Source organism: Streptomyces sp. NPDC020489 (genome assembly GCF_044386545.1).
In the GTDB taxonomy this organism is placed as follows: Bacteria; Actinomycetota; Actinomycetes; order Streptomycetales; family Streptomycetaceae; genus Streptomyces.
Map to the genome: position 1 here is coordinate 1 of NZ_JBIRUZ010000009.1, position 57,121 is coordinate 57,121.

Here is a 57,121-nt window from a genome sequence, read left to right on the forward strand (position 1 = left end):
AGCGTGAGGGAAACGCCCGGTTACATTTCGAACCCGGAAGCTAAGCCTCACAGCGCCGATGGTACTGCAGGGGGGACCCTGTGGGAGAGTAGGACGCCGCCGAACAATCTTTGGAAGGACCCCTGGTCCCAGCGTTCAGCTGGGACCAGGGGTCCTTTTGTTTTTACAATGCTTGTGTACCGAAGACAGGAGTCACCCATGTCCACCAACTCTCCCGACGACCGACCGGAGCGCGACCAGCGGCGACGGGACAGTGGTGACCGCAACGACCGCGGTGACCGGGGCGGATACCGCGGCGGCGACCGTGGCGACCGCGGTGGCTTCCGTCGCGACAACGACCGCGGCAATGACCGCGGCAACGATCGTGGTGGTGACCGGGGCGGCTACGTTCGCCGCGACGACAACCGCGCCGGCGGCGGCGGTGGCTACGGCCGCCGTGACGACCGTCGGAGCGATGACCGCCGTGACAACGACCGCGGGGACCGTGGTGGCTTCCGCCGGGACGACAACCGCGGTGGTGACAGCCGTGGCGGCGACAACCGTGGTGGCGGTGGCTACGGCCGACGCGACGACCGCCGCGATGACCGGCGTGAAGGGGACCGCGGGCCGCGCCCTGCCTTCCGTCGCGACGACCGCCCCAGCGGACCTCGCCGTGACGACCGTCCCACCGGACCCCGCCGCGACGACCGTGACCGTGGCTTCCGCCGTGACGGTGACCGACCTGCCTTCCGTCGTGACGACCGCCCCAGTGGTCCGCGTCGGGACGACGACCGTGGCCCCCGCCCGGCCTTCCGCCGGGACGACAACCGCGCCGGTGGCGGCGGTGGCTACGGCCGCCGTGACGACCGCCGGAGCGATGACCGCCGTGACAACGACCGCGGGGACCGTGGTGGCTTCCGCCGGGACGACAATCGCGGTGGTGGCGGCGGTGGGTACCAGCGTCGCGACGACAACCGTGGCGGTGGCTACGAGCGTCGTGACGACAACCGCACCGGCGGTGGCTACGAGCGTCGCGACAGCGGTGGCTTCGGCCGGCGTGACGACCGCGACCGTGGCGGCTTCCGGGGCGATGACCGCGACCGCGGCTTCCGGCGGGACGACCGAGGTGACCGCCGTGACAACGACCGCGGGGACCGTGGTGGCTTCCGGCGCGACGACAACCGCGGTGGTGGCGGCGGTGGGTACCAGCGTCGCGACGACAACCGCACCAGTGGCGGCTACGAGCGTCGTGATGACAACCGCACCGGCGGCGGCTACGAGCGCCGCGACGACCGTCCCAGTGGTCCGCGTCGGGACGACGACCGTGGCCCCCGCCCGGCCTTCCGCCGGGACGACAGCCGCGGTGACCGTGGTGGTGACCGCGGCGGCGACCGCGGTGGCTTCCGTGGCCGTGACGACCGAGGCGGCAGCCGTGGGCCCCGTCGCGACGACCGAGGTGGCCGTCCCGGAGGGTTCCGTGGCCGCGACGACCGGCGTGACGACAGCCGCGGCGGCTTCGACCGCCGTGACGACCGACGCGGTGACGGCCGTTTCCGTGACGACAGGGACCGCGAGCCGATCAAGCGGCTGCCGATCCCCGAGGACGTCACGGGCGACGAGATCGACAAGGACGTCAAGCAGGAGCTCCAGAGCCTGCCCAAGACGCTCGCCGAGGACGTCGCCAAGAACCTGGTGATGGTCGCCCGGCTCATCGACGAGGACCCCGAGGGCGCGTACGCCTACTCCAAGATCGCTCTGCGGCTGGCGTCGCGCGTCGCCGCCGTACGGGAGGCGGCCGGATTCGCGGCGTACGCGAACCAGAAGTACTCCGAGGCGCTCGCCGAGTTCCGGGCCGCGCGGCGGATGACCGGTGGCGTGGAGCTATGGCCGCTCATGGCCGACTGCGAGCGTGGGCTCGGGCGGCCGGAGAAGGCGCTGGACATGGCCGGGGCGCCCGAGGTGAACAAGCTGGACAAGGCCGGTCAGGTCGAGATGCGGCTCGTCGCGGCCGGTGCCCGGCGTGACATGGGGCAGTTGGAGGCGGCCATCGTCACGCTCCAGAGCCCCGAGCTGGCGTCCAACTCCGTACAGCCGTGGACCGCGCGACTGCGTTACGCGTACGCCGACGCGCTGCTGGCCGCCGGGCGGGAGGGCGAGGCCCGGGAGTGGTTCGCGAAGGCCGTGGAGTCCGACAAGGACGGCAGCACGGACGCCTCGGACCGGCTCGCCGAGATGGACGGTGTCGAGTTCGTCGACGCGCTCGGTGACGAGGAGGGCGACGTCGAGGTCGTGACCGTCTCCGAGGAGGCGGACGAGGGCCAGGGCGAGGATCAGGGCGAAGAAGCGGACAAGGACGACAAGGACTGACGGTCGTCAGTGACGAGGGCGGGATCCCGGTGACGGGGTCCCGCCCTTTTTTCGTACCCGGGTCACAGGTCGAGGGCGCGCAGCACCAGGCCCGATGCCGGCTTCGGGCCGAACGACGTCGACTTGCGGGGCATCGTGACGCCCTGGCGGGCCAGGTCGCGGACGACCTCCTCGCGGACGGGGTGCATGAGGACGGCCGTACCGCCGTCGCGTTCGGCCTTGTGGACCGTGGCGGCGGTGTCGTGGATGTAGGCGATGCGGGCCGGGTCGTCCTCGGGGACGCGCCAGACGTGGTCCAGGAGGGTGGCGTGCAGGACCGTCGCGTCCAGGGTGCGCCAGGCGGCCGGGCGGTCCGTGGGGATCGTCCGGGCGAGGAGGTCCGGGTCGGGGCGGTCCAGGAGGTGGTAGGCGCCGTCCCCGGCGAGGAGGAAGGCGTTGCCCGCGCAGGCCGCGTCGGCGAGGGTGTCCAGGGCCTCGGACAGGGGGACGTCCAGGCGTCGTGTGCGGAACAGGCCCTCCAGTGGCGCGAGGGCCTGGGCCACCGGCAGGCCGTGCAGCAGGCGGTGGATGGCGCGGACGCGGAGGGGATAGCGGGCCGTGTCGACGAGGAGGACCAGGCCGTAGTCCCAGGGGCTCGGTGAGGGGTGCTCCGCGCGGAGGCGGCGGTAGGTCGCCCAGCGGTGGTGGCCGTCGGCGATGAGGGCCTGGTGGCGGGACAGGTCGGACTGGATCGCGGTGAGGTCGGTGGGGTCGGTGATCGACCAGAGGCGGTGGCGGTAGCCGTCCTCGGTGGTGGTGGCGAGGAGCGGCTCCTGTTCGGCCGTACGTTCGATGACTGCTGTGGTGTCGGATGCCGAGCCGTTGCCACGGTAGGTCAGCAGCAGGGGTTCCAGGTTCGCGGAGGTGGCGCGCATGAGGGCCGCCCGGTCGGCGATCACGTGCGGCATGACGTCCTCGTGCGGCAGGACCACGCCCTCGGAGGGGTCCGACAGCCGCAGGGTGCCGATGACGCCGCGCTGGAGCATGCCGTCGCCGGCCCGCTGTTCGTAGACGTAGAGGCAGGGGTCGGGGTCGGCGGTCAGGATGCCCTCGGCGATCCAGTGGCGCAGGGTGTCGGCCGCCTGTCCGTTGCGGGCGTTGGGGGAGGCGGCCTGGGGCAGGATCAGCCGGACGATGTTGTGCGGGTCCGCGGACTGGAGGTGGACGACACCGTCGGGGCGTACGACGACGTCGTACGGCGGGGATGTCACGGCCGCGAGGCTGCCGACCCGGTCGGGGTCGTAGCGAAGGCCGCGGAACGGGGTGAGTTCCAGGCCTCGGGGCGCCGTTGCTTCCGGGTGACCTGCGCTGTTCATCCCGGCATCGTACGTGTGTCGGTGGCGTGAGGGATGATCGGGGGAAAGCCGTCGAGTGAGGAGCGATGCGGAATGAGCCAGAGCGTCAGGACGAGGCCCGAGGGCAGTGGCCGGGTACTGAGCGAGGCGTACGACACCGCGCTGCTCGACCTCGACGGGGTGGTGTACGCGGGCGGCAACGCGATCGTGCACGCCGTCGAGTCGCTGGCGACCGCTCGGAAGGGCGGGATGCATCTCGCGTACGTCACCAACAACGCGCTGCGGACGCCGGATGCGGTGGCCGAGCACCTGACCGAGCTCGGGATACCGGCCGAGGCCGGTGACGTCATCACCTCCGCGCAGGCCGTCGCCCGGCTCATCAGTGAGCAAGTACCGGCGGGGGCGCGGGTGTTGGTGATCGGCGGCGAGGGGCTGCGGGTCGCGTTGCGGGAGCGGGGGCTGGAGCCCGTGGAGTCCGCCGATGACGATCCGGCCGCCGTGGTGCAGGGGTTCGGGGGCCCCGATCTGCCGTGGGGGCGGTTCGCGGAGGCTTCGTACGCCGTCGCGCGCGGGGTGCCGTGGTTCGCGTCCAACACCGACCTGACGATTCCGAGCGGGCGGGGGATCGCGCCGGGCAACGGGGCGGCGGTGGAGGTCGTGCGGATCGCGACCGGTGCCGAGCCGCAGGTCGCGGGCAAGCCGCTGCCTCCGATGCACCGGGAGACGATCCTGCGGACCGGCGCCGAGCGGCCGTTGGTGGTCGGGGACCGGCTGGACACGGACATCGAGGGGGCGTTCAACGGCGAGGTGGACTCGCTGCTGGTGCTGACCGGCGTGACCGACGGCGCCCAGCTGCTGGCCGCGCCCCCGCAGCACCGACCGACGTACGTGGACGCCGACTTGCGAGGCATGCTCACCGGGCAGCCCGAGGTCACCGAGGCGGACGGCGGGTTCCGGTGCGGGGGCTGGACGGCGAGGGCCGGGGCGGACCGGCTCGAACTGGACGGTGACGGGGAGGCGTTGGACGGGTTGCGGGCGCTGTGCGCGGCGGCCTGGACGGCGGCCGGCGAGGGAATGTGCGAGCTGGACGGAGAGAAGGCGCTCGCGCGGCTGGGTCTGTGAGGCGGCCTCCGCGGGGGCCGGCCGTGAACTCACGCGACGGGATCGTGGCTGATCGCAGGGTAGGCTAACCTAACTGCGTGTTGGTCGACAGTCCTCCCGAACAGCGCGCGGAGACCGCCCCCGCGCCCCCGAACCGTCGGGCGATACGTGCCCTTGGGTTGCTCGTGTCCGTCGCGATCCTGGTGCTCGTCGCCTTGGCGAGTATCGCGATCGGGGCGAAAGAGCTGTCCCTGGGTCAGGTGTGGCACGGCCTGTTCGAGGACTCGGGGACGTACGCCGACGTCGTCGTCGACGACCGGGTGTGGCGGACGCTGCTCGGCCTGCTGGCCGGGGCCGCGCTCGGGCTGTCCGGAGCCGTCCTGCAGGCGCTCACCCGTAACCCGCTGGCCGACCCCGGGCTGCTCGGCATCAACGCGGGGGCGTCCGCGGCGGTCGTCACCGCCATGACGTACTTCGGGGTCACGAGCCTGACGGGCTACGTCTGGTTCGCGTTCCTCGGCGCGGCGGCGGTCGGGGCGCTGGTGTGGTTCCTCGGCGGCAGCCGCGGAGCGACCCCGGTACGGCTCGCGCTCGCCGGCACCGCGATCAGCGCCGCGCTCTACGGCTACCTCCAGGCCGTGATGATCACGAACGAGGCCGCGCTCGGCAAGATGCGCTTCTGGACGGTGGGTTCGCTGTCCTCGGCGAGCGAGTCGACCATCCTCCAGGTGCTGCCGTTCCTCGCGGCCGGCACGCTCCTCGCGCTCGCGCTCGCCCGGCCGCTGAACGCCATGGAGATGGGCGACGACACCGCCAAGGCGCTCGGCGCCCACCTCAACCGCACCCGGGCGCTGTCGATGCTCGCCGCCACCGTGCTGTGCGGTGCCGCGACCGCCGCGTGCGGACCGATCGTGTTCGTCGGCCTGATGGTGCCGCACGTCGTGCGCTCCTTCACCGGGCCCGACCTGCGCTGGATCATGCCGTACGCGACCGTCCTGTCGCCCGTGCTGCTGCTCGGCGCCGATGTCGTCGGGCGGATCGTCGCCCGCCCCGCGGAGCTCCAGGTCGGCATCGTCACCGCGATCCTCGGCGGCCCGGTCTTCATCTTTCTCGTACGACGGCGGAGGACCGCGCAGCTGTGAAGACCAACCGAGCCATCAGGACACCGGGGGGCCTCTCGGTCCGTCTCGACGTCCGGGCCCTGATCGTCGTACTCCTGCTGCTGGCCGTGGCGCTCGCCGCGAGCGTGGTGCTGATCGGGACCGGGGACTTCCCCATCCCCGCCGACGACGTCCTCAGGACGCTGCTCGGCAACGGCACCGCGGGCCAGGAGTTCATCGTCAACGAGCTGCGGCTGCCGCGGGTCCTCGTCGGGCTGCTGGTCGGGGCCTCGCTGGGGCTCGGCGGGGCGCTGTTCCAGGCCGTGTCCCGCAACCCGCTGGGCAGTCCCGACATCCTCGGCCTCGGGCAGGGGGCGACGGCCGGGGCGCTGGTGATGATCGTGCTGTTCTCCGGGAGCGCGGCCGAGGTCACCGTCGGGGCGCTGGTGGGCGGCCTGGTGGCCGGGCTCTCCATCTATGTGCTCGCGTGGAAGCAGGGCGTGCACGGCTATCGGCTGGTCCTGGTCGGCATCGGTGTGTCCGCGATCCTCACGGCGGTCAACGGCTATCTGCTCACCGTCTCCGACATCGTCGACGCGGCCCGCGCGATGGTGTGGATGACCGGGTCCCTCTCCGGCCGTGACTGGGAGCAGGTGTGGCCGCTGCTGGGGCTGTGTGCCGTCCTCGTCCCGCTGGTCCTCTGCAACGCGCGCGGGCTGCGGATGATGGAGATGGGCGACGACGTCTCGCACGCCCTCGGGGTGCGGGTCGAGCGGGTGCGGGCGCTGCTCATGGTCGCCGCCGTCCTGCTCACCGCGACCGCGACCGCCGCCGCCGGTCCGGTCAGCTTCGTGGCGCTCACCGCGCCGCAGCTCGCCCGGCGGCTGACCCGCTCGCCCGGCCCCAACCTGCTGCCCTCGCTGTGCATGGGCGCGGCCCTGCTGGTCGGCGCCGACTGGGTCTCGCAGAAGGTCTTCGGCGCCGACCAGATGCCGGTGGGCGTGGTCACCGGTGTGCTCGGCGGGGTCTATCTGCTGTGGCTGCTGGTCACCGAACGGAAGGCGGGCCGGATATGAGTGCCCGCACCCCTCAGGACCCGCGCGGTTCGCAGAACGAGAACATCCCAAGGAGCACCGTGAACCGCCTCTCCGCCGAGAACGTCACCCTCGCCTACGACCAGCGCGTCATCGCCGAGCAGCTGTCGGTGGAGATCCCCGACAACTCCTTCACGGTGATCGTCGGCCCGAACGCGTGCGGCAAGTCCACGCTGCTGCGGGCGCTGTCGCGGATGCTGAGGCCGAACCAGGGGCGGGTCCTGCTCGACGGGCAGGTCATCCAGTCGATGCCCGCGAAGAAGGTCGCGCGGACGCTGGGTCTGCTGCCGCAGTCGTCCATCGCGCCCGACGGGATCACCGTCGCCGACCTGGTGGGCCGCGGCCGCTACCCGCACCAGGGGATCCTGCGCCAGTGGTCGACCGAGGACGAGCGGATCGTCCAGGAGTCGATGGCCCAGACCGGTGTCGCCGAACTCGCGGACCGCTACGTCGATGAGCTGTCCGGCGGTCAGCGCCAGCGCGTGTGGATCGCGATGGCGCTGGCCCAGCAGACGCCGCTGCTGCTGCTCGACGAGCCGACCACCTACCTCGACATCCAGCACCAGATCGACGTCCTCGACCTGTGCGCCGAACTGCACGAGGAGCAGGGGCGCACGCTGGTCGCCGTGCTGCACGACCTCAACCACGCGGCCCGGTACGCCACGCACCTGATCGCCCTCAAGGGCGGCAGCGTGATCGCGGAGGGCACGCCGAACGACATCGTCACGGCCGAGCTGGTCGAGGAGGTCTTCGGACTGCGCTGCCAGGTCATCGACGACCCCGAGACGGGCACGCCGCTGGTGGTGCCGGCGGCGCGCAAGGCACGCGCGCGTGAGGAGGCGCGGGTGGGGGCGGCCGGGGAAGCCTCCTGAGCTACAGGAGTTTCCTGAGGTGGAAGAGGTCGCGCAGACCGGCCTCCAGCTTCACCCGGCCCGAGCCCCAGGCCTTGGCGAAGTTCAGCTCTCCGGCGACCAGGGCCACCAGGTCGTCGCTCGTCATGGTCAGCCGGACCTGGGCCTTGTCCTTCACCGAGCCCTGGACGGTGTCCTGGACGACGATCCGGCCGCCCGTCATCCGGCCCACGAAGGTGATGTCGAGGTCGGTGATCCGGCAGCTGACCGAGCGGTCCAGGGCGGCCGCGGTGGCGGCGTCCCCTTCCGCGCGCTGCATGGTGTGCGAGAGCTTCTCGAGTGCGGCACGGCACTCTTCGATCGTGGCCATCGCGAGCGACGGTACACCGGCCGTTCGGGGTAGCGTCGGGGCATGAGCGAGACAGTGCCGGAGACCGGGACCCCGGCGGACACCGCGGTCGAACCCGAGTACGACCCCGCCGCCCCCGCCCCGCTGGACGTGCCCCGCACCCCCACCGGGAACGCCGAGGTCGACGCCCAGCTGGACCGGCTCGGCGATGCCGACCACCTCGCCACCGACGGACACGTCGAGGTGTACGAGGATGTACACCGGGGGCTGCGTGACGCGCTCACCGCGCTCGACGCCCGCCCGGGACCTCCGGCGCCCCCCTCGATGTACGCCTCTAGGAGCTGAACCGAACGTGGCAGGAGTGGCACGCCGCCGTCTCGACGCCGAGCTGGTCCGTCGGAAGCTGGCGCGCTCGCGCGAGCATGCCAGCCAGCTGATCGCCGCCGGCCGGGTCACCGTCGGCAAGACCGTCGCGACCAAGCCCGCCACCCAGGTGGAGACCGCGGCGGCGATCGTCGTCTCGGACGACGACGGTGACCCCGACTACGTCTCGCGGGGCGGCCACAAGCTCGCCGGCGCGCTGGCCGCGTTCGTGCCGCGGGGACTGGTCGTCGAGGGGCGGCGGGCGCTGGACGCGGGCGCGTCGACCGGTGGGTTCACGGATGTCCTGCTGCGGTCGGGGGCCGCGCACGTGGTCGCCGTCGACGTCGGGTACGGGCAACTCGCGTGGACTCTCCAGAGCGATGAACGCGTCACCGTCAAGGACCGTACGAACGTACGCGAGTTGACGCTTGAAGCGATCGATGGGGAGCCCGTGGATCTTGTAGTGGGGGATCTGTCCTTCATTCCGCTCGGGCTGGTGCTGCCCGCCCTGGTGCGGTGCGTGAAGCCGGACGCCGACCTGGTGATGATGGTGAAGCCGCAGTTCGAGGTGGGGAAGGAACGGCTGGGCAGCGGGGGTGTCGTACGCAGCCCGCAGCTGCGGGCGGAAGCCGTGCGCGGTGTGGCCGAGAAGGCGGCGGAACTGGGGCTCGGGGTGAACGGGGTCACGGCAAGTCCGCTGCCCGGGCCCTCGGGCAATGTCGAATACTTCCTGTGGCTGCGTGCCGGGGCGCCCGCCCTGGACCCGGCCGACGTTGACCGTGCGGTGGCGGAGGGGCCTCGTTGACACAGAACCGAGCTCGTACTGTTTTCCTGCTCGCCCACACCGGTCGGCCTGCGGCCATCCGCAGTGCCGAGCTGGTCGTGAAGGGGCTGCTGCGTGAGGGCATCGGCGTGCGGGTGCTGGCGTACGAGGCCGCCGATCTGCCGCTGCCGGAGGAGGTGCAGCTGGTCAAGGAGGCGACTCCGCAGTGCCTGGACGGGTGCGAGCTGCTGATCGTGCTCGGCGGGGACGGGACGCTGCTGCGCGGCGCCGAGTTCGCCCGGGCCTCCGGGGTGCCGATGCTGGGCGTCAACCTCGGACGCGTCGGATTCCTCGCCGAGGCCGAGCGGGACGACCTCGACAAGGTCGTCGACCGGGTCGTGACCAAGTCGTACGAGGTCGAGGAGCGCATGACCGTTGACGTGGTGGTCCACAGCAACGGCGACATCGTGCACACCGACTGGGCGCTGAACGAGGCGGCGGTGCAGAAGGCCGGCGCGGAGAAGCTGCTGGAAGTGGTGCTGGAGATCGACGGGCGGCCGGTCACCGGGTTCGGCTGCGACGGCATCGTGCTGTCCACGCCGACCGGGTCCACCGCCTATGCCTTCTCCGCCGGTGGGCCCGTGGTGTGGCCCGAGGTCGAGGCGCTGCTGATGGTGCCGATCTCCGCGCACGCGCTGTTCGCGAAGCCGCTGGTGACCTCGCCGGACTCGGTGCTCGCCGTGGAGGTCCTGCCGCACATTCCGCCGGGGGTGCTGTGGTGTGACGGACGGCGGACCGTGGAGCTGCCCGCCGGGGCGAGGGTCGAGGTGCGGCGGGGGGCCGTGCCGGTGCGGCTGGCCCGGCTGCATCACGCGTCCTTCACCGACCGGCTGGTGGCGAAGTTCGCGCTGCCGGTGTCCGGGTGGCGAGGGGCGCCGCACTAGGGCTCGGGTGTTCGAGGTGCGCCGACGGGTACGGGTGGATCGTGGTCGCCGGCGCCCCTTCGGGCTGCTTCCCTCGCCCGGGTGACAGGGTGCCTCGCACTTGTCCCGCCCTACCTCGTAAGGTCTTCACCGTGCTGGAAGAGATGCGGATACGGTCCCTCGGAGTCATCGATGACGCCGTCGTCGAGCTGTCGCCCGGGTTCACCGCTGTCACGGGTGAGACGGGCGCGGGCAAGACCATGGTGGTCACCAGCCTGGGGCTGCTGCTCGGTGGGCGGGCGGACGCGGCGCTCGTGCGGATCGGGGCCGAGAAGGCGGTCGTGGAGGGGCGGATCAGCGTCCCCGCGGGCGCCTCGGCGATCGTGCGGGCCGAGGAGGCCGGGGCCGAGCTCGACGACGGGGCGCTGCTCATCAGCCGTACCGTTTCGGCCGAGGGGCGGTCCCGGGCGCATCTGGGCGGGCGCAGTGTGCCGGTCGGGCTGCTCGCCGAACTGGCCGACGAGCTGGTGGCCGTGCACGGCCAGACCGACCAGCAGGGCCTGCTGAAGCTGTCCCGGCAGCGGCAGGCGCTCGACCGGTACGCCGGGGACGCCGTCGCCGTGCCGCTGGCCAAGTACACCGAGGCCTACCGGCGGCTGCGGGCCGTCTCCGCCGAGCTCGACGAGATCACCACACGCGCGCGTGAACGGGCCCAGGAGGCCGACATGCTGCGCTACGGCCTCGACGAGATCGCCGGCGTCGATCCGCGCCCGGGCGAGGACGTCGAGCTCGCGGAGGAGGCCGAGCGGCTCGGGCACGCGGAAGCGCTGTCCTCCGCCGCCACGGCCGGACACGCGGCCCTCGCCGGCAACCCCGAGGACCCGGAGGGCATCGACGCCGCCACGCTCGTCGCGGGCGCGCAGCGGGCCCTGGACGCCGTACGGGCGCACGACCCGGCGCTGGCCGCGCTCGCCGACCGGATCGGGGAGATCGGGATCCTGCTGGGCGATGTGGCGGGGGAGCTGGCGGGCTACGCCGACGATCTCGACGCGGACCCCTTGCGGCTGGCGGCCGTCGAGGAGCGCCGGGCGGCACTGACCGCGCTCACCCGGAAGTACGGCGAGGACGTCGCCGCCGTGCTGGCCTGGGCCGAGCAGGGGGCCGCGCGGCTGACCGAGCTGGACGGCGACGACGAACGGATCGACGAGCTGACCGCCGAACGGGACGCACTGCGGACCGAACTGGGCGGGCTGGCGCAGGCGTTGACCGACGCCCGCGCGGAGGCCGCCTCGCGGTTCGCCGCCGCGGTCACCGCCGAGTTGGCCTCGCTCGCGATGCCGCACGCGCGCGTGTCCTTCGACATCCGGCAGAGCGAGGACGCGGAGGGCGTCGAGGTCGGCGGCCGGACCGTGGCGTACGGGCCGTCCGGGGTCGACGAGGTCGAACTGCTGCTCGCCCCCCACCCTGGCGCCCCGCCGCGGCCCATCGCCAAGGGGGCCTCCGGTGGTGAGCTCTCGCGCGTGATGCTGGCTGTCGAGGTGGTGTTCGCGGGGACCGACCCCGTGCCCACCTACCTCTTCGACGAGGTCGACGCCGGTGTCGGTGGCAAGGCGGCGGTCGAGATCGGGCGGCGGCTCGCGAAGCTGGCGAAGTCGGCGCAGGTCGTGGTCGTCACGCATCTGCCGCAGGTGGCCGCCTTCGCCGACCGGCAGCTGCTGGTCGAGAAGACCAACGACGGGTCCGTCACCCGCTCCGGGGTGAAGGTCCTCGAAGGCGAGGAGCGGGTACGGGAGTTGTCCCGGATGCTCGCCGGCCAGGAGGACTCCGAGACGGCCCGCGCACACGCGGAGGAACTGCTGGAGGCGGCTCGGGCGGACGCGTAGGGGGCGTCGAGGCGGGGGCCCGGGGCGCGGTGCCTGGCGGGGGTGGCCTGAGCGGCGGCCCCCGGCGGCGGCCCCTGGTGGCGGCCCCGGTGGCGGCCTCAGTCGGTGGCCGGGGAGTGGTGGCCTGAGGGGGCGACCTACCGCGGCGGCCCCAGTCGCGGCCCAGGGACGGTCGTCTGAGGGGGCGGCCTAGGGTGACGGGATGATCAGCCGTACCACTGCCCGCCGCAACTGCACCGTCGGTCTTCTCGCCCGCCCCGTCTCGCTCGCCCTCGCCGCCGCCCTCACCCGTACCGCCGTCGGCGCCCTCCGCGCCGCGGCCCCCGGCGGGTCCGCCCGGTGGGAGCGGGAGAACTACGCCGGGCGCAGCGTCGAGCTGTACTCCGGGCCCGCCACGGCGACCGTCGCCGCGCTCGCCGCCACCCGTGTCCACCCGGCCGCCGGGCTCGCGGTGGCCGCCGCGGGTGCCTGCGGGGCGTACGACGACGTCGTCGGCGTCCGTGATCCCCGTCGGGGCTTCCGCGCGCACCTCGGTGCTCTCCGGGACGGTGAGGTCACCAGCGGGGCGGTCAAGCTGTTCGGGGTCTCCGCCGCCGCGCTCGTCGCCGGGGCGTTCCTCAAGGAGCGGTTCCTCGACCGGGTGCTGGCCGGGGTCGTCATCGCCGGGGCCGCGCACTTCGTCAACCTGGTGGATGTACGGCCGGGGCGCGGGGCCGGTTCGGTCGTCGGGCTCGGGGTGCCGGGGGTGCTGCGTGAGGGGGCCGGGGGCGAGTTGGCCGCCGCGGTCGTGGGCGCCGCCGCTGCCGTGCTGCCGGACGACCTCGGCGAGCGCGGGATGATCGGCGACACGGGGGCGCACGCGCTGGGTGCGGCCCTGGGGGTCGCCGTGGTCGTGGGCAACGGACGGGCGGGTCTGGTCGCGCATGCCGCCGGGGTCGTCGCCGCGGCGGTGTACGGGGACCAGGTGAGCGCGATCGCCCGCGCGGTGCCGCTCGGGGGCGGAACCAGAGCCGGGGCGGGCGCCGGGCTCGCCGCCACCCGCCCCGCATGACCCCGTTCGCTCCCGGCACGCCCCGTTTCTCACCCATGTGGGTGACCCGCCCCGTCTCCTCCCAGAACCCCCACACCCCCGGCGTTCCCGGAACACCCGTACGTCCTGGCATCCTTGGCCCAGACAGCAGTAAGCGTAGGAAGCGCGCGGTCCACCCCTCCGCTCGGAACCTTCTGTACGTTTCCTCGTGACCGCCCGACGCCGAACCAGGAGCCCCGGCCACGTGACCCCCGTGAGCAGCCACGCATCGCACGGCCAGGCGCCGCTGCGCACCGTTCAGGTGCTCGGCGGCGGCAATGCCCGCAGCGGCGCGCATGTGCGGTCCCTGGCCTCCGGGCTCGCCGCGAGGGGCGTACGGGTCACCGTGTGCGCCCCCGCCGAGGCCGATCGCGCCTACGACTTCAGCGGGGCCGGCGCCGAACACGTGCACGTGCCGCGCAGCAGTGACCCGGGGTCCGTCGCCGCGCTGCGGGCGGCCTGCGCGGACGCCGACCTCGTGCACGCGCACGGGCTGCACGCCTCGTTCCGCGCGGTGCTGGCGCTCAGCGGTCGGCGGACGCCGCTCGTGGTCACCTGGCACGACCGGGCGCACGCCGAGGGCGCGCGCGCCCATCTGGTGCGGCTGCTCGAACGGCGGGTGGTGAAGGCCGCCTCCGTTGTCCTCGGGGCCAGTTCGGCGCTGGTCGACCGGGCGCGGGCCACGGGGGCACGGGACGCGCGGCTCGCCGCCGTCGCCCTGCCGGGGGCGCGTGGCGCGGTGCGGCTGGAGGACCCCGACCGGCTGCGGCCCAAGGTGCGGGCCGAACTCGGCGCCACCGGCCGCCCGTTGCTGATGGCGGTCGGCTCCCTCGACAGCCACCGGGGCTACGACACGCTGCTGACCGCCTCGCGCGCATGGCGGGACCTCGACCCCGTGCCGCTCGTCGTGATCGCGGGGGAGGGGCCGCTGCGCGCGCAGTTGCAGCACCGGATCGAGGAGGAAGGGCTGCCGGTCCGGCTCCTCGGTCGGCGCGACGACGTCGGCGAGCTGCTCGCGGCCGCCGATCTCGCGCTCGTGCCGAGCAGTTGGGAGGCCCGGTCCGTCCTCGCCCAGGAAGCCCTCCACGCGCGCGTGCCGCTCGTCGCGACCGACGTCGGCGGCACGCCGGAGCTGGTGGGCGACGCGGCCGAACTCGTGCCGTACGGCGACGCGACGGCACTCGGCGAGACCGTCGTACGGCTGCTCGCCGATCCCGAGCGGTGCGAAGAACTGCGCGAGCGGGGCGTAAGGCAGGCGGCGACCTGGCCGACCGAGGACGAGACCGTCGCCCAAGTCCTCAGCGTCTACGACGAGTTGACCCAGCCCCGACCGCTCCCCTGACCTACGGCCGAGGCGGGTGCGGTCCGGGGTCCACACGCGTGCGAGCCGCGGCTGGGCGCCAGGTACCACCCGGGCCAACATGCGCTGCCGCGCGGCTGGGCCAGGTGTCGGCGGGCCTGTGGCGCCGAGCCCTGCGGTCAGCGCGCGTGCGCTCCGCGGCCGAGGCAGGTGCGCCCCGCGGGCAACGCGCGCGCCCTGAGGCTGGGCCACGTGGCGGCGGTCCCGTGGCGCCAAGCCTCCCGGGCCAACTCCCGCGCCCCGGGGGCAAGGCAGGTGCGCCCCGCTGTCGACGCGTGCGCCCCGCGTCTGGGTCACGTGTCGCCGGTCCCGTGGCGCCAAGCCCCCCGAGTCAACGCCCGCGCCCCGCGGGCAAGGCAGCTGCGCCCCGGAGGCAACGCGCGCGCCCCGCGTCTGGGCCACGTGCCGCCGGGCCCGCAGCGCCAAGCCTCCCGGGCCAACTCCCGCGCCCCGGGGGCAAGGCAGCTGCGCCCCGCTGTCGACGCGTGCGCCCTGTGGCTGAGTCACGTGTCGCCGGGCCCCCAGCGCCAAGCCCCCCGAGTCAACGCCCGCGCCCCACTGCCAAGGCAGGTGCCCCCCCGGGGTCAACGCGCGCGATCCGTCGCTATGCCACGTGCCGCCGGGCCCTCAGCGCCAAGCCTCCCGGGCCAACTCCCGCGCCCCACTGCCAAGGCAGCTGCACCCCGCTGTCGATGCGCGCAACCCGTCGCTAAGCCACGTGTCGTCGGGCCCGCAAGGCCAGGCTCAGTGCCAGGACTGTCTGTGGGTCGTCGAGGTCAGTGCCCAGCAACTCGCCGATGCGGGCGAGGCGGTTGTAGAGCGTCTGGCGGTTGAGGTGGAGTTCGCGTGCGGTCTCCGCCTTGCGGCCGGCGTGTGCCAGGTAGGTCTCCAGGGTGGGCAGCAGCGGCGGCTTGGAGCGGGTGTCATGGTCGCGGACCGGGCCGATCGCGCGGTCCACGAACGCCGCCAGGTCCGGATGGTCGCGCAACCGCCACAGCAGCAGGTCGATGTCGAGGCGCCGGGCGTCGTACCAGGGCCGGTCCGACAGCCCCTGGGCCGCCGTCGCCGTCTCCGCCGCGTGCCGCAGCCCCGCCGAAGCCGCCGCCCAGCCGCCCGCCACGCCGACCACGACCACGGGCGCCTGGGCCCCCGGCCGTTGCATCCCGGCGCGCTCCACCCCGGCCCGCAGTGCCGCCGCGACCCGGTCCGCGACCGCCGCCCGCTCCGACTCCGAGCGCAGCCCCAGCAGCACCAGGACGCGGCCCTCGACCGGCCGTACGCCGAGGAGCACCGGCACCCCCACCGCGGCCAGCTCCTCCGACACCGCCCGGGCCAGCACCGCCCAGCCGCCGCCGGGGGACAGGGTGTCGCCGAGGCGCATGACCACCGGCAGCAGCGGGCTGCTGCCCGGCTTGAAGCCCAGCACGCGCGCCTGCGCGGGCGCGTCCTCCGCGGTGATCCGGCCCTCGGCGAGGTCGGTGAGGAAGTCGCCGCGGCCCCGCGCGGCCAGCTCCTCCTCCTGGCGTGCCTGCATCAGCACCACGGCGAGGATGCCCGCCGCCCGCTCGGCCGCCATGCGATGCACCGGGACCAGGGGAGCGCGCACCGGGAGCAGGACCAGGCGGGCCCGGACCGAGCCCGCGCCGGGGCCGCCGCCGGGCACGTCCACCAGGACCGAGCCGGCCGGCGGGGTGTCCTTGTGCTGGGCGCGCAGCCCCTCCCAGACCTGGAGCGGGTCGGCGCCCTCGGGGCCCGCGCCGGCGGCGTACAGCAGCTGGCCGTCGGTCGTCTCCAGGAAGAGCGGGTTGTCGCTGAAGTCGGCCAGGATGCCCAGTACCTGGGGCACCCCGCCGCCGCCCAACAGGGCCTCCGTACAGCGGCGATGCACCTCCTCGGCTCGCTGCACCAGGGCGTAGTGGCCGTTGACGATCTCGGTGTGGATCTCCTCCGTCACCGTCACGAACGGCACCTCGCGGTGCAGTTGGACCAGCGGCAGCCCGGCCGCGCGGGCCGTGTCGACCAGGGCCGCCGGGAGGCGGGTGAAGCGCGGGCCGAGTTCGACGACCAGGGCCGCGATGCCGCGCTCGGCGAGGGTACGGACGAACGCCCGCTGTTCGGCCGGACGGGTGCCGAGGCCGTAGCCGGTGGTCAGCAGCAGCTCGCCGCCCTTGAGTAGGGAGGCGATGTTGGGCACCTCGCCCGCGTGCACCCAGCGCACGGGCCGGTGCAGCCGGTCGGCGCCCGCGAGGATCTCGGGGAGGCCGCTGCGCAGGCCGGGCAGCTCCAGCGCCCGCTGAACGGTGATGCCGGCGCCCTGGCTGTCGAATGTGCTGTCCATGAGCCGGACGCTACCCGCGCGCATGCTTCCGGGACATCTCCGAGGGATTACGGGAACGATCACCCGAGCCGTGCACACGACAATGCGTCGCGCCTGCGGCCGGATTGCGCGACCGCGTGTCGCTTGTGGCGTGTGTCACCCCACCGCCACACTGACGCATCCGAAAGCGAAGCGCCGTGTGACCTTCGGATTCAGTTGTCGCACACGATGAATGGGGGCGGGAATGGCAGAGAAGCCCACACGCGAGGTACACCGGCTCAAGGCGAACTCCGTAGGCCTGGTCGGTGTGGTGTTCATGGCGGTCGCGACGGCCGCGCCGATCACCGCGATGACCGGCAACCTGCCGATCGCGGTCGGTTTCGGCAACGGCACGGGCGCGCCCGCCGGCTACCTGTTCGCGACACTGGTCCTGACGGTGTTCTCCGTCGGATACGTCGCCATGGCCCGGCGGATCACCGCCGCCGGCGCCTTCTACGGGTACATCTCGCACGGCCTGGGCCGGATCGCGGGCATGGCCTCGGGGATGCTCGCGGTGCTGGCGTACATCGTCTTCGAGGCGTCCATCGTCGGCGTCTTCTCCTACTTCGCGCAGACCACGGTCCATGACCAGTTGGGCGTCGACCTGCCCTGGATCGTCTACGCCGCCGGCATGCTGCTGGTCACCGCGGTGCTGGCGTTCTTCGACATCAACCTGACCGCGAAGGCCCTCGGCGTGATGCTGATCGCCGAGATCGCCGTCCTCTTCGCGGTCGCCACCGCCGTCCTCGTGCAGGGCGGCGGCCCCGACGGCATCCCGCTGGAGCCGGTCAACCCGAAGAACGCGTTCACCGGCACCTCCGCCGGCCTCGGCCTCTTCTTCGCCTTCTGGTCGTGGGTCGGCTTCGAGTCGACCGCGATGTACGGAGAGGAGTCCCGCGACCCCAAGCGGGTCATCCCGCGCGCCACCCTGATCTCGGTCGTCGGCGTCGGCGTCTTCTACATCTACGTCTCCTGGATGACCATCGCCGGCAACGGGCTCGCGGAATCGGTGAAGGTCTCCGCCTCGGCGAACCCCCTCGACCTGTTCTTCGACCCCGCGCACTCCTTCATCGGCGCCTGGGCCGTCGACACCTTCCAGTGGCTGCTCATCACCGGCTCGTTCGCCTGCGGTATGGCCTTCCACCAGTGCGCGGCCCGCTATCTGTACGCCATCGGCCGCGAGGGCTTCCTGCACCCGGCCCTCGGCCGTACGCACGCCCGGCACGGCTCCCCGCACATCGCGTCCTTCGTCCAGTCGGTCATCGCGGTCGCGCTCGTGGCGGCCTTCTGGCTGACCGGCCAGGACCCCTTCCTGCACCTGTACACGCTGCTCGCGATCCTCGGCACGATGGCGATCCTGATCGTGCAGACCCTGTGCTCCTTCGCCGTCATCGGCTACTTCCGCAAGAACCACCCCGAGGACCGCCACTGGTTCCGCACCTTCACCGCCCCGCTCCTCGGCGGCCTCGGCATGATCGCGGTGGTGGGCCTGCTGGTGACCAACCTGGACACCGCGGCCGGCACGGCGGCCGACTCGCTCTTCTTCCGGGCCATCCCGTGGATCGTCGGCCTGGTGTTCTTCGGCGGCCTCGGCCTCGGCTTCTACCTCAAGGCCAGGAAGCCGGAGCGGTACGCCATCATCGGCCGGATCGTCCTGGAGGACGCCGCCGAACGCCCCGAGGAAGCCCCCGTCCACGTCTGAGAAGCGCCGCGGGGAGGAAATGGTCGCCGGTGCGTGAGGGCCGGGAGCGCCCGCGCGCACCCGGCGTACCCACGTCACGCACCAGGCGTCGTAACCCGGATGCCGAGGGCCGCGCCCGCCCGGGCGGACGCGGCCCGTCCGGTGTGCTCAGCCGCCGTACGCCCCCGACGCCGTCAGTCGCAGGGCGGTGTCGATGAGCGGAACGTGGCTGAAGGCCTGCGGGAAGTTGCCGACCTGGCGCTTGAGGTGCGGGTCCCACTCCTCCGCGAGCAGTCCGAGGTCGTTGCGCAGGTCCAGCAGCTTTTCGAACAGCTTGCGGGCCTCGTCCACCCGGCCGATCATCGCCAGGTCGTCCGCCATCCAGAACGAGCAGGCCAGGAAGGCTCCCTCGTCACCGGGCAGCCCGTCGACGCCCTCGCTCTGGCCCTCGGTCGGGTAGCGCAGGATGAAGCCGTCCGGCGTGGACAGCTCGCGCTGGATCGCCTCGATGGTGCCGATGACGCGCTTGTCGTCCGGCGGCAGGAAGCCCATCTGCGGGATCAGCAGCAGCGAGGCGTCCAGCTCCCGCGAGCCGTACGACTGCGTGAAGGTGTTGCGCTCCTTGTCGTAACCCTTCTCACACACGTCCCGGTGGATGTCGTCGCGCAGCTCGCGCCAGCGCTCCAGCGGGCCGTCCGCGTCCCCGGACTCGATGAGCTTGATGGTGCGGTCGACCGCGACCCAGGCCATCACCTTGGAGTGCACGAAGTGGCGGCGCGGGCCGCGCACCTCCCAGATGCCCTCGTCCGGCTCGTCCCAGTGCTGCTCCAGGTAGCGGATGAGCTTCAGCTGGAGCAGGGAGGCGTAGTCGTTGCGGGCCAGACCCGTCATGTGCGCCAGGTGCAGGGCCTCGGTGACCTCGCCGTACACGTCCAGCTGGAGCTGGTGCGCGGCGCCGTTGCCGACCCGGACCGGGGCGGAGTTCTCGTAGCCGGGCAGCCAGTCCAGCTCGGCCTCGCCCAGCTCCCGCTCGCCCGCGATGCCGTACATGATCTGCAGGTTCTCGGGGTCGCCCGCCACCGCGCGCAGCAGCCACTCGCGCCAGGCGCGGGCCTCCTCGCGGTAGCCGGTGCGCAGCAGCGAGGACAGGGTGATCGCCGCGTCCCGCAGCCAGGTGTAGCGGTAGTCCCAGTTGCGGACGCCGCCGATGTCCTCGGGCAGCGAGGTGGTCGGCGCCGCGACGATGCCGCCGGTCGGGGCGTACGTCAGCGCCTTGAGCGTGATCAGGGAGCGGACGACGGCCTCGCGGTACGGGCCGTGGTACGTACAGTGCTCGACCCAGTCCCGCCAGAACTCCTCGGTCAGCTCCAGCGACTGCTCGGGCTCCGGCAGCGCCGGCGGCTCCTTGTGCGAGGGCTGCCACGAGATGGTGAAGGCGATCCGGTCACCGGGGGCGACGGTGAAGTCCGAGTACGTGGTCAGCGACTTGCCGTAGGTCTCGCACTCGGTGTCGTACCAGACCGAGTCGGGGCCCGCGACGGCGACCGTGCGGCCGTCGTGCTTGTGCACCCAGGGCACGACCCGGCCGTACGAGAAACGCATCCGCAGCGCGGAGCGCATCGGGACGCGGCCCGTGACGCCCTCGACGATCCGGATCAGCTGCGGGGCGCCGTCACGTGGGGGCATGAAGTCGATGACCCGGACCGTGCCGCGCGGGGTGTCCCACTCGGACTCCAGGATCAGCGAGTCGCCACGGTAGGTGCGCCGGGCCGCGGTGGGCGGCTGGGCGTCGGCCGCGTGCGCCGGGCCCAGTCTCCAGAAGCCGTGTTCCTCGGTGCCCAGCAGACCGGCGAAGATGGCGTGCGAGTCGAAGCGGGGCAGGCACAGCCAGTCCACCGTGCCGTCCCGGCAGACCAAGGCTGCGGTCTGCATGTCTCCGATGAGTGCGTAGTCTTCGATGCGCCCGGCCACGTGCAACTCCAGTCGAACGGCCACGTCACCCCCCGACGAGAGGGGGGCTGTCGCTCTTGCGGTCAAGGGGTCGTTGTAATGCGTCGTTGAGCGGTGAAGCAAAGCAGTCCATCGGCTGCGAGGCAAAACGACAATTGATGCTCAACGAACTGACGAGCTCTCGTTGTTCCGGTGCTTACGGGCGGGGGTGGTGCCGTGTCGCCGGTCGGGCTCGGCAGTGAATGTCCGAGCAGGATACGACGCACGTAGATGATCTGTGTGCCGCTCCGGGCAACGCGGGTGGGCCGATCGGGTGAGCGAGCGGTGAGAAACACAGGACGGCTGCGTGAGCGTGTCGAGGCGTGTGCGGAGCGTGCCCGGAAGCCATCCCGCCGAGGCGCTGATACCCTGGTAGCCCGTGGACCGGTGGTGGACAAAACCCCCGACCGCAGCGACGGCGACTCCGGAGATCTCCGGTCGTAGCGCCGCCCCGCACCCCAGATCGCGACCACGGGAGCCCCCTCTTGGCCATGCCGCCGAAATCTACGACGACCAAGCACATCTTCGTCACCGGGGGTGTCGCCTCCTCTCTCGGCAAGGGCCTGACGGCCTCCAGCCTCGGCATGCTGCTCAAGGCGCGCGGCCTGCGCGTCGTGATGCAGAAGCTCGACCCGTATCTGAACGTGGACCCGGGCACGATGAACCCCTTCCAGCACGGTGAGGTGTTCGTCACCAACGACGGAGCCGAGACCGACCTGGACATCGGACACTACGAGCGCTTCCTCGACCGTGACTTGGACGGCTCCGCCAATGTCACTACAGGCCAGGTCTACTCCACGGTCATCGCCAAGGAGCGGCGCGGCGAGTACCTCGGTGACACCGTGCAGGTCATCCCGCACATCACCAACGAGATCAAGCACCGCATCCGCCGTATGGCGACCGACGAGGTCGACGTGGTCATCACGGAGGTCGGCGGCACGGTCGGCGACATCGAGTCGCTGCCGTTCCTGGAGACCGTCCGTCAGGTCCGTCACGAGGTCGGCCGAGACAACGTCTTCGTCGTCCACATTTCCCTCCTGCCGTACATCGGCCCGTCGGGGGAGCTGAAGACGAAGCCGACCCAGCACTCGGTTGCGGCCCTGAGGAACATCGGTATCCAGCCGGACGCCATCGTGCTGCGCTGCGACCGCGAGGTCCCGACCGCGATCAAGCGCAAGATCTCCCTGATGTGCGACGTCGACGAGGACGCCGTGGTCGCGTGCCCCGACGCCCGCTCGATCTACGACATCCCCAAGACCGTGCACGGCGAGGGCCTGGACGCCTACGTCGTCCGCAAGCTGGACCTGCCGTTCCGCGACGTGGACTGGACGACCTGGGACGACCTGCTGGACCGTGTCCACAACCCCGACCACGAGATCACCCTCGCCCTGGTCGGCAAGTACATCGACCTGCCCGACGCCTACCTCTCGGTCACCGAGGCACTGCGCGCGGGCGGCTTCGCCAACAAGGCCCGCGTCAAGATCAAGTGGGTCACCTCCGACGACTGCAAGACCCCGGCCGGCGCCGCCGCACAGCTCGGTGACGTCGACGGCATCTGTATCCCGGGCGGCTTCGGCGACCGCGGCGTGCTCGGCAAGGTCGGCGCGATCAAGTACGCCCGCGAGAACAAGATCCCTCTGCTCGGCCTCTGCCTGGGCCTCCAGTGCATCGTGATCGAGGCCGCGCGCAACCTCGCCGACATCCCGGACGCCAACTCCACCGAGTTCGACGCCGCCACCTCGCACCCGGTGATCTCCACCATGGCCGAGCAGCTCGACATCGTCGCCGGTGAGGGCGACATGGGCGGCACCATGCGGCTCGGCATGTACCCGGCCAAGCTGGCCGAGGGCTCGATCGTGCGCGAGGTGTACGACGGCAAGGAGTACGTCGAGGAGCGGCACCGGCACCGCTACGAGGTGAACAACGCCTACCGCGCGGAGCTGGAGAAGAACGCGGGCATCGTCTTCTCCGGCACGTCGCCCGACGGCAAGCTCGTCGAGTACGTCGAGTACCCCAGGGACGTGCACCCCTACCTGGTGGCGACCCAGGCCCACCCCGAGCTGCGCTCGCGGCCGACCAGGCCGCACCCGCTGTTCGCCGGCCTGGTGAAGGCGGCGGTCGAGCGCAAGACGTCGAAGTAGCACAACAGTTGTACGGTGGCCGGGGCGCGCCCATTCAAAAGGTGAGCGCCCCGGCTTCTTTTTGCGCACGTCGGGAAGGACACCTGCATGACGATCAAGGACACCCCCGAGGAGTGGGAGATCCGGGCGACGGAGACCCCCTTCGTGGGCAACAAGACCTCCGTCCGCACCGACGACGTGGTCATGCCCGACGGCACGGTCGTCCGCCGCGACTACCAGGTCCACCCCGGCTCGGTCGGCGTCCTCGCCCTCGACGAGGAGGACCGGGTCCTGCTCATCAAGCAGTACCGCCACCCCGTGCGCCAGAAGCTGTGGGAGATCCCGGCCGGCCTGCTCGACGTGCCCGGCGAGAACCCCTTGCACGCGGCCCAGCGCGAGCTGTACGAGGAGGCGCACGTCAAGGCCGAGGACTGGCGGGTGCTGACCGACGTCTACACCACGGCCGGCGGCTGCGACGAGGCCGTACGGATCTTCCTCGCCCGCAATCTCTCGGAGGCCGAGGGCGAGCGCTTCGAGGTCGAGCACGAGGAGACCGACCTGGAGTACGCGCGCGTGCCCCTCGACGAGCTCGTGCGCGGTGTGCTCGCCGGTGAGCTGCACAACAACTGCCTGGTCGTGGGCGTGCTGTCGCTGGTCGCCGCGCAGGCCTCGGGCGGCCTGGACACGCTGCGCCCGGCGGACGCGCCCTGGCCGGCCCGCCCCTTCGAGGCGTGACGCCGCGCGCGGTGCGCTCCCGTAGCGCTTGGTGCGCTCCCGCGGCCCCTCGCAGGCGTGACGTGCCGCTCGGTGCGCGCTCGCGGCCTTTGGAGGCGTGACGTCCCGCGCGGCACCGCCGAGCCGTCGGTCCTATGATCCGTTGATCCGATCGAGGGAGTCTCGGGCCGTCCCCGCCGCGCTCCACCAAGAACGTTGCAGAGCGTGAACTAGGCTCTGAAACTGCCCGAACCGGAGTCCCGGCGGGCTTTGCGCGTGCGGTGGGACGGGAGTGTGGCCCGTGACGGACCAGGCGGTGGACGCAGACGGCCTCAAGCTGTCGGCCGAGGGTCATTTCCTGGGCCGGACACGGGAGTTGAAGGAGCTGCTCGCCGACATCGAGCGGGCGGGCCTGGACACCCTCGCCGGCAAGAAGGCCCCCCGCGCGCGGGTCCTGCTCATCGCCGGCCGCCCCGGTTCCGGCCGCACCGCGCTCGCCGAGGAACTCGTACGGCAGGTCGCGGAGCGTTACGACGGCGGCGTGCTGCGCGCCCGGCTCAGCGAGCCCGACGGCACCCCCGTCCCCGTCGAGCACACCGCCCGCGAACTCCTCGCCGCCCTGGACCGACCGACCCCAGCCGGCGCCTGCGAGGACGACCTCACGCAGGCGCTGCGCGACGCCCTCGCCGACCGCAGCGCCCTGCTGCTGCTCGACGACGCGGTGAGCGCCGAGCAGGTCGACGCCCTGCTCCCGGAGACCCCTGACTGCCTGGTCGTCGCCGTGTCCGGCGGCCCGCTCACCGGGATCTCCGACGTCCGCCCCTGCACCCTCGGCGGCCTCGACACCAAGTCCGCCCTGGAGCTGCTGACCCGCTACACCGGCTCGGTCCGCATCACCGTCGACCCGCGGGCCGCCGAGGGGCTCGTCGAGGAGTGCCAGGGTCACCCCACTGCCCTGAAGCTGGCGGGCGGGTGGCTCGCGGCCCGCCCCACGACCGCCGTGGCCGACCTGGCCAAGAACCTGCACACGGAGAGTGACGAGGGCACCCCGCTCAGCCGGGTCTTCCGCCTCGCCTACGCCGCCCTGCCGAGCCCCGCCGCCCGGATACTGCGACTGCTCTCCCTGGCCCCGGCCGGACTGGTCGACCCGCACATCGCCTCCGCCCTCGCCGGCTGCTCGGTGGGCGGCGCCCGCACCACCCTGGACGACTTCGTCGCCCTCGGTCTGCTGCACGCGGTCGACTCCCCGCTGCCGCAGTACGAGGTGCCGGGCTGTCTGCACCCGCTGCTCAAGGCCCTCGCCGAGACCCAGGACCGCCCCGGCGAGCTCCAGCTGGCCCGGGCCCGGATGCTGGAGCGGACGGTCCGGCTGCTGCAGTCCTGCCGCGCGATCACCGAGACGGACAACCCCGAGGCCCGCGAGAAGCTCCAGGACCTGCCCCGCTCCCTGCGCTTCCCCAGCCCTCGCGCCGCCGAGGAGTGGCTCCAGGCCCGCAGGCCCGCCCTGCTGGCCTCGGCCCGGCTCGCCGTCGCCGACGGGGAGCTGGACACCCTGGCCCGCCGACTGATGTCCCAGCTGGTCCGGGCGATGGTCGCGCACTTCGGCACCCAGGCCGCCGCACCCGACCTGTACGGCGTCCACCGGCTCGTGCTGGACGTGGCCGAGCGCCGGGAGCTGCCCCGCGAGCGGGCGGCGGCACTGCTGAACCTCGGCGACCTGGACGCGCAGACCGGTCGGACCCGGGACGCGCTGACCCGCTACCGGGCCGCGCTGGACGCCGGGCGCGAGGCGAGCGACCCGTATGCGACCGGACGCGCGATGGAATCCGTAGGCGGCGCGCATCTGGAACTCGGGGACTACGACCGGGCCGCCGACTGGTTCGGCCGCGCCCTCGCCCAGCGGCTGGCCCGGGACGAGCGCCCGGACGCCGCCCGGCTGTACGGCCGGATCGCCGCGGCGCACACCTACGCGGGCCGCTACGGGGAGGCGCAGCGCGGATGGCGGGCCGCGGTCGCCGGGCACCGCAAGAACGGTGATGTGGCCGCCCACGCACGGGCGTTGAGCGAGCTGGCCCGTGTCCAGGAGTACGCCGGGCGGCCCGAGGAGTCGCTGCGGACCTGCCAGGAGGCCGTCGAGTGGGCGCGGCGCGCGGAGGACGTACGGCTCCAGGCCGCGTTGCAGTTGCGGCTCGCCGACACCCTGGACCGCCTCGGCGATCCGGCCGCAGCGGGGCTGCACCGGGGGGCCGCCGAGCGGCTGCTGGCGGAGGGGGATTCGGGGGCGGAACCGGAACCGGAACAGCCCGATCCTTCGACACACGCCACTGATGCCTGCGAAATCCGTAGTACATCTGCTGAAGATTGATGCAATGAAAGGCTAGACACCGGGAACACCTTCATTAGACTGGCTCTGCCGCACCTTCTCCTGCGGTGTCTCCCGGTGTGCTCATGCATGCCTGGGTATGTGTTGTATTGCCCTACATCCACTGAGCCAAGGACCGTGATCGACGTGAAGGTCGGCATCCCCCGCGAGGTCAAGAACAACGAGTTCCGGGTGGCCATCACCCCCGCCGGCGTGCACGAGCTGGTGCGCCACGGCCACCAGGTCGTCATCGAGCACAATGCCGGTGTCGGCTCGTCGATCCCGGACGCGGAGTACGTCGCCGCCGGGGCCCAGATCCTGGACACGGCCGACGAGGTGTGGGCCTCCGCCGACCTGCTGCTCAAGGTCAAGGAGCCCATCGCCGAGGAGTACCACCGCCTCCGCAAGGACCAGACGCTCTTCACCTACCTGCACCTGGCCGCCTCCAAGGAGTGCACCGACGCGCTCATCGAGTCCGGCACCACCGCGATCGCCTACGAGACGGTCGAGCTGCCCTCCCGCGCACTGCCGCTGCTCGCCCCGATGTCCGAGGTCGCGGGCCGGCTCGCCCCGCAGGTCGGCGCCTACCACCTGATGCGCTCGGTCGGCGGCCGCGGCGTCCTGCCCGGCGGCGTCCCCGGCACCCAGCCCGCGCGGGCCGTCGTGATCGGCGGCGGTGTCTCCGGCTGGAACGCGACCCAGATCGCCGTGGGCATGGGCTTCCACGTCACGCTGCTCGACCGCGACATCAACAAGCTCCGCGAGGCCGACAAGGTCTTCGGCACCCAGGTGCGGGCGATCATGTCCAACTCCTTCGAGCTGGAGAAGGCCGTCCTGGACGCCGACCTCGTCATCGGCGCGGTCCTCATCCCGGGCGCCAAGGCGCCGAAGCTGGTCACCAACGAACTCGTGGCCCGGATGAAGCCCGGAAGTGTCCTTGTCGACATCGCGATCGACCAGGGCGGCTGCTTCGAGGACTCCCACCCGACAACGCACGCCGAGCCGACCTTCCAGGTCCACGACTCGGTCTTCTACTGCGTCGCCAACATGCCCGGCGCGGTGCCCAACACCTCCACCTACGCGCTCACCAACGCGACGCTGCCCTACATCGTCGAACTCGCCGACCGGGGCTGGGTGGAGGCGCTGCGCCGCGACCCCGCGCTCGCCAAGGGCCTCAACACGCATGACGGCAAGGTCGTTTACCGGGAGGTCGCGGAGGCGCACGGCCTGGAGCACGTCGAGCTGGAGACCCTGCTCGGCTGACCGACGTCCGACGTCAGGCGGCTAAGTCACCTTTTCGTAAAGGCGATACGTCAACAAGGCGCGTCAACCACTCACCTGCGGCCGGACCTTGCCCGACAAGGTCCGGCCGGATGTGTGTATGGTCACTTTGCGGCTCTCGGTCAACTCGCCTCGAACGTAACCCTTTGGTCGATTCGTACACCGGTGAAACCTGCTGTGCGACGGCCGTACGCCCTTGACAGCGCGATGTTTGATTGCCGACACATCCTGCCGGGTCCGGCGGATTGTGTTGCTGTGGACACCCGACACGCCATAGAGTCGCCAACCGTCGGCATGGTGCCACGCTGACCTTGTCTAGAAGTTTCCTGGTCACCAAGGAGGTAAGACGACTTGTGAATGAGTCGACATTTACTCCCGGAGGTGGTCAACCAGGAACGCCTGCACGGGCCGAGGGCCCCGCGGGGTTCGAGGCTGTCGGCTCCGTCGCGGTGCGCACCTTCGCAGCCCACCAGAGCCACCCGAATCCAGGAGTGACTCTGTCAGCACACCAGAGCATGGATGGCCATCACGTGAACGCCATGGCCGGCGACGGAAGTGGCGCGCCCCACAACCACTTCGCCGACTACGACGAACTGCCCGAGGGGCACTTCTACGACCCCGACGCCGAGTACGAGCCCGACCCCGAGTACGCGGCCACGCTCGCTCCCGACGCTGCCCGCCAGCGCCGTGAGCGCATCGGCCCGACCGGTCGCCCGCTGCCGTACTTCCCGATCCCGGGTCCGCTGACCGATCACGGACCCGCGAAGATCATCGCGATGTGCAACCAGAAGGGCGGCGTCGGCAAGACCACGTCGACCATCAACCTGGGTGCCGCGCTCGCGGAGTACGGCCGCCGGGTGCTGCTCGTGGACTTCGACCCGCAGGGCGCGCTGTCGGTGGGTCTCGGTGTCAACCCGATGGAGCTCGACCTCACCGTCTACAACCTGCTCATGGAGCGGGGCATGGCGGCCGACGAGGTCCTGCTGAAGACCGCGGTCCCCAACATGGACCTGCTGCCCAGCAATATCGACTTGTCGGCGGCGGAGGTCCAGCTGGTCTCCGAGGTCGCGCGCGAGTCGACATTGCAGCGTGCCCTGAAGCCGCTCATGGCCGACTACGACTACATCGTGATCGACTGCCAGCCCTCGCTCGGCCTCCTCACGGTCAACGCCCTGACGGCCGCGCACAAGGTGATAGTGCCTCTGGAGTGCGAGTTCTTCGCGCTGCGTGGTGTCGCCCTGCTGACGGAGACCATCGAGAAGGTCCAGGAGCGGCTCAACCCGGAGCTGGAGCTCGACGGGATCCTCGCCACGATGTACGACTCGCGCACCGTGCACAGCCGTGAGGTGCTCGCGCGTGTCGTCGAGGCGTTCGACGACCACGTCTACCACACGGTCATCGGGCGCACGGTCCGCTTCCCGGAGACCACGGTCGCCGGCGAGCCGATCACCACGTACGCCTCCAACTCCGTCGGCGCCGCCGCCTACCGCCAGCTCGCCAGGGAGGTGCTCGCCCGGTGTCACGCCGAGTGAGTCTGCCAGGGGCCGACGAACTCTTCCGTACGACAGGGGGAATGGCGCTCCAGCCGTCCACGCCGCGACGGGGGGCCAACGGCGACGCCCGGGTGCCCGCCCCCGCGGGGGAGAGCGACGGGGCCGCGGCCGCGTCGCCCGAGGACGCGCCGCAGTCGGTACCCGCCCAGGGCGGCGACGGCGACGGGGCGGAGCACGTGGCTACGGAACCGGCCGAGGCCGGTGAGTCCCGCAGCCGGGGCGCCGGGGGCGAGAACTCCGGACGGCGTCAGGACGCGCAGGAAGGTTCTGCCGCGGCGGCCCCGCGCAAGCAGCGCGGGGGCGGTCGGGCGGCCTCCCGGCGGCCCAGCGGACGTGAGCGGCACGACGAGAAGATCACCGTGTACGTCTCCGCCGAGGAACTCATGGACCTGGAGCACGCGCGTCTGGTGCTCCGTGGCGAGCACGGGCTGGCCGTCGACCGCGGGCGGATCGTCCGCGAGGCGGTGGCCGTGGTGCTGGCCGATCTGGAGTCCCGGGGAGACGCGAGCATCCTCGTACGACGGCTGCGCGGGCGGTAGCGGTAGCCTGCGGGGGCCATGACCTCGAACGACGATCCCGCCCTCGCCTCCGGCCCGGCCGCCGGTCGCCGTCGTGCGCTGGGGCGGGGGCCGGGTCTCGGGGCTCCGGAGCCGGAGACGTCGCTCGCGCTGGAGACGTCGCTCGCGCCGGAGCCGGAGCAGGTTTCTGACGAAGCTCTTCCTGAAGAACCGGTTCCCGAGGAATCCGACGACGGTGTCTTCACGGTGCGGCTGGCCAACTTCGAGGGCCCCTTCGACCTGCTCCTCCAGCTGATCTCCAAGCACAAGCTGGACGTCACCGAGGTCGCCCTGTCGAAGGTGACCGACGAGTTCATGGCGCACATCCGGGCCATGGGGCCGGACTGGGACCTCGACCAGACCACCGAGTTCCTGGTCGTCGCAGCCACCCTGCTCGACCTGAAGGCCGCCCGGCTGCTGCCCGCCGCCGAGGTCGAGGACGAGGCCGACCTCGCCCTCCTGGAAGCCCGGGACCTGCTCTTCGCGCGGTTGCTGCAGTACCGCGCGTACAAGCAGATCGCCGACATCCTCGACCGACGGCTCGACGAGGAGGCCCGGCGCTACCCCCGTACCGTCGGCCTCGAACCGCACCACGCCGAGCTGCTGCCCGAGGTCGTCATCAGCATCGGCCCGGAAGGGTTCGCCAAGCTCGCCGTGAAGGCGATGCAGCCCAGGCCCAAGCCGCAGGTGTACGTCGACCACATCCACGCGCCGCTGGTCAGCGTGCAGGAACAGGCCGGGATCGTGGTCGCCCGGCTCAAGGAGCTCGGCCAGGCCAGCTTCCGGACGCTGGTGGCGGACACCGACGACACCCTCACCGTCGTGGCCCGCTTCCTGGCGCTGCTGGAGCTGTACCGGGAGAAGGCCGTCGCCCTGGACCAGGAGACCGCCCTCGGCGACCTCCTCGTGCGGTGGACCGGCGGGGAGGGTGACGCCGAGCCGATGGTGACCGACGAGTTCGACCGGCCGCCCGAGCCGCCCGAGCCACCGAAGGAGGACAAGGCGTGAGCGAGCAGACCGGCGACGTCCCGGCCGGACCGCGTACCGTCGCCGACCTCGATCTCAAGCCCGCCCTGGAGGCGGTCCTCATGGTCGTGGACGAGCCCGTGACCGAGGAGCACCTGGCCAGGATTCTCCAGCGCCCGGGCCGGCAGATCGCGGACGCGCTGCGGGAGCTGGCCGACGAGTACACGGTCCAGGGGCGCGGTTTCGAGCTGCGGCTGATCGCCGGCGGCTGGCGCTTCTACAGCCGCCCGGAGTTCGCGGCGGCCGTCGAGGGCTTCGTGCTGGACGGCCAGCAGGCCCGGCTCACCCAGGCGGCCCTGGAGACGCTCGCGGTCGTCGCCTACCGCCAGCCGGTGAGCCGCAGCCGGGTCTCGGCCGTACGAGGAGTCAACTGCGACGGGGTCATGCGGACCCTCCTCCAGCGCGGTCTGGTCCAGGAGACGGGCACGGAACCCGAAACAGGTGCGATCCTGTACACGACGACGAACTACTTTCTGGAGCGGATGGGCCTGCGCGGTCTGGACGAGCTCCCGGAGCTCGCGCCCTTCCTCCCGGAGGCGGAGGCGATCGAGGCCGAGACGCTGGAAGGGGTTCCGTCGTTCGATCCGGACGCTCCTGAGGCGCCGGACGCACAGGACGCAGACGACCAGACGGACATTTGATGCGAAGCAGCAGCGGCAGGAACAGCAGCGGAAACAACGGCGGGAGCCGTGGTGGCAACAGCGGCGGCCGCGGCGGGAACAGCGGCGGCCGCGGTAATCACCGCGGTGCCGGCAACGCCCGTGACGACAAGCAGGGCGGTCGGCCGAAGAACCCCCGCCCGGAGGAGCGGCGCTACGACGTAGGGCCGGGCAGCACCCATGAGGGCCCGAAGTCCGGGCGCGGTGCTTCCGCGCGCGGCGGTGCCAAGGGCGGCCCCAAGCAGGGCCAGGGCACCGGGCGCGGCCGTTGGGTGCCGGCGACCTCCCGTGAGTACGAGGCGCGGGCCGAGGAGCGCAACCGGGAGCGGTACGCCGGGAAGAAGGACGTGAAGCTTCCCAAGACCTTCCCGGGCGCCGAGCAGGAGGGCGAGCGGCTCCAGAAGATCCTCGCGCGCGCGGGCTACGGCTCCCGCCGGGCCTGCGAGGAGCTGATCGAGCAGGCGCGGGTCGAGGTCAACGGCGAGATCGTGCTGGAGCAGGGCAAGCGCGTCGACCCGGAGAAGGACGAGGTCAGGGTCGACGGCCTGACCGTGGCGACGCAGTCGTACCAGTTCTTCGCGCTGAACAAGCCCGCCGGTGTGGTCTCGACGATGGAGGACAACGAGGGCCGGCAGTGCCTCGGCGACTACGTCACCAACCGGGAGACCCGCCTGTTCCACGTGGGCCGTCTCGACACCGAGACCGAGGGTGTCATCCTGCTCACCAACCACGGTGAGCTGGCGCACCGGCTGACCCACCCCAAGTACGGCGTGAAGAAGGTCTACCTCGCGCACATCGTGGGCCCGATCCCGCGCGACCTGGGCAAGCGGCTCAAGGACGGCATCCAGCTGGAGGACGGGTACGCGAAGGCGGACCACTTCCGGGTGGTCGAGCAGACCGGCAAGAACTACCTGGTCGAGGTCACCCTGCACGAGGGCCGCAAGCACATCGTGCGCCGGATGCTGGCGGAGGCCGGCTTCCCGGTCGACAAGCTGGTGCGGGTCGCCTTCGGCCCGATCACCCTGGGCGACCAGAAGTCGGGTTGGCTGCGGCGGCTGTCGAACACCGAGGTCGGGATGCTGATGAAGGAGGTCGACCTGTAGGTCGGCCCCCAAGGCGACGGCCGGTCCCGGGCATCCTGCCGGGGCCGGCCGATTCGTTTTCGGGCCTCCCGGGGTCTCTGTTCCTGACGGAAGGAGCGGGGATGATCACTTCGAGCACGAACCGTGAGGAGTCGGAACGGCACCGGACGGCCGTGGGGGAGCGTCTGACGGCTCTGGAGGGCCGTGAGGGCTGTCGGCCGCCCTTGGGGCCGTGCGAGCCACCAGAGGCGCTTGAGGGGCCGCTGAGGGCCTCTGAGGTCGCCGAGGTGTTGTCGTGAATCCCGGGGAGCTGCTGGAGCGGTCGCTCGCCTACGCGCTGGGCAGCGTCGCCGCGCTGGGACACGCGGGTCCGGGCCGGGCCACGCCCTGCGCCGCGTGGGACCTGAGGGAGCTGCTCGAGCACCTCGACGACTCTCTGGACGCGTTGCACGAAGGGCTGACCGGCGGGCGGATCGGGCTGCTCCCGCGGACTGACCGGGTCCGCGGCTTCCGTACGCGCGCGTGCGCCGTGCTCGGTGCCTGGGCGGCCGGACCGGACGGGCGGGTCCTGGTCGGGGAACGGTCGCTGGACGTGCGGGTGATGGGCGCGGTCGGCGCGGTCGAGATCGCCGTGCACGGCTGGGACGTGGCCCAGGCCTGCGGAGGGCCACGGCCCCTTCCGGCCGCCCTCGCGGCCGAGTTGCTGCCCGTCGCGCGGTGCGTGGTGGCGGGGGAGGACCGGGGGGTGCGGTTCGGGGAACCGGTCGCGGTGGCGTCAGACGCGTCGCCCGAGGTCCGGTTGCCGGCCTGGCTCGGCCGGCGCGACGTCTTCGTCGAATGACAGCGCGGTCTGCTGCGCCGACGCGGTCTTCGACCCTTCCCGGAGCTGACCGGTGCGCGCCAGCAGACCCCGCATCGTCTGCGCGGCACGGACCGCCGCCGTGCCGCAGCAGTTGTTGAACAGCACGTGCAGCTGCTCGACCCGCCCGGCGAGGGAGCTCAACCGGGGCAGCCACTCGGCGAGTTCGTCCTCGCCGTACTCGTAGCGGAACCGGTCCTCCTTGCTTCCCGACCCCCAGGCGGTGCTGCGGCCGTGGAAGCGGACGACGGCCAGCCGCGACGAGGTGACGGGAGCGACGGGCGGGATGGAGGAGGGGAGCGTCTGGGTCATGTCGACGGCGACCGCGGTCATGCCGTACCGGGTCAGCAGCGCGCAGGTCACGTCCGCCCATTCCCTGCGCCACCAGCCCGGATGCCGGAACTCCACGGCGATCGGCCAGCCGGCGGTCCGCTCGGCGCACTCCCGCAGGAACGCCCCGGCCCGCTGTCCGGGCCGGAACCAGGGCGGGAACTGGAAGAGCACGCTGCCGAGCCGCCCGGCCGCCCGGAGCGGTTCGACGCCCTCGGTGAACCGCGCCCACACCTCGTCCAGCACCCGCGGGTCACCGGGCTCGGGGGGCAGCCCGCCCGGCATCACGGCGGGGCGCGTGGGGTGCCCGGTGAGCAGTGAGAACGCCTTGACGTCGAAGACGAAACCGGGGGGTGTGCGCTCGGCCCACAGGCGGGAGTTGCGGGCGTCGGGCAGGGCGTAGTACGCCGAGTCGACCTCGACGACGGGGAACTGCTCGGCGTAGTGCCGTAGTCGTCCCTCGGCGTCCCGTCGCCCCGGCGGGTACCAGCCGCTGCCGGTCAACGCGCGGTCGGTCCATGAACACGTGCCCACCAGGATCTCGCCCATTGGGTCCGGTTACCCGGGTTGTGCGATCCCATCCGGCGACTTTATAGTCTCAGTGACTATTAATGACGGTGGCGGTGACGGAAGGGGTGGGTGCCTGTGGACGCCTACGACAAGTACGCCCACGAACCCTTCGCCGTCACGGTCGACCTCGCCGTGCTCACCGTCTCCGAGGGCGCCCTGTGCGCCCTGCTCGTGGAGCGCGGGCAGGAGCCGTACGCCGGACGCTGGGCGCTGCCCGGTGGGTTCGTGCGGCCGGACGAGTCCGCCGAACGGGCCGCCCGGCGTGAACTCGCCGAGGAGACCGGGCTGTCGGACGTCTCCGGGCTGCATCTGGAGCAGCTGCGCACCTACAGCGAGCCGGACCGCGACCCCCGGATGCGGGTGGTGTCCGTCGCCTTCGCCGCGCTGCTGCCCGACCCGCCCGAGCCGCACGGCGGCAGCGACGCGGCGGACGCCCGCTGGATGCCCTGCGACCGGGCGCGGCCCCTCGCCTTCGACCACGACCGGATCCTGGCCGACGCCCGCGAACGCGTCGGCGCCAAGCTGGAGTACACCTGCCTCGCCACCGCCTTCTGCCCCGCCGAGTTCACCCTCGGCGAGCTCCAGCAGGTCTACGAGACGGTCTGGGGCACCGCCCTCGACCGGCCCAACTTCCGCCGCAAGGTGCTCGCCACGCCGGGTTTCGTCGAACCGGTCCCGGGCGCCGCGCGGTTGACCGGCGGCCGCGGCAAACCGGCGGCGCTGTACCGCGCGGGCACCGCCACCACGCTCCATCCGCCTCTGCTCCGAACGCCTCGGGAAGGACGTCCCGCATGACCGCCACGACCGTCAGGAAGCGCGCCGCGACAGGGGCCCTGGTCGGGCTCGCCCTCGGGGACGCGCTCGGCTTCCCGACCGAGTTCAACGACGTGCCGTCGATCCTCGCGAAGTGCGGGCCGTGGCGGGAGATGGAGCTGCCGAGGCCGGCGATCGTCACGGACGACACGCAGATGACGCTGGCGCTGGGGCGAGGGCTGCGCACGGCCATGGACCGTGGGCTGCTCGCGCCCAAGCGGATGGAGCGTCCGGTGCGCGAGGAGTTCGTGGACTGGTACCAGTCGCCGGAGAACAACCGCGCGCCGGGCCGGACCTGTCTCGTCGCGTGCAATCTGCTGAAGACCGAAGGGCGGCTGTGGCAGGACGCCAGCCAGATCCACTCCAAGGGCTGCGGCGCCAACATGCGTGTCGCCCCCGTCGGCCTGGTCCCCGGTCTGAGCGACGAACAGCGCTCCGGAGCCGCCCAGTTGCAGTCCGCGCTCACCCACGGCCACCCCACCGCGCTCGCCGCCTCCGACCTCACCGCGCACGCCGTACGGCTGCTCGCCCAGGGGGCCGAGCCGACCGGACTGGTGGGGCAACTGCGGTCGTACGCCGTGGAGAACCGCACCCGGTACCACGAGCGCTGGCTCGGTGACCTGTGGACGCGCGGCCAGGACTCGACCGCCGAGCACTTCATCGCCCGCGGCTGGGACGAGTGCCTGGAGATCCTCGGCCGCCTTCAGGAGGCGGTCCGTACGGTCTCGCCGGAGACCGACCCGTGCCTGGCCACCGGCCAGGGCTGGATCGCCGAGGAGGCCCTGGCGACGGGGCTGTTGTGCTTCCTGCTCTTCGTCGACGAGCCGGTGACCGCCCTGCGGCGGGCCGCCTGCACCGCCGGGGACTCCGACTCGATCGCCTGCCTGGCGGGGGCCTTCGCGGGGGCGTACCACGGGGCCGACGTGTGGCCCACCGAGTGGGCGGACCGGATCGAGTACCAGAGCGAGCTGGCGACGCTCGGTGCCCTGTGGGACTAGGACCTGTTGCGAACAGGCCCTAGGCCAGCCGGATCGAGTCGCCCTTCACCGTGATCTTCTTCTCGGCCAGCGGCTGGGTCGCCGGCGGGTTCGTCACCGAGCCGTCCGTGATGCTGAACCTGCTGCCGTGGCAGGTGCAGTTGATGGTGCCGCCGTCGACGTTGGCGACCGGGCACTGCTGGTGGGTGCAGATGTTGGTGAAGGCCTTGAACTCGCCTTCCTTCGGCTGGGTGACGACGACCTTCTCGTCCTTGAAGATCTTGCCGCCGCCGACCGGGATCTCGCCGGTCCTCGCCAGTTCCGTGCCGGCGGAGGCCTCGACCGTGTCGGAGCCGGTGTCGCCGTCGCCCTCGCCGCCGTACTCGGCACAGCCGACGGCGAACGCGGCGGCGCCGCTCGCGAGGAGGACCGAGCGTCGCGTCGGGCCTTGAGTCGTCATGCAGTCACTCCGAAGGTGCGGAAGAACCAGAGGGCGGAGGTCAGCCAGATGATCGTCAGCGCGGTGAAGACGAGCCCGCCGACGATCGGCAGCAGCCAGGTGGGAAGTCGCTCCGAGCGGAGCAGCAGCATCTTGGCACTGAACACCCCGAAGAAGAAGCAACCCAGGAGAGAGTGCCAGAAAACACGCGTTTCGTATGTTTGATAGCCGAGCGCGTACAGACAGTGCACCGCGACCGGCACCGACACCAGGAACGCGGCCCGGCCGGACCAGCGGTGCAGCGCCCCTGACCAGCTCGGACCCGGCAGCCTGCCGTACAGCATCAGTGCCGAGAGGAACTGGACGACCGCGAAGAGGATCGCGACCGTGGCCAGCCAGGACTTCACCGCGCCCGTGCTGCTGAAGCCGGCCAGGTTGAAAGCGGTCCCCGCCGGGTCGTGCACCGTGCCGTACGCGCCGAGGGCGACCGCCACCGCGGCGGCGACCAGCGCGGGCACCAGATAGCGGGCCGCGCTCGACGGCCGTTCGGCGGGCCGGGGGGACGGGAATCCCTGGGTGGCGGCGTTCGGGTCGACGCTCATGTCGGCTCCCTCGTACGGACTGGGGTTCAGGGGGTGACGGGGCGGGCCGTGAGCTGCTGTCCGTCGACCGTCACGACGCCGGTCTCCGGGTCGATCCCGGGTGCGGGGGAGGGCTTGCCGTCCCTGGTGAGGATGCCGACCTGGCTGCCGTCCTTCAGCACGATCCAGCCGCCGTCGACCTTGGCGTCCCGCACGGTGGCCGTCGCCCGGTACAGCCCGGACGGCTTGATCGCCTTGTCGGCGGTGAAGGTGAAGTGCCCGCCGCCGATGTCGACCGTGCCGCTGATCCGCCTGCTCTCCTCGACGGTGCCGTTCAGCACGGACCCGCCCTTGCCGGTGAGCTTCATGGTGCCGTCGTCCTCGACGTCGCCCTTGAGCCACGACTCCTTGTCCCGGCCGTCGCAGAAGTACGCGATGGCCCGGCCGTCGCGCAGCGAGACGGCGATCGCGGAGGAGTCGTCGTCGGTGCGGCCCGCGTAGTCGGCGTTCGGGACCGGGGACGTCGTCGGGGACGGTGAAGGCGACGGGGTCGCCCGGGTGGGTGCCGGTGTCGGGCTCGCCCTGGTGCCGGGCGACTCCCGGGCGTACGACGTGGTCCTCTCGCCGGTCGTCGCGTTCAGCGACAGCATGAACAGGCCCAGCAGCAGGCCGGCGAGAAGGGTGAACAGCGGTCCGGGACGCTTCATCAAGGGCCTCCCCCGAGGCGGGTTTCCTGCCCATGAGAGCGGACCGGGGGGCCCGAGTCCAGGGGCGCATCGGCGCGTTCTCACGATGAGTGGCGGAGCTGTGACATTCGGGTGACAGGGTCGCGGGTGTCTCAGCGGGCGGGCGGCGCGCGCCCGGTGGGCGCGGGCTGACTAGGCTGGACGGGCCAAGAGCCGTACATCAGCAAGGAGCATCGCCGTGGCGGTACGAGCGGTCCGGGGCGCCGTCCAGCTCGAACGGGACGAAGCCGGTCACATGGACGAGCAGGTCGGGGCCCTGCTCACCGCCGTCCTGGAGCGGAACGAGCTCACCACGGACGACCTGATCAGCATCTGGTTCACGGCCACACCGGACCTGCACAGCGACTTCCCGGCGGCCGCCGCCCGCAAGCTCGGCATCGTCGACGTCCCGCTGATCTGCGCCCAGGAACTCGACATCGAGGGCGCCATGCCCCGGGTCGTGCGGATCCTCGCGCACATCGAGTCCGACCGGCCCCGCACCGAGATCAACCACGTCTACCTGGGTGCCGCCGGCGCTCTGCGCAAGGACATCGCCCAGTGAGAACCGCACTCGTCATCGGCACCGGCCTCATCGGCACGTCCGCCGCGCTGGCGCTGGTAAGCCGCGGCGTCCAGGTGCACCTCGCCGACCACGACCCCGAGCAGGCCCGCACCGCCGCCGCGCTCGGCGCCGGCACCGACGAGGCGCCCGATGCACCCGTGGACCTCGCGATCGTCGCCGCCCCGCCCGCCCATGTGGCCGCCGTGCTCGCCGACGCCATGCGCCGGGGCGCCGCCCGCGGGTACATCGACGTGGCCAGCGTCAAGGGCGGCCCGCGCCGGGAGCTGGAGGCGCTCGGCCTCGACCTCGCCTCCTACATCGGCACGCACCCCATGTCGGGGCGCGAGAAGTCGGGGCCGCTGGCCGCGACCGGCGACCTCTTCGAGGGCCGCCCCTGGGTGCTGACGCCGACCCGGGACACCGACACCGAGGTGCTGAACCTCGCCCTGGAACTGGTCTCGCACTGCCGGGCGGTCCCGGTGGTGATGGACGCCGACGCCCACGACCGCGCGGTCGCGCTGGTCTCCCACATGCCCCACCTGGTGTCCAGCATGGTCGCCGCGCGGCTGGAGAACGCCGAGGAGGCCGCGGTACGCCTGTGCGGCCAGGGCATCCGCGACGTGACCCGGATCGCCGCCTCCGACCCCCGGATGTGGATCGACATTCTCTCCGCGAACCCCGGGCCGGTCGCCGACCTGCTCACCGACGTCGCCGCCGACCTGGAGGAGACGGTGCAGGCCCTGCGTGCCCTCCAGTCCTCCGACGAGGCCAAGCGCGGCGAGGGAGCGGTGGGCATCGAGGACGTGCTGCGGCGCGGGAACGCCGGCCAGGTGCGGGTCCCCGGCAAGCACGGCTCGGCTCCGCGCGCGTACGAGGTCGTGTCGGTCCTCATCGACGACCAGCCCGGTCAGCTGGCCCGCATCTTCGCGGACGCGGGACGGGCCGGGGTCAACATCGAGGACGTCCGGATCGAGCACGCCACCGGGCAGCAGGCGGGTCTGGTGCAGCTGATGGTGGAACCGCAGGCGGCGCCCGTACTGACGGCGGCGCTCAGGGAGCGGGGCTGGGCCATCCGCCAGTGACACGGCGCCGGGCTGCCCTCCGGTGACGCGGAGCGGGGCCGTCCGCCCCCGTCAGGAGGCCTCTGGCGAGCCAGTACCCTTGTGCGGGGCCCCATCGCGCCCCGCACACCCCACCGCACCGCACCAGGAAGGTGTCCTCCCGTGGAAAACGGCGCCGCCCAGCCCGTGATCGTCGCCATCGACGGTCCCTCCGGCACCGGCAAGTCGAGCACGTCGAAGGCCGTCGCGGCGCAGCTCGGTCTGAGCTACCTGGACACCGGCGCCCAGTACCGGGCGATCACGTGGTGGATGGTGACCAACGGGATCGACATCGAGGACCCCTCCGCGATCGCCGCGGTGGCCGGCAAGGCCGAGATCGTCTCCGGCACGGACCCGACCGACCCGACGATCACCGTCGACGGCACCGACGTCGCCGGGCCGATCCGCACCCAGGAGGTCACCTCCAAGGTCAGCGCCGTGAGCGCGGTGCCGGAGGTGCGGGCCAGGATCACCGAGCTCCAGCGCTCGATCGCGGCCTCCGCGGTGACCGGCATCGTCGTCGAGGGCCGTGACATCGGTACGACCGTGCTGCCCGACGCCGACCTCAAGATCTTCCTCACCGCCTCCCCCGAGGCGCGCGCCGCCCGGCGCAGCGGTGAGCTCAACGGCGCCGACGTCAACGCCACCCGCGAGGCGCTGGTCAAGCGGGACGCGGCCGACTCCTCCCGGAAGACCTCGCCGCTCGCCAAGGCGGACGACGCGGTCGAGGTGGACACCACCGAGCTCACGCTCGCGCAGGTCATCGAGTGCGTCGTCACCCTCGTCGAGGAGAAGCGGGCCGGTAAGTGACATCACCTTCCCTGCGGGGTGCCGAGGTCGGCCGGCGCATCGGCGTCGGCCTGATGTACGGGCTGTGGAAGCCGCGCGTGCTGGGCGCCTGGAAGGTGCCCGCGACCGGCCCGGTGATCTATGCCGTCAACCACTCCCACGCCATCGACGGCCCGATGGTCATGGGCGTGGCGCCCCGGCCGACGCACTTCCTGATCAAGAAGGAAGCCTTCGTCGGCCCCCTCGACCCGTTCCTGCTGGCCATCGGACAGGTCAAGGTCGACCGGTCGGGCACCGACCGCACGGCCATCACCCAGGCCCTGGACGTGCTCTCGGCCGGCGGGGTCCTCGGGATCTTCCCGGAAGGCACCCGGGGCGAGGGCGACTTCGCCGCGCTGCGCGCCGGGCTCGCGTACTTCGCCGTCCGCAGCGGCGCCCCGATCGTCCCGGTCGCCGTGCTGGGAAGTTCCGACCGGCCCGGCCGGTTGATAAAGGCGCTGCCTCCGTTGCGCAGCCGTGTCGACGTGGTCTTCGGTGACCCGTTCGAGGCGGGCGACGGCAGCGGGCGCCGTACGCGCAAGGCGCTCGACGAGGCGACCGAGCGCATCCAGAAGCAGCTCACCGCGCACCTGGAAAACGCCAGGCGCCTGACCGGGCGCTGAGCGACACTAAGTAGTGGATCAATCCGGAGAAACCGGGAGGTCCACCGATCACCACGATGAACGACGAGGTACGGACTTCATGAACGACCACATCCACTCCGACGGCTCGGGCGAGCAGCACGACCACGGAGCGCTTGGCGATGCCGAGTACGCGGAGTTCATGGAGCTCGCCGCGGAAGAGGGCTTCGACGTCGAGGACGTCGAGGGCGCGCTGGAGGAGGCCGGTCACGGGCCGCTGCCCGTGCTCGCCGTCGTCGGCCGCCCGAACGTCGGCAAGTCGACTCTGGTGAACCGCATCATCGGCCGCCGCGAGGCCGTCGTCGAGGACAAGCCCGGCGTCACACGCGACCGCGTGACCTACGAGGCCGAGTGGGCGGGCCGCCGCTTCAAGGTCGTCGACACCGGTGGCTGGGAGCAGGACGTCCTCGGCATCGACGCCTCCGTGGCCGCGCAGGCCGAGTACGCGATCGAGGCCGCCGACGCGGTCGTCTTCGTCGTCGACGCCAAGGTCGGCGTCACCGACACCGACGAGGCCGTCGTCCGGCTGCTCCGCAAGGCCAACAAGCCCGTGGTGCTCTGCGCCAACAAGGTCGACGGCCAGAGCGGCGAGGCCGACGCCACCGCCCTGTGGTCCCTCGGCATCGGCGAGCCGCACCCGGTCTCCTCGCTGCACGGCCGCGGCACCGGCGACATGCTGGACGCCGTCCTGGAGGCCCTGCCGGAGGCGCCCGAGCAGAGCTTCGGCACCGCTGTCGGCGGTCCGCGCCGCATCGCGCTCATCGGCCGCCCGAACGTCGGCAAGTCCTCCCTCCTGAACAAGGTGGCGGGCGAGGAGCGCGTCGTCGTCAACGAACTCGCGGGCACCACCCGTGACCCGGTCGACGAGCTCATCGAACTCGGCGGCGTCACCTGGAAGTTCGTCGACACGGCGGGCATCCGCAAGCGCGTCCACCTCCAGCAGGGCGCCGACTACTATGCCTCGCTGCGCACCGCCGCCGCCGTCGAGAAGGCCGAGGTCGCGGTCATCCTGATCGACGCCTCCGAGTCCATCTCGGTGCAGGACCAGCGCATCGTCACCATGGCGGTGGACGCGGGCCGCGCGATCGTCATCGCCTACAACAAGTGGGACTCCCTCGACGAGGAGCGCCGCTACTACCTGGAGCGGGAGATCGAGACCGAGCTCGCCCAGGTCGCCTGGGCGCCCCGGGTCAACGTCTCGGCGCGCACCGGACGGCACATGGAGAAGCTGGTCCCGGCGATCGAGACGGCGCTGGCCGGCTGGGAGACCCGGGTCCCGACGGGCCGCCTGAACGCCTTCCTCGGCGAGCTGGTCGCCGCCCACCCGCACCCGGTCCGCGGCGGCAAGCAGCCCCGCATCCTCTTCGGCACCCAGGCCGGCACCAAGCCGCCGCGGTTCGTGCTTTTCGCCTCCGGCTTCATCGAGGCGGGCTACCGGCGCTTCATCGAGCGCCGGCTGCGTGAGGAGTTCGGCTTCGACGGCACCCCGATCCACATCTCGGTGCGTGTGCGCGAGAAGCGCGGCAAGAAGAAGTAGACGCAGCGACGCCGAAGGGGCGGCCCCGAATCGGGACCGCCCCTCCGGCGTCTTCGCGACCGGCTCAGAAGCCGCGGCGCTGGCCCGGCGGCAGCCCGGTCGGTACGTGCTGCACCATCGTGCCGTGCTGCCCGATCTGCCCGACGCGCTGCCACTGCGACTGCTGCTGTCCGGCCCGGGCGCTGTGCGCCCCCGCGCTGTAGGCGCTGTAGGAGCTGCTGAACGATCCCGGCCGGTGCCCGCCGTAGGAGTCGGACCCCTGGGAGAGGCACCCGAAGGCGGTGAACCCCAGCTCCTCCTCGCCGCTGCGGTCACCCGGCAGCGAGCGGAACGACTTGACGTACTCGGCGTAGAGCGCGTCGTAGATCGGCGTGACCGATGGGCCGCACAGCGGGTCCGGAACCGACCGCGCGGGCGGGATCGGTTGGTAGGACTGGCGGCGGGGAACGTCGTAGGTGTGCACGTATGTCCAAACGACCCCAGGCCTCCTGAGATGCGGTCCGGGGGGCGCCCGTTGGGGGCGCGGGGGACCGCGCGACGAGCCGCGCACCACCGGCACCCGCCGACGGGACGCGGCTTTCTCGCGTCCGGCGCCCTCAGGTCCCGGCGAGCGGCATCGCCGCGGCGACCAGCTGCCCGTTCGCCGCGGCCTTGTCGATCGCGCCCCGCAGCAGGTCCTCCCGCGGCTGACGCCCGATCGAGCCCGCCGGCGCCGCGAACATCAGCACCTGCTGGTGCTTGTTCGCCGCCGCCCGCCAGCTCTCGGTGACCTGGAGCGGCTGGTGCGCCTGCCACCACGCGACCGGCTGGCCGCCCGCCGCGTTCGGCTGGAGCACCGCGTGCAGCTGGCCCACCGCCAGCAGCACCGACCAGCCGTGCAGCACCGGCGGCACCTCGGTCAGCTGCGGGATCGGCATGAACCCCTGCTCGATCAGCAGCGGCAGGAAGTCGTCGCCCGCCCCCGTCGCACCGGGGCGCACGATGGGTCCGGTCGGTTCGACCACGAGCGCCGGGTGCAACTCCCCGGCGATCAGCACGAGACCGCTGGTGACGCCGAGCACCGCCTGCTCGGGCACGACCTTGTCGGCCTCCAGGTCGACGCTGTCGCCGCTGATGGACCGCACGGCGCCCTGAAGCTGCTCCTCGGTCACCTGGACGACCTGCGAGGGCAGACAGGTGGCGTGGGCGAAGGCGAGGACGGCGGTCTCGTCGCCGATGAACAGGACGGTGCTGGTGCGCTCCGCCTCGGAGTCGCCCGGGGTGCGGCAGGACGTGCAGTCGTAACTGCCGGGGGCGTTCTCACCGGCGAGCAGCCGGTCGGCCTCATCGTCGCCGATCTCGGCGCGGACCTCGTCGCTGACGTCGAGCATGCGCGGCACGGGTGACTCCCTCGGGAAGCGGTGCCCGGGTGGGTCCCGGGCTCATGCAGAAGACAACGGCGGATCTGTGGCGGGAGTCACGCTCTTGGGCGAACGGAATCGAACCACCCGAGCGACGGTGACCGGCACCTCGACACCCCTCCCGGGCACGGCACCCGCCCCGTCCGGTCCGCCGACCGAGTGGGGCCCCCGGGACTCCGGCCGCGCCTCGACGGCCCCGCGCGACACCCCGCCCAGCATGGGCCGATGCACCGCAAGCCGCTCGAACTCCTCCTCGCCGCCTGCCTGCTGGCCGCAGCGCCCGCCCCGGCCCACGCGGCCCCACCACCCCCGGCCCCCGGTCCGAACCCCGCGCCCGTGTCCTACGACTGCGCCCGCGACGGCTGGCCCTGGTCGTGTGTCGCGTTCTGCGAGAGCAGCGGGCGCTGGGACGTCAACACCGGCAACGGCTTCTACGGCGGCCTCCAGTTCTGGCAGCCCACCTGGGAGTCGTTCGGCGGGCTGAAGCACGCCCCGCGCGCGGATCTCGCCACCCGGGAGCAGCAGATCGCCGTCGCCCAGGAGGTGCTGGCCGTGCAGGGCTGGGAGGCCTGGCCGGTCTGCTCGAAGCGGTACGGGCTCAAGGGCCGTATGCACACGGTGCGAGCCGGGGACACCCTCGACGCGATCGCCCGCAAGTACCGCGTCAAGGGCGGCCGGCAGGCGCTCCACCAGGCCAACGAGGACATGATCGGCCCCTCTCCGGACCGGCTGAACCCGGGCACGCTCCTGGTGCTCCCGAAGGCCGCCAGGAGCACTACCCGGCGCCCGGCCGTGTTCGGTCCGCCCCTGCCGGCGGGGCCAGTTCGGCCGCCTGTCCGCTGAACACCACCGTGCCGCGGCGCAGTTCGTACACCAGCGCGGGCCGCCCGTGGAGTGCGGGCGGCAGCCGCTGCTCGGCGACGACCACGCACGCGTCGAGGCCGCTCAGCACCTCGTAGGTGCGGGCCGCGACCGCCGGGGACATGCCCTGCGCGGGCTCGTCGACGAGCACCACGCGCGCGCGGGCCAGCAGGGCGCGGGAGAGCGCGAGCATGCGCTGCTCCCCGCCCGAGAGGGTGCCCGCGCGGCGCCCGAGCAACGCGGCGAGCCGGGGATAGGCGTCGAGGGCCGCGTCGTACGACGGGGAGGCCAGCATCAGGTTCTCGCGCACCGTGAGCGAGCCGAACACCGCCCGCCGCTCGGGGACCAGGCACAGGCCGCGCCGGGCCCGCTCGTGGGTGGGCAGCCGGGTCACGTCGGTGCCGTCCCAGACCACGGCGCCGCCGGAGAGCGGCACGGTGCCGGCGAGGGCGCGCAGGACCGTCGTACGGCCGCTGCCGTTGCGGCCCAGCAGGACGGTCAGTCCAGGGCCCGGGGCGGCGAGGGTGACGCCGTGCAGGGCCTCCAGGGGGCCGTAGCGCACGCGCGCGTGGCGGAGCGCGAGGGTGGTCGTCGTCATGGGGTGGCCGCCCGCAGGGTGTCGAGGACGTGGCCGGGGGGTCCCGAGGCGACGATGCGGCCCGCCGTCATGACGTGCACGACGTGGGCGAGGTCGGCCACCAGGTCGAGGTCGTGCTCCACGACGAGCAGGGCCGTGCCGTCGGCGGCCAGGGCCTTCAGGACCCGGGCCAGCGCGGCGACCTCGGCGGTGTCCAGACCGGCGGCGGGTTCGTCGAGGAGGAGCACGCGCGGGCCGCCGGCGAGGGCTCGGGCGAGTTCGGTGCGGCGCAGGGTGCCGGTGGGCAGGCCGGCGGCGGGGAGGTCCCGGACCGGGCCGTCCAGGGCGAGCAGCCGCAGGACCCGCTCGACGGCCGCCGGGTCGGGGGCGCGGCCCTGCTCGGCGCCCACGCGCACGTTGTCCGCCACGGTCAACGACGGGAAGACCGCCAGCTGTTGGAAGGTGCGGGCGACCCCGAGACGGGTGCGGGCGTGCGCGGGGAGGGCGGTGATGTCCCGAGTGCCGAGGAGGATCCTGCCGCCGGCGGGGGTCAGGGTGCCGGCCAGACAGTGGAAGAGGGTGCTCTTGCCCGCGCCGTTGGGGCCGACGATCGCGGTGACGCGGCCGGGCGGGACGTCGAGGTCGACGTCGTCCAGAGCGGTGAAACCGTCGTAGCGGGCCTTCAGACCGCGCGCCCTGAGCGTGCGGTCCGGTGGCCCCGCCGGGCGCGCGGCGCCGGTCACCGGCGACGCCGGGACCCGCGGCGGCCGGGACTGCACGGGCCGCCGGGGTTGCAGCCGCACCGATCGCAACGTCGCCCACGCCGCCTGCCCGAGCGGCGTCGGCCGCACCACCCGCGGCGGCCGCGGTTGCACCGGCCGCAGTCTCGCCCGTACCGCCTGCCTGAGCGGCGTGGCCCGCACCGCCCGCGGGGGTCGCAGCCGCACCGATCGCAGCGTCGCCCACGCCGCCTGCCCGAGCGGCGTCGGCCGCACCACCCGCGGCGACCGCGCCCGCACCGGCCGCAGCCTCGCCCGCGCCGCCGCCCCGAGCGGTGTCGGCCGCACCGCCTGCCGCGGTCGCAGCCGCACCGCCACCGCCCGTAGCGCCTCGTACGGGCCACCCGGGAACCGGCCCGCCAGGACCGCCAGCACGCCGATCAGAGCCGCCGCCACCCCGCCCCGCGCCCCCGCGTCCAGGCCGACCAGCAGGGCCGCCGCCAGGAGCGCGCCCAGGGTGCTGTCGGCGCCCAGGACCACCACCGCGGCGAACCACAGCAGGCCGCGGACGGGGTCGTAGGCGCCGGGGTCGAAGGCGCGCAGGCCCATGCCGAGCATGCCGCCGCCGAGGGCGGCCAGCGCGGCACCCGCGACGAACGCCAGGAGTTTCAGGGACGGCACCCGCACGCCCGCCGCCGACGCGCCCGCCTCGTGGTCGCGCATCGCCGCCAGCGCGCGGCCCGTGCGGCCGGTGCGGAGCAGGCGGGTCGCCAGCAGGGCCGCCGCCAGCAGCGCCAGCTCCAGGGCGTAGTAGGCGCGGTCGCCGTCGAAGCCCGCCGGGCGGCCCAGCGACAGACCCGCGGTGGCGTACGGCTGGGCGAAGACGAAGCGGCTCACCCCGACGCCCACCGCGAAGGTGGCCAGGGCCAGAGCCAGCCCCCGGCGGCTGATCGCCGGCCAGCCCGTCAGCAGGCCCAGGGGCGCCACCAGCACGACCGCCAGCGCCAGCGCGGCCAGTTCGGGCAGCCGGGGAAGTCCGGGGAAGCGGCCGGCCGCCAGCAGGGCCGTGAACAGGGCACCGAGACCCGCGTACGCCGCCTGCCCCAGGGAGATCTGGCCGCCCCGGCCCGTGACCACCACCAGCGACAGCAGCACCACCCCCAGCGCGGGCACCTGCACCGACGTCTGGAGGTCCGGGCCCGCGAAGCCGAGCGGGAGCAGGAACAGCACCCCCGCCACGATCCACGCGCCCGGCGGGGTCGGCACCCGCGCGGTGGCCGTGCGCGGCAGGGCGTCCCGGGTGCCGATGCGGGGCAGGACGAGCGCCGCGACCAGCAGCGCCACCACGAACAGGTTCGCCCCGACCGCCCGGAGCAGCGGTTCGCTCCAGCCCGCCGGATGCAGCCGCGTGAGCTGGCTCTGCGCCACCCCGATGCCCAGCGCGACGACCACGGCGACCGGCAGACTGCGCATCCGGGCCGCCACCGCCACCGCCACGACCTCCATCACCAGCAGCGGCAGGCCGTACGGGTCGAGGCGGACGTGGGGCGCCAGCAGGACGCCCGTCAGGCCCGCCGTGAACGAGCCGAACGCCCAGCCCGCCGCGGCCACCCGGTCCGCGTCGATGCCGCCCAGCACGGCCAGCTGCCGGTCGTCGACCACCGCCCGCAGCTCCCTCCCGAAGCGCGTCCAGCGGACCACCGCCCCGACGGCCGCGGAGAGGATCAGCACGACGGCCAGTTGCCCCCACGGATCCGCCCGCAGCACCTCCGGCGCGTCGTCCCGCGCGCCCTGCCCCCACACCAGCGCCGCACCGCCCACCAGCAGCACGAACACGCCGATCGACGCGACCAGGGTCTGCGCCGGGTCGCCGCCCAGGACCGCCGTCGGCCGGAAGACGAAGCGCTCCAGCGCCACCCCGAGACCCGGCGCCAGGACCAGCAGCGTCAACGTCGCCCCCGCCCACAGCGGCCAGCCCCACTCCACCACGCAGGCGCGCAGCGCGTACGCGCACACCATGGCGATCGCCCCGTGCGCGAAGTTCACGACACCGGTCGCGCGGTACGTCACGATCAGGCCGATTCCGGTGAGGGCGGCCGCGCTGCCCACCGAGAGGCCGGCGAGCGTGAGGTCGTAGGTGAGCGAGGACATCAGTCCGTGTCCCCGGCGGGCTCACAGATGGGGCACGGGCCCAGGTCACCGCTCGCCCGCAGCTGGGCGTCCACCGGTACGGCCTCGGCCTTCCCGGAGACCAGCGGGCAGTCCGCGCGGTGCCACAGGGTGCCGCCCGGCACCATCAGCAGGTCGCCGCTGACGGCCAGGGGAGCGGTGACGGGACGCGCGGAGTCGTCCTCGGGCTCGGTGGCCACCAGCAGGCCGTACAGCTCCTCCACGCGCGCGGCGGCCAGGGCGCCCCGGCCGTGGGTGAGCAGCACCGCGCCGGCGATGATCAGCGCGGCGCCGGGGACCGTGCAGGAGGCCAGGTAGGGCAGCTGCCGCTCGGCGTACCGCTCGCCGGAGACGCCGTACCAGCCGATGACGCACAGCACCGCGCCCGCGGCGAGCGCGGCCCAGCCGGCCCACAGGACGGGGTGCACGGTCCGCACTCGGGCTGTCCGCATCTGGTTCCCCCATGTCGCGTGCCTGTCCATGCCGGCCAATCTTTTGCACTATGCCTTCTGGAAGCCGACCCTGAAAGCACCGGGCGCACGCGGCCCGGACCGACACCCGGTGGTGAGCCAGATGGTTCTCGGGAGCGACCGCACAAGCACATGGGGCAAGCGCGGCCGAGGGCCGGCGGCGGTGGTGTTCGTCCTCGCCGCGGCCCTCACGGCATGCGGTGACGACAGCGGCGGGAACGAGAGCCCGTCCGTGACGCCGACCCCGGAGACGACGAGCAGCGCGCCCCGCACGAGCGCGTCGGCCGGTGGTCCCGCCGACCGGGCGGCGGCCGAGAAGGAGGTCACGGAGAACTGGGAGAGGTTCTTCGACCCCAGGACCTCCACCGAGCAGAAGCAGGCCGTCCTGGAGAACGGCGACGAGATGGGGCCGGTCCTGGCGGCCTTCAGCGGCGACAAGCGCGGCGGACAGGTGGACACCGAGGTCAGCGGGGTGGAGTTCGGCTCGGCGACCAAGGCGACCGTGACGTACACGCTGCTCCTGAACGGTGCCACCGCCCTGCCGGACACCAAGGGGACGGCCGTCGAGCAGGACGGCACCTGGAAGGTGTCCGTCAGCACGCTGTGCGCCCTGGTCCAGCTGAGCGGCAATGCGTCGGCGTCGGCCCTGCCGGGCTGCTGAGGCCGTCGCCGCGGTGCTGCTGCTCGCCCTGAGCGCGGCCTGCGGCAGCCGGCTGCCGGAGAGCGACTTCGAGCACGCGGAGCGCCCGGCACCCGCGCGTGACGCCGGCCCGATCCGCGTCGGCATCGTCACCAGCGCCACCAGCCCCGTCGGCGGCGACACCTTCGTCGACCCCCGCGACGGGGCGAAGGCCTGGTTCGACCGGCTCAACGCGCGCGGCGGCATCGACGGGCGCCGGGTGGAGGTCCGCGAGTGCGACGACGGGGGCAGCGGCGTCGGCAACCACACCTGTGTGCACCAACTGATCGACGAGGACGAGGTGGTGGCCCTGGTCGCCACCACCGCCCTCGACTACGCGGGCGCCTCCCGGGTCTCCCGCGCGCGCGTGCCCGACATCGGCGGCCAGCCCATCGGGGCCGCCTACGACACCTATCCGCACCTGTACGGCATCTACGGCAGTCTCGCGCCCCGCGACGGCACCAAGGGCTGGGACGGCAGGCAGTACGGCGGCACCGAGGTCTACCGGTACTTCAAGCGCGAGCACGGGGCGCGTACCGCCGCCGTCGTCTCGTACAACCAGGCCGCCTCGGCCGCCTACGCCCGGCTCGTCGAGCGGGGTCTGGAGGCCGAGGGGTACCAGGTGGTCGGTGAACAGGTCGACTTCGCGCTGCCCAACTTCCGTGCCGTGGCCGCCGACCTGAAGGAGCGGGGCGTGGACCTGGTCTTCGACGCCATCGACGCGCACGGCAACGCCCGCCTGTGCGAGGCGATGGACGACGTCGGCGTCCGGGTCACCGCCAAGGTCACCCATGTGCAGAACTGGAGCTCCGCCGTCCCCGAGGTCTACAAGGACTCCCCGGCCTGCCGCAACGCCCTGTGGGCCACCGGGTCCAGCCGCAACCACCAGGACACCGGCCACGCGGCCGTCCGGGCGTTCCGGGACGCGACCGAGGGGCTGGAGACCCACTCGCAGTGGCAACTGGAGGGGTGGGCGGCCGCGATGTGGTTCACACGGGCCGCCGAGCACTGCGCGAGGACGGAGAGCGGCGTCACCCGCGCGTGCGTGGACGACTTCCTGAACCGCGGCGAGGACTACACCGCGGACGGCCTGCTGCTCCCCGTCCGGTTCGAGCGGCTGGCCGAGCCACCGACGACCCGCAGGACGTGTCTGTCGGTGGCCCGGTGGCGGGACGGCACGGGCTGGGTCTCGCAGGGCGACATGGACAGCACCTGCTTCGACGTGCCGCAACTGCCCTACTGAGCGGCCCGGTTCAGCGCAGCGGACCGAAGAACTCCCGGACGTCGCCGGCCAGCAGCTCCGGGACCTCCAGGGCGGCGAAATGGCCGCCACGGTCGAACTCCGTCCAACGGACCAGGGTGTTGGCCCGTTCCGCCCAGCGGCGGATCGCCACGTCCTCGCCGAAGTTCGCCACCGCGGTCGGCACCCCGGAGCCGGTCGTCGGGAACCAGTCCGGCACATGGCTGTTCTCGTAGTACATGCGCGCCGCCGAACCGGCCGTGCCCGTCAGCCAGTACAGCATCACGTTGGTGAGCAGCGTGTCCCGGTCGATCGCGTCCTCCGGCAGCGCGGCCGAGGAGTGCGTCCACGCCTGGAACTTCTCCATGATCCACGCCAGTTGGCCGACGGGGGAGTCGGTGAGGCCGTAGGAGAGGGTCTGCGGGCGGGTGGACTGAAGGACGTTGTAGCCGAAGCCGTCGGTGGTGAACTCGGCGATGCTCGCCAGGCTGCGCACCTCCCGGTCGGTGAGCCCCGCCCGCTCCTCCTCGCTCACCGGGCCGAGCGGGATGAAGCCGACCGAGGCGGCGTTCACATGGACGCCCACGACGGCCTCGGGGGCGACGCGGGCGAGCGCGGGCGAGATCAGCGCGCCCAGGTCGCCGCCCTGCGCGCCGTACCGCTCGTAGCCGAGCCTGCGCATCAGCTCGGCCCAGGCGCGGGCGACCCGGTTGACGTTCCAGCCCTTCTCGCGGGTGGGTCCGGAGAAGCCGAAGCCCGGGATGGACGGGATCACCAGGTGGAAGGCGTCGGTGAGCCGGTCGATCACGCCGAGGAACTCCACCACCGAGCCCGGCCAGCCGTGGGTCAGGATCAGCGGCAGGGCGTCCGGCGCCGTCGAGCGGATGTGCAGGAAGTGGACCTGGGCGCCGTCGATCTCGGTGATGTACTGCGGGATCTCGTTCAGGGCGGCCTCCTGCGCGCGCCAGTCGTAGCCGCCGCGCCAGTAGGACGCCAGGTCGCGCAGGTAGGGCAGGGAGGCGCCGTACTCCCAGCCCGTGTCCGGGAGTTCGTCCGGCCAGCGGGTCAGGTCCAGGCGGGTGTGGAGGTCGTCCAGGCTGCTCTGGGCGATGTCGATCCGGTAGTCGCGCACGCTGTCGTCTGCCATGGATCCACGGTAGGAACCCTTGCGGACAGCGACTGTCCGCAAGTCCTGCCAGACTCGGGGTCATGTTGGAGACCTCGGCACGACTCCTGCGCCTGCTCTCGCTGCTCCAGGCCCACCGCGACTGGTCCGGCGCCGACCTCGCCGAACGCCTCGGCGTCACCCCGCGCACCGTGCGCCGGGACGTGGACCGGCTGCGCGAGCTGGGTTATCCCGTCAACGCCAGCCCCGGCACCGGCGGCGGCTATCAGCTGGGCGCGGGCGCCGAGCTGCCGCCACTGCTGCTGGACGACGACGAGGCGGTCGCCGTGGCCGTCGGACTGCGTACCGCCGCCGGTCAGGGCATCGAGGGCATCGGCGAGACCTCCGTACGGGCCCTCGCCAAGCTGGAGCAGGTCCTGCCGAGCCGGCTGCGCCGCCGGGTGGGCGCCCTCACCGCCTTCACCGTGCCGATGCTGCGCGGCCCTCAGGCCTCCCCCGTGGACCCGGCCGTGCTGACCGAGCTCGCCCATCTCTGCCGGGACGCCGAGCGCCTGCGCTTCGAGTACCGCAGCCATCACGGCGAGCCCACCCGCCGCAGCGTCGAGCCGCACCGCCTGGTGTGCACCGAGCGCCGCTGGTACCTGGTCGCCTGGGACCTCGACCGCGACGACTGGCGGACCTTCCGGGTCGACCGCATCACCCCCAGACCGCCGCACGGCCCCCGCTTCACGCCCCGCACGCCGCCCGCGGAGGACCTCGCCGCGTTCGTCTCCCGGGGCGTCTCCACGCGCGCGTACGCCGCGCAGGCCGTCGTGCGGCTGCTGGTGCCGATCGAGGAGGCGGCTGAGAAGATCTCACCGAGCGCCGGACAGCTGGAGCCCGACGGCCCGGACGCCTGCGTGCTGCGCACCGGGGCCGCGAGCCTCGACGTGATGGTGATCCACGTGATGATGACGGGCTTCGAGTTCGAGGTGCTGGAGCCCGCCGAGCTGATCGAGGCGATCAGGACGGCCCATGACCGGCTCGCCCGCTCCCTGGCGCGGGCCGCGGAATCCCGGCCGCGTGTGCGGGAGGGCGCGGGTCGGACCCCGGGGGCGACGAGCGCATCCGGGGCGGCGCCGTGACGGCGTACCAGGGCGGCGGGCAAGCGGTTGCCCGCTCCGGGGAACGGCCGCGGCCCGGGGGATCGTCGCGACGGGGGAGTGCGGTGATTCTGTGTCCGACCCGTGCTTTTCCTGCGAGATGTCAGCCCCCGCGCACCCCCTTCGGGCGGGAATGGAAAAGCTCCGACGGCATGTCCCCCGGCCCTTTCCATGCCGTTATTCCGAGAGCGGATCCGGCATACGGGAATTACGTGCGAGGGCGGCTGGAAGGCCGGGGGAACCGCCCGTACGTGTGACGGAGTTCGGTGGAAACGGCTGTCGGCATCCTGTGACAGAAGCGTGACCGGAGGGGGATCAGTGACCCACCGTGTCCTGATTCCTGGCCCCGCCCCGCGGACAGGGCCTAGCGTGTCGGTATGGCACCCATACCGACACCACCCGCCGAACCCCACGACAACCCGGACGCGTACGTCGGCCTGGACGCCGACCGGGCCGAGCAGCTCGCCCGTGACAAGGGCTGGTCGAGCGTGCGCTCGCTGCCGCCGGGGGCGATCATCACCATGGAGTACCGCGCGGGCCGGCTGAACTTCGAGGTCAAGGACGGCCACGTGGCCCGGGCCTGGAAGGGCTGACCCCGGTCGCCGCGACGACGACGGCCCCGGTTCCTGGAGAGGAACCGGGGCCGTCGCTGCGGGGTGGGTGTGTGCGTACCGTCCCCGCTGTCCGCCGGCTAGCCGCCTGTCAGGGGGCGGGCCGCCGAGGTCGTACCGCGGGTGCCGCGCTCGGGGTGGGGGTGGGGGTGCGGCGGGCGGCGGCTGCCGACCGGCGTGACCGGGGTGCGCTCCGAGCGGGACGAGTGCGGGCCCGGGGCCAGATAGGCGGGCGTCCGGGGCGAGCGGGCCGCGGGCTCGCTCTGGGAGGCGGGGGAGCGCGGCTTGAGCGACACCGGGACCTCGACGGGCTGGACCGTCGCGGGAGCCGCCCGGCGGGCCCGCCAGCGGTCGCGCAGATCGAAGACGGCGGTCTCGGCGCGGGCGATCAGCGGCTCGCACCACGGCAGTGCCAGCAGGATCAGCAGCCCCGCGACCCAGCCGAGGAGCACGTCGCTCAGCCAGTGCGTACCGAGGTAGACGGTGGCGAGGCCGACCCCGAGGGAGGTCACGGCGGAGACGGCGGACAGCCATCTGCGGGCTCTCGGGGTGGAGGCCAGATAGGCCAGGATGCCCCAGGTCACCACCGCGTTCGCGGTGTGGCCGCTGGGAAATATATCGCCGCCCAGACCCATCTCGTTCGAGCCGATGGTGGTCGCGTAGTGCGGGCCGAGCCGGCCCATGCCGAGCTTGGCGGCGCCGACGGTGATGTTCAGCAGCAGCAGTGAGGCCCCCAGCGTGAGCAGCGGGCGCAGGGTGTGCTGCCGCCAGGAGCGCCAGCCCAGCCAGGACGCGACCATCACCGCGGTCGGGCCGCGCTGGCCGAGCACCACGTAGTAGTCGACGAACCAGTGGATCTCCGCCCACTGCTGGTACGGCCGGAAGAACATGACCTGCCAGTCCAGGCGGACCAGCCACGAGGTGTCGACCACGAGCCACACGATCGCCAGATAGGAGGCGAGGCCCCCGGCGATCAGCGCGATGCGGTGCCGGGACATCGTCGGCATGTCGAGGTGAGCCGGTCGTTCCGGCTCGCGGTCCAGCCTGGTGAACACCCGGTCCAGACGGGTGAGGTTTCGTTCGGTACGCACCCAATCGACGTTACAGCGAGTGAGGTGGGATGCCCGGCGAATCCACGGCTTTGTGATGACGATGTGATGTGGGATTCCTCTCAGGGAGAGGTTTATTTCCGAGGAATCCACTATCCGGGCCGACGCTCCCCTTCAATTCCTTTGATCATTCCGGGTTCCGGTTTATGGCCGCTTATGAATTCGTTCACCGGATGATGGGGCGGAATTATCCGGGCGCTCACCGGAGCCCGCGAGGTGATCATGGCGGGCCGGAGCCGTTCAGCCAGAACGCCCCGTAGACGGCCGACGCGACGGCGACACCGCCCACCACCAGAACCGCCCGGGACGTGCGCAGCCGCGCCAGGGCCAGGGCCAGGGGGAACAGGAGGGGGAAGGCGGGCAGCAGCAGGCGCGGCTTCGACCCGAAGTAGCTCGACGCGCACAGGGCGAGCGCGGTGACGACCCCCGCGTACACCACCAGCGGCAGTGGCTGGCGCTGCCGTACGCCGACGACGTACAGCCACACGACGAGCCCGACCCCGATGATCAGGCCCACGCCGGCGAGGGCGGAGGGGAAGGAGGCGAACTTCTCGCCGACGAACCGCGCGAAGGCGTACCCGCCGTCGAAGCCGTTGCGCCAGCCGGCCTGGACGTCGAGATAGCCGAGGGGGCCCTTGCCGGTGCGGTGGCCGACCCAGAGGACGTACGCGGCGGCGCCGAGGGGCGCGAGGAGCATGCCGAGGGCGCGCGCGAGGGGGCGTCCGCCGTCGGACAGCGGGGCGCCCGTCGGGATGTGCGCGCCGTCCGCCGGCGTGGTGCGCCCGTCCCGCGCCGCGATCGCCGGTGCCGGGGCGCGTTCCCCGGCGCTCGCGCCGTCCGCCCGCGCCGCGCTTCGCTCCCGCCCGGACGAGGGAGCGCTCGCGCCGGTGCGCTCCGGCCCCGGCGAGGGAGTGGCCGCAGCCGCCCGCTCCCGCCGGAACGCCACGATCCCCACCGCCCACACCGCCGCCACCACCGCGAGCCCCACCGGCCGGGTCAGGCCGGCCAAGGACGCCAGGGTGCCCGCGAGCACCCAGCGGCCCGTCAGCACCGCGTACAGCGCCCACGCGGCGAGGGCGGTGAACAGCGACTCGCTGTACGCCATCGACTGCACGATCCCGACCGGCAGCACCGCCCAGACCAGGGCCGCGCAGACCCCGGCCCTGCGGCCGTACACATGGTCCGCGACCGCGAAGACGCCCCAGGCCGCCGCGAGCGAGGCCAGCAGGCTGACGACGAAGCCGGCGTCGGCGGCCGACAGCGGGGAGACGGCCGCCAGACCCCGCTCCAGCCACGGCAGCAGCGGGAAGAAGGCCAGGTTGGAGTGGACGTCCCCGTTGGGCAGGCGCACCTCGTAGCCGTATCCCAGCTCGGCCACCCTCGTGTACCAGAGGGAGTCCCAGCGGGCCGTCAGCAGCGTGTACGCGCTCTTGTCGCGTGCCGCGCTCCACAGGGCGAGGGCGAGCAGGCCGAGCGCGCGGACGGCCGCGTACCCGAGGAGGGCCGGGGCGGCGCGCCGCAGGGCGCTCTCCCGCGGCGCGGCGCGCGTCTCAAGATCGGTCACGGGTCCGATTATCGACGGCACGCCGGACCGCACGGCTCCTCCACGGCAGGTGCGGTGCGGGACGGCAGTGGCGTACGCCACACGTGTTCTCCGCGGAGTGTGAGAGGTCCACCACTTGGCCGACGCGCGAACTCGCGTACGCTGACGTGTCACTCGCCTTCGTTGCGCGGGCCGGAGTCCACCGCTCCTCCGGCCGAGATCACGGGGAGTCCCCACCCCGTGTGCCCGCCGAACGCGAGGGAACATCTGGGAGGTACGTACATGTCCGGGACTTCCACGGCCGCCGCCGCGCTGCGCCGTCGGGCGGCCGGGGCCGGTGCCGACCGCTGGGTCGTCCTCGTCGTCCTCTGTGTGAGCCTGCTGCTGGTCGCGGTCGACGCGACCGTGCTGCACGTGGCGGTGCCCGCCGTCACCGAGGACCTCACGCCCGGCGCGGTGGAACTGCTCTGGATCGTCGACGTCTATCCCCTCGTCTGCGCCTCGCTGCTGATCCTCTTCGGCACGCTCGGCGACCGCGTCGGCCGCAGACGGATCCTCCTGCTCGGCTACGCCCTGTTCGGCGTCGCCTCCGGCATGGCCGCCCTCGCCGACAGTGCCCAGGTGCTGATCGTGGCCCGCGCCCTGCTCGGCGTCGGCGGCGCGATGATCATGCCCGCCACGCTCTCGATCCTTCGCCAGGTCTTCCCCGACCGGCGTGAGCGCGCCCTCGCCATCGGCATCTGGAGCGCGGTCGCCGCGGTCGGTGCGGCCGTCGGCCCGCTGCTCGGCGGGTTCCTCCTGGAGCACTTCTGGTGGGGCTCGGTCTTCCTCGTCAACATCCCGTTGATGCTGGTCAGCCTGCCGGTGGGCCGGCTGCTGCTGCCCGAGTCGAAGGGCACGGGCGAGGGCCCGTGGGACGTGGTCGGCGCGCTGACGGCCGCTGCGGGCCTGTTCGGCCTGGTCCTCGGTGTGAAGCGGCTCGGCAGCGGCGAGCTCGACGGGATCACGGCGCTGCCGCTGCTGGTCGGCGCCGCCCTGCTGGTCCTTTTCGTCCGGCGGCAGCGACGTCGCACGCATCCCCTCGTCGACCTGCGGATGTTCTCCCGCCCGGCCTTCAGCACCTCCGTCGGCTGCATCGTGCTGGCGATGCTCGCGCTGGTGGGCCTGGAGCTGATCGCGGCGCAGTACCTCCAGCTGGTGCTGGGCCTGTCCCCGCTGGAGACGGGACTGCGGCTGCTGCCGCTGACCATCGCGGCCATGGCCTCCGGGCTCGCCGGTGCGCGGTTGCTGCGGCGGTTCGGCCCGCGCCGGATGGTCTGCTGCGGCTTCCTCCTGACAGCGGTCGCCGTGCTGACCCTGATGGCGATGGGCGGTGAGGACAACACGCCCCTGCTGCTCCTCGGCTTCGTCCTGCTGGGCTTCGGTCTGGAGACCACGCTCTTCGGGGCCTACGAGTCGATGCTCAGCGAGGCACCGCCGGAGCAGGCGGGCGGGGCCGCGGCGATCGGCGAGACCTCCTACCAACTCGGCGCCGGGATCGGCATCGCGCTCCTCGGCAGCGTGATGAACGCGGCGTACGCCCCCGGACTCTCCTCGG

At 72.7% G+C, this 57,121-nt stretch carries 51 protein-coding genes, 1 rRNA gene and 1 pseudogene (1 of these 53 cut by a window edge); 37 read left to right on the forward strand and 16 right to left on the reverse strand.

All coding sequences use genetic code 11. From position 1 onward, the window contains the following. From rrf to ACH41F_RS24025, 3 genes and pseudogenes are all read left to right on the forward strand, one after another. Positions 1-105, forward strand: a 5S ribosomal RNA gene (gene rrf / locus ACH41F_RS24015); the annotation flags it as partial. A gap of 93 nt (positions 106-198) precedes the next feature. Beyond that, positions 199-1,551: pseudogene (locus ACH41F_RS24020) on the forward strand (hypothetical protein); the annotation flags it as partial. Between the two features lie 15 nt (positions 1,552-1,566). Further along, positions 1,567-2,346, forward strand: coding sequence for a hypothetical protein (locus ACH41F_RS24025; protein ID WP_398837705.1), 780 nt, complete (start codon positions 1,567-1,569; stop codon positions 2,344-2,346). 62 nt (positions 2,347-2,408) lie between these two features. On the opposite strand, the gene ACH41F_RS24030 is transcribed toward ACH41F_RS24025, so the two are convergent. Next, entirely contained in the window at positions 2,409-3,701 is a 1,293-nt protein-coding gene (locus ACH41F_RS24030) for a DUF1015 family protein (RefSeq protein ID WP_398837454.1), read from the reverse strand. Positions 3,702-3,773: 72 nt separating this feature from the next. Between ACH41F_RS24030 and ACH41F_RS24035 the strand changes: the two genes are divergently transcribed. The 4 genes from ACH41F_RS24035 (at position 3,774) to ACH41F_RS24050 (ending at position 7,847) form a co-directional block, all read left to right on the forward strand. Beyond that, on the forward strand, positions 3,774-4,802 hold the full coding sequence (locus ACH41F_RS24035; protein WP_398837455.1) for an HAD hydrolase-like protein: 1,029 nt from the start codon (positions 3,774-3,776) through the stop codon (positions 4,800-4,802). A gap of 77 nt (positions 4,803-4,879) precedes the next feature. Next, positions 4,880-5,923: a FecCD family ABC transporter permease gene (locus ACH41F_RS24040; RefSeq protein ID WP_398837457.1), complete on the forward strand. Its 1,044-nt coding sequence runs from the start codon at positions 4,880-4,882 to the stop codon at positions 5,921-5,923. Next, on the forward strand, positions 5,920-6,957 hold the full coding sequence (locus ACH41F_RS24045; RefSeq protein ID WP_391240678.1) for an iron chelate uptake ABC transporter family permease subunit: 1,038 nt from the start codon (positions 5,920-5,922) through the stop codon (positions 6,955-6,957). The genes ACH41F_RS24040 and ACH41F_RS24045 overlap by 4 nt, the downstream gene beginning before the upstream one ends. Then, positions 6,954-7,847, forward strand: a complete 894-nt coding sequence (locus ACH41F_RS24050) for an ABC transporter ATP-binding protein (RefSeq protein ID WP_398837458.1) — start codon at positions 6,954-6,956, stop codon at positions 7,845-7,847. The genes ACH41F_RS24045 and ACH41F_RS24050 overlap by 4 nt, the downstream gene beginning before the upstream one ends. Before the next feature lies 1 nt (position 7,848). Here the strand turns inward: ACH41F_RS24050 and ACH41F_RS24055 are convergent, their stop codons facing one another. Then, the gene (locus ACH41F_RS24055) at positions 7,849-8,196 is read right to left on the reverse strand and encodes an SCP2 sterol-binding domain-containing protein (protein ID WP_398837460.1); all 348 of its coding nucleotides are present in this window, start codon (positions 8,194-8,196) and stop codon (positions 7,849-7,851) included. Between the two features lie 42 nt (positions 8,197-8,238). On the opposite strand from ACH41F_RS24055, the gene ACH41F_RS24060 reads away from it, so the two are divergent. The 6 genes from ACH41F_RS24060 to ACH41F_RS24085 all read left to right on the forward strand — a co-directional run bounded on the left by ACH41F_RS24060 (position 8,239) and on the right by ACH41F_RS24085 (position 14,518). Next, a complete protein-coding gene (locus ACH41F_RS24060) occupies positions 8,239-8,520 on the forward strand; it encodes a hypothetical protein (protein ID WP_398837461.1) in 282 nt (93 codons plus the stop codon). Positions 8,521-8,527: 7 nt separating this feature from the next. Further along, positions 8,528-9,343 (forward strand): TlyA family rRNA (cytidine-2'-O)-methyltransferase, encoded by an 816-nt coding sequence (locus ACH41F_RS24065; protein WP_391240666.1) that lies wholly within the window; start codon positions 8,528-8,530, stop codon positions 9,341-9,343. After that, positions 9,340-10,245 carry an NAD kinase gene (locus tag ACH41F_RS24070; protein ID WP_391240663.1) on the forward strand — a complete coding sequence of 302 codons (906 nt, stop codon included), beginning with the start codon at positions 9,340-9,342 and terminating at the stop codon, positions 10,243-10,245. Before ACH41F_RS24065 ends, ACH41F_RS24070 begins: the two co-directional genes overlap by 4 nt. 143 nt (positions 10,246-10,388) lie before the next feature. Further along, positions 10,389-12,107, forward strand: a complete 1,719-nt coding sequence (recN, locus tag ACH41F_RS24075) for a DNA repair protein RecN (protein WP_391240710.1) — start codon at positions 10,389-10,391, stop codon at positions 12,105-12,107. 202 nt (positions 12,108-12,309) lie between these two features. Beyond that, the gene (locus tag ACH41F_RS24080; protein ID WP_398837463.1) at positions 12,310-13,158 is read left to right on the forward strand and encodes a hypothetical protein; all 849 of its coding nucleotides are present in this window, start codon (positions 12,310-12,312) and stop codon (positions 13,156-13,158) included. A 223-nt stretch (positions 13,159-13,381) separates the two neighbouring features. Then, positions 13,382-14,518 (forward strand): glycosyltransferase, encoded by a 1,137-nt coding sequence (locus tag ACH41F_RS24085; protein WP_391240656.1) that lies wholly within the window; start codon positions 13,382-13,384, stop codon positions 14,516-14,518. A gap of 727 nt (positions 14,519-15,245) precedes the next feature. Here ACH41F_RS24085 and ACH41F_RS24090 read toward each other — a convergent pair. Continuing rightward, on the reverse strand, positions 15,246-16,874 hold the full coding sequence (locus ACH41F_RS24090; protein WP_391240653.1) for a PucR family transcriptional regulator ligand-binding domain-containing protein: 1,629 nt from the start codon (positions 16,872-16,874) through the stop codon (positions 15,246-15,248). A gap of 223 nt (positions 16,875-17,097) precedes the next feature. Between ACH41F_RS24090 and ACH41F_RS24095 the strand changes: the two genes are divergently transcribed. After that, positions 17,098-18,594 (forward strand): APC family permease, encoded by a 1,497-nt coding sequence (locus tag ACH41F_RS24095; RefSeq protein WP_398837465.1) that lies wholly within the window; start codon positions 17,098-17,100, stop codon positions 18,592-18,594. A 147-nt stretch (positions 18,595-18,741) separates the two neighbouring features. On the opposite strand, the gene ACH41F_RS24100 is transcribed toward ACH41F_RS24095, so the two are convergent. After that, positions 18,742-20,544 (reverse strand): glycoside hydrolase family 15 protein, encoded by a 1,803-nt coding sequence (locus ACH41F_RS24100; RefSeq protein ID WP_391240709.1) that lies wholly within the window; start codon positions 20,542-20,544, stop codon positions 18,742-18,744. A 509-nt stretch (positions 20,545-21,053) separates the two neighbouring features. Here ACH41F_RS24100 and ACH41F_RS24105 point away from each other — a divergent pair. From ACH41F_RS24105 to ACH41F_RS24150, 10 genes are all read left to right on the forward strand, one after another. After that, positions 21,054-22,703 (forward strand): CTP synthase, encoded by a 1,650-nt coding sequence (locus tag ACH41F_RS24105; protein ID WP_391240707.1) that lies wholly within the window; start codon positions 21,054-21,056, stop codon positions 22,701-22,703. Positions 22,704-22,790: 87 nt separating this feature from the next. Beyond that, entirely contained in the window at positions 22,791-23,417 is a 627-nt protein-coding gene (locus tag ACH41F_RS24110; RefSeq protein ID WP_398837467.1) for an NUDIX domain-containing protein, read from the forward strand. Between the two features lie 280 nt (positions 23,418-23,697). Next, the gene (locus tag ACH41F_RS24115; RefSeq protein ID WP_398837468.1) at positions 23,698-25,761 is read left to right on the forward strand and encodes a tetratricopeptide repeat protein; all 2,064 of its coding nucleotides are present in this window, start codon (positions 23,698-23,700) and stop codon (positions 25,759-25,761) included. Between the two features lie 144 nt (positions 25,762-25,905). Further along, positions 25,906-27,021, forward strand: a complete 1,116-nt coding sequence (gene ald, locus ACH41F_RS24120; RefSeq protein WP_391240706.1) for an alanine dehydrogenase — start codon at positions 25,906-25,908, stop codon at positions 27,019-27,021. A 371-nt stretch (positions 27,022-27,392) separates the two neighbouring features. Continuing rightward, positions 27,393-28,571 (forward strand): AAA family ATPase, encoded by a 1,179-nt coding sequence (locus tag ACH41F_RS24125; protein WP_391240642.1) that lies wholly within the window; start codon positions 27,393-27,395, stop codon positions 28,569-28,571. Then, entirely contained in the window at positions 28,568-29,131 is a 564-nt protein-coding gene (locus tag ACH41F_RS24130) for a hypothetical protein (RefSeq protein ID WP_398837469.1), read from the forward strand. Before ACH41F_RS24125 ends, ACH41F_RS24130 begins: the two co-directional genes overlap by 4 nt. Before the next feature lie 18 nt (positions 29,132-29,149). Beyond that, on the forward strand, positions 29,150-30,157 hold the full coding sequence (locus ACH41F_RS24135; protein ID WP_398837470.1) for a segregation and condensation protein A: 1,008 nt from the start codon (positions 29,150-29,152) through the stop codon (positions 30,155-30,157). After that, positions 30,154-30,816: an SMC-Scp complex subunit ScpB gene (gene scpB, locus ACH41F_RS24140; RefSeq protein ID WP_391240633.1), complete on the forward strand. Its 663-nt coding sequence runs from the start codon at positions 30,154-30,156 to the stop codon at positions 30,814-30,816. Before ACH41F_RS24135 ends, scpB begins: the two co-directional genes overlap by 4 nt. Continuing rightward, the gene (locus ACH41F_RS24145; RefSeq protein WP_391240631.1) at positions 30,816-31,937 is read left to right on the forward strand and encodes a pseudouridine synthase; all 1,122 of its coding nucleotides are present in this window, start codon (positions 30,816-30,818) and stop codon (positions 31,935-31,937) included. Before scpB ends, ACH41F_RS24145 begins: the two co-directional genes overlap by 1 nt. 274 nt (positions 31,938-32,211) lie before the next feature. After that, on the forward strand, positions 32,212-32,757 hold the full coding sequence (locus tag ACH41F_RS24150) for a TIGR03086 family metal-binding protein (RefSeq protein WP_398837472.1): 546 nt from the start codon (positions 32,212-32,214) through the stop codon (positions 32,755-32,757). Here the strand turns inward: ACH41F_RS24150 and ACH41F_RS24155 are convergent. After that, positions 32,692-33,654: a DUF72 domain-containing protein gene (locus ACH41F_RS24155; RefSeq protein WP_398837474.1), complete on the reverse strand. Its 963-nt coding sequence runs from the start codon at positions 33,652-33,654 to the stop codon at positions 32,692-32,694. The two genes, ACH41F_RS24150 and ACH41F_RS24155, sit on opposite strands and share 66 nt — an antisense overlap. A 96-nt stretch (positions 33,655-33,750) precedes the next feature. Between ACH41F_RS24155 and ACH41F_RS24160 the strand changes: the two genes are divergently transcribed. Then, positions 33,751-34,470 (forward strand): NUDIX domain-containing protein, encoded by a 720-nt coding sequence (locus ACH41F_RS24160; RefSeq protein ID WP_391240704.1) that lies wholly within the window; start codon positions 33,751-33,753, stop codon positions 34,468-34,470. Next, entirely contained in the window at positions 34,467-35,486 is a 1,020-nt protein-coding gene (locus tag ACH41F_RS24165) for an ADP-ribosylglycohydrolase family protein (RefSeq protein ID WP_398837475.1), read from the forward strand. Before ACH41F_RS24160 ends, ACH41F_RS24165 begins: the two co-directional genes overlap by 4 nt. 19 nt (positions 35,487-35,505) lie before the next feature. Here the strand turns inward: ACH41F_RS24165 and ACH41F_RS24170 are convergent, their stop codons facing one another. The 3 genes from ACH41F_RS24170 to ACH41F_RS24180 are packed head-to-tail and all read right to left on the reverse strand — an operon-like array spanning position 35,506 to position 37,192. Further along, entirely contained in the window at positions 35,506-35,925 is a 420-nt protein-coding gene (locus tag ACH41F_RS24170; protein ID WP_398837477.1) for a Rieske (2Fe-2S) protein, read from the reverse strand. Continuing rightward, the gene (locus tag ACH41F_RS24175) at positions 35,922-36,506 is read right to left on the reverse strand and encodes a DUF6529 family protein (protein WP_398837479.1); all 585 of its coding nucleotides are present in this window, start codon (positions 36,504-36,506) and stop codon (positions 35,922-35,924) included. The genes ACH41F_RS24170 and ACH41F_RS24175 overlap by 4 nt, the downstream gene beginning before the upstream one ends. 26 nt (positions 36,507-36,532) lie before the next feature. Next, positions 36,533-37,192: a hypothetical protein gene (locus tag ACH41F_RS24180; RefSeq protein WP_398837480.1), complete on the reverse strand. Its 660-nt coding sequence runs from the start codon at positions 37,190-37,192 to the stop codon at positions 36,533-36,535. Positions 37,193-37,409: 217 nt separating this feature from the next. On the opposite strand from ACH41F_RS24180, the gene aroH reads away from it, so the two are divergent. From aroH to der, 5 genes are all read left to right on the forward strand, one after another. Continuing rightward, the gene (aroH, locus tag ACH41F_RS24185) at positions 37,410-37,772 is read left to right on the forward strand and encodes a chorismate mutase (RefSeq protein WP_391240610.1); all 363 of its coding nucleotides are present in this window, start codon (positions 37,410-37,412) and stop codon (positions 37,770-37,772) included. Further along, on the forward strand, positions 37,769-38,854 hold the full coding sequence (locus ACH41F_RS24190; RefSeq protein ID WP_391240607.1) for a prephenate dehydrogenase: 1,086 nt from the start codon (positions 37,769-37,771) through the stop codon (positions 38,852-38,854). Before aroH ends, ACH41F_RS24190 begins: the two co-directional genes overlap by 4 nt. Before the next feature lie 141 nt (positions 38,855-38,995). Beyond that, the gene (gene cmk, locus ACH41F_RS24195; RefSeq protein ID WP_391240604.1) at positions 38,996-39,682 is read left to right on the forward strand and encodes a (d)CMP kinase; all 687 of its coding nucleotides are present in this window, start codon (positions 38,996-38,998) and stop codon (positions 39,680-39,682) included. 53 nt (positions 39,683-39,735) lie between these two features. Continuing rightward, positions 39,736-40,323: a lysophospholipid acyltransferase family protein gene (locus ACH41F_RS24200; RefSeq protein WP_398837707.1), complete on the forward strand. Its 588-nt coding sequence runs from the start codon at positions 39,736-39,738 to the stop codon at positions 40,321-40,323. A gap of 79 nt (positions 40,324-40,402) precedes the next feature. Next, on the forward strand, positions 40,403-41,878 hold the full coding sequence (gene der / locus ACH41F_RS24205; protein ID WP_391240602.1) for a ribosome biogenesis GTPase Der: 1,476 nt from the start codon (positions 40,403-40,405) through the stop codon (positions 41,876-41,878). Between the two features lie 64 nt (positions 41,879-41,942). Here der and ACH41F_RS24210 read toward each other — a convergent pair whose 3' ends face one another. After that, the gene (locus ACH41F_RS24210) at positions 41,943-42,341 is read right to left on the reverse strand and encodes a hypothetical protein (protein WP_391240599.1); all 399 of its coding nucleotides are present in this window, start codon (positions 42,339-42,341) and stop codon (positions 41,943-41,945) included. Positions 42,342-42,474: 133 nt separating this feature from the next. Then, positions 42,475-43,257 (reverse strand): hypothetical protein, encoded by a 783-nt coding sequence (locus tag ACH41F_RS24215; protein ID WP_391240596.1) that lies wholly within the window; start codon positions 43,255-43,257, stop codon positions 42,475-42,477. A 246-nt stretch (positions 43,258-43,503) separates the two neighbouring features. Here ACH41F_RS24215 and ACH41F_RS24220 point away from each other — a divergent pair, with 246 nt between their 5' ends. Then, a complete protein-coding gene (locus ACH41F_RS24220) occupies positions 43,504-44,121 on the forward strand; it encodes a transglycosylase family protein (RefSeq protein ID WP_398837482.1) in 618 nt (205 codons plus the stop codon). On the opposite strand, the gene ACH41F_RS24225 is transcribed toward ACH41F_RS24220, so the two are convergent. The 3 genes from ACH41F_RS24225 to ACH41F_RS24235 are packed head-to-tail and all read right to left on the reverse strand — an operon-like array spanning position 44,054 to position 48,056. Then, positions 44,054-44,737, reverse strand: coding sequence for an ATP-binding cassette domain-containing protein (locus ACH41F_RS24225; RefSeq protein ID WP_398837484.1), 684 nt, complete (start codon positions 44,735-44,737; stop codon positions 44,054-44,056). The two genes, ACH41F_RS24220 and ACH41F_RS24225, sit on opposite strands and share 68 nt — an antisense overlap. Next, positions 44,734-47,586 carry an ATP-binding cassette domain-containing protein gene (locus tag ACH41F_RS24230; RefSeq protein WP_398837485.1) on the reverse strand — a complete coding sequence of 951 codons (2,853 nt, stop codon included), beginning with the start codon at positions 47,584-47,586 and terminating at the stop codon, positions 44,734-44,736. Before ACH41F_RS24230 ends, ACH41F_RS24225 begins: the two co-directional genes overlap by 4 nt. Further along, positions 47,586-48,056 (reverse strand): hypothetical protein, encoded by a 471-nt coding sequence (locus ACH41F_RS24235; RefSeq protein ID WP_391240583.1) that lies wholly within the window; start codon positions 48,054-48,056, stop codon positions 47,586-47,588. The genes ACH41F_RS24230 and ACH41F_RS24235 overlap by 1 nt, the downstream gene beginning before the upstream one ends. Positions 48,057-48,177: 121 nt before the next feature. Between ACH41F_RS24235 and ACH41F_RS24240 the strand changes: the two genes are divergently transcribed. After that, positions 48,178-48,735 (forward strand): hypothetical protein, encoded by a 558-nt coding sequence (locus ACH41F_RS24240; protein ID WP_391240580.1) that lies wholly within the window; start codon positions 48,178-48,180, stop codon positions 48,733-48,735. Further along, complete coding sequence (locus ACH41F_RS24245) at positions 48,704-49,996, forward strand: ABC transporter substrate-binding protein (RefSeq protein ID WP_398837486.1); 1,293 nt, start codon at positions 48,704-48,706, stop codon at positions 49,994-49,996. The genes ACH41F_RS24240 and ACH41F_RS24245 overlap by 32 nt, the downstream gene beginning before the upstream one ends. 10 nt (positions 49,997-50,006) lie before the next feature. On the opposite strand, the gene ACH41F_RS24250 is transcribed toward ACH41F_RS24245, so the two are convergent. Further along, complete coding sequence (locus ACH41F_RS24250; protein ID WP_398837487.1) at positions 50,007-51,140, reverse strand: epoxide hydrolase family protein; 1,134 nt, start codon at positions 51,138-51,140, stop codon at positions 50,007-50,009. A 62-nt stretch (positions 51,141-51,202) separates the two neighbouring features. On the opposite strand from ACH41F_RS24250, the gene ACH41F_RS24255 reads away from it, so the two are divergent. Together ACH41F_RS24255 and ACH41F_RS24260 are read left to right on the forward strand one after the other, a co-directional pair. Next, on the forward strand, positions 51,203-52,243 hold the full coding sequence (locus ACH41F_RS24255; RefSeq protein ID WP_398837489.1) for a helix-turn-helix transcriptional regulator: 1,041 nt from the start codon (positions 51,203-51,205) through the stop codon (positions 52,241-52,243). A gap of 395 nt (positions 52,244-52,638) precedes the next feature. After that, entirely contained in the window at positions 52,639-52,854 is a 216-nt protein-coding gene (locus tag ACH41F_RS24260) for an I78 family peptidase inhibitor (RefSeq protein WP_391240568.1), read from the forward strand. A gap of 98 nt (positions 52,855-52,952) precedes the next feature. Here the strand turns inward: ACH41F_RS24260 and ACH41F_RS24265 are convergent, their stop codons facing one another. Both ACH41F_RS24265 and ACH41F_RS24270 read right to left on the reverse strand, forming a co-directional pair. After that, positions 52,953-53,963: a phosphatase PAP2 family protein gene (locus tag ACH41F_RS24265; protein WP_391240565.1), complete on the reverse strand. Its 1,011-nt coding sequence runs from the start codon at positions 53,961-53,963 to the stop codon at positions 52,953-52,955. Between the two features lie 238 nt (positions 53,964-54,201). Then, a complete protein-coding gene (locus ACH41F_RS24270; RefSeq protein ID WP_398837491.1) occupies positions 54,202-55,545 on the reverse strand; it encodes a mannosyltransferase family protein in 1,344 nt (447 codons plus the stop codon). Between the two features lie 261 nt (positions 55,546-55,806). Between ACH41F_RS24270 and ACH41F_RS24275 the strand changes: the two genes are divergently transcribed. Further along, positions 55,807-57,121, forward strand: partial view of an MFS transporter gene (locus ACH41F_RS24275; protein WP_391240560.1) — the 5' portion only. 281 nt of this gene lie beyond the right edge of the window; only the first 1,315 of its 1,596 coding nucleotides appear in the window; its start codon is at positions 55,807-55,809; the stop codon falls past the right edge of the window.

Bases quoted from the DNA above. Each gene is read 5' to 3' on its own strand.
- ACH41F_RS24105 (WP_391240707.1), top strand. From the start codon at position 21,054: ATGCCGCCGAAATCTACGACGACCAAGCACATCTTCGTCACCGGGGGT.
- ACH41F_RS24235 (WP_391240583.1), bottom strand. From the start codon at position 48,056: ATGCGGACAGCCCGAGTGCGGACCGTGCACCCCGTCCTGTGGGCCGGC.
- recN (WP_391240710.1), top strand. From the start codon at position 10,389: ATGCGGATACGGTCCCTCGGAGTCATCGATGACGCCGTCGTCGAGCTG.
- ACH41F_RS24060 (WP_398837461.1), top strand. From the start codon at position 8,239: ATGAGCGAGACAGTGCCGGAGACCGGGACCCCGGCGGACACCGCGGTC.
- ACH41F_RS24110 (WP_398837467.1), top strand. From the start codon at position 22,791: ATGACGATCAAGGACACCCCCGAGGAGTGGGAGATCCGGGCGACGGAG.
- ACH41F_RS24030 (WP_398837454.1), bottom strand. From the start codon at position 3,701: ATGAACAGCGCAGGTCACCCGGAAGCAACGGCGCCCCGAGGCCTGGAA.
- ACH41F_RS24135 (WP_398837470.1), top strand. From the start codon at position 29,150: ATGACCTCGAACGACGATCCCGCCCTCGCCTCCGGCCCGGCCGCCGGT.
- ACH41F_RS24250 (WP_398837487.1), bottom strand. From the start codon at position 51,140: ATGGCAGACGACAGCGTGCGCGACTACCGGATCGACATCGCCCAGAGC.
- ACH41F_RS24080 (WP_398837463.1), top strand. From the start codon at position 12,310: ATGATCAGCCGTACCACTGCCCGCCGCAACTGCACCGTCGGTCTTCTC.
- ACH41F_RS24225 (WP_398837484.1), bottom strand. From the start codon at position 44,737: ATGACGACGACCACCCTCGCGCTCCGCCACGCGCGCGTGCGCTACGGC.
- ACH41F_RS24095 (WP_398837465.1), top strand. From the start codon at position 17,098: ATGGCAGAGAAGCCCACACGCGAGGTACACCGGCTCAAGGCGAACTCC.
- ACH41F_RS24155 (WP_398837474.1), bottom strand. From the start codon at position 33,654: ATGGGCGAGATCCTGGTGGGCACGTGTTCATGGACCGACCGCGCGTTG.
- ACH41F_RS24240 (WP_391240580.1), top strand. From the start codon at position 48,178: ATGGTTCTCGGGAGCGACCGCACAAGCACATGGGGCAAGCGCGGCCGA.
- ACH41F_RS24245 (WP_398837486.1), top strand. From the start codon at position 48,704: ATGCGTCGGCGTCGGCCCTGCCGGGCTGCTGAGGCCGTCGCCGCGGTG.
- ACH41F_RS24255 (WP_398837489.1), top strand. From the start codon at position 51,203: ATGTTGGAGACCTCGGCACGACTCCTGCGCCTGCTCTCGCTGCTCCAG.
- ACH41F_RS24050 (WP_398837458.1), top strand. From the start codon at position 6,954: ATGAGTGCCCGCACCCCTCAGGACCCGCGCGGTTCGCAGAACGAGAAC.
- ACH41F_RS24165 (WP_398837475.1), top strand. From the start codon at position 34,467: ATGACCGCCACGACCGTCAGGAAGCGCGCCGCGACAGGGGCCCTGGTC.
- ACH41F_RS24055 (WP_398837460.1), bottom strand. From the start codon at position 8,196: ATGGCCACGATCGAAGAGTGCCGTGCCGCACTCGAGAAGCTCTCGCAC.
- ACH41F_RS24090 (WP_391240653.1), bottom strand. From the start codon at position 16,874: ATGGACAGCACATTCGACAGCCAGGGCGCCGGCATCACCGTTCAGCGG.
- ACH41F_RS24220 (WP_398837482.1), top strand. From the start codon at position 43,504: ATGCACCGCAAGCCGCTCGAACTCCTCCTCGCCGCCTGCCTGCTGGCC.
- der (WP_391240602.1), top strand. From the start codon at position 40,403: ATGAACGACCACATCCACTCCGACGGCTCGGGCGAGCAGCACGACCAC.
- ACH41F_RS24175 (WP_398837479.1), bottom strand. From the start codon at position 36,506: ATGAGCGTCGACCCGAACGCCGCCACCCAGGGATTCCCGTCCCCCCGG.
- ACH41F_RS24230 (WP_398837485.1), bottom strand. From the start codon at position 47,586: ATGTCCTCGCTCACCTACGACCTCACGCTCGCCGGCCTCTCGGTGGGC.
- ACH41F_RS24145 (WP_391240631.1), top strand. From the start codon at position 30,816: ATGCGAAGCAGCAGCGGCAGGAACAGCAGCGGAAACAACGGCGGGAGC.
- ACH41F_RS24170 (WP_398837477.1), bottom strand. From the start codon at position 35,925: ATGACGACTCAAGGCCCGACGCGACGCTCGGTCCTCCTCGCGAGCGGC.
- ACH41F_RS24260 (WP_391240568.1), top strand. From the start codon at position 52,639: ATGGCACCCATACCGACACCACCCGCCGAACCCCACGACAACCCGGAC.
- ACH41F_RS24200 (WP_398837707.1), top strand. From the start codon at position 39,736: ATGTACGGGCTGTGGAAGCCGCGCGTGCTGGGCGCCTGGAAGGTGCCC.
- ACH41F_RS24180 (WP_398837480.1), bottom strand. From the start codon at position 37,192: ATGAAGCGTCCCGGACCGCTGTTCACCCTTCTCGCCGGCCTGCTGCTG.
- ACH41F_RS24035 (WP_398837455.1), top strand. From the start codon at position 3,774: ATGAGCCAGAGCGTCAGGACGAGGCCCGAGGGCAGTGGCCGGGTACTG.